General features: G+C 70.2%; 39 protein-coding genes and 2 CRISPR repeat arrays (1 of these 41 running past the window's edge). Of the genes, 16 read left to right on the forward strand and 23 right to left on the reverse strand.

Annotated elements, in window-relative coordinates; all coding sequences use genetic code 11:
• The 5 genes from NGF19_RS18040 to NGF19_RS18060 form a co-directional block, all read right to left on the reverse strand.
• A protein-coding gene (locus NGF19_RS18040; protein ID WP_252425976.1) for a GNAT family N-acetyltransferase crosses the window boundary here: on the reverse strand, positions 1-186 show its beginning. Its footprint begins 312 nt before the window's first position; the window shows 186 of its 498 coding nt (coding positions 1-186); the start codon lies at positions 184-186; the stop codon falls past the left edge of the window.
• Between the two features lie 24 nt (positions 187-210).
• The gene (locus tag NGF19_RS18045; RefSeq protein WP_252425977.1) at positions 211-957 is read right to left on the reverse strand and encodes a class I SAM-dependent methyltransferase; all 747 of its coding nucleotides are present in this window, start codon (positions 955-957) and stop codon (positions 211-213) included.
• Positions 954-3,452, reverse strand: a complete 2,499-nt coding sequence (locus NGF19_RS18050; RefSeq protein WP_252425978.1) for an ATP-binding SpoIIE family protein phosphatase — start codon at positions 3,450-3,452, stop codon at positions 954-956. Before NGF19_RS18050 ends, NGF19_RS18045 begins: the two co-directional genes overlap by 4 nt.
• 177 nt (positions 3,453-3,629) lie before the next feature.
• Positions 3,630-6,008, reverse strand: a complete 2,379-nt coding sequence (locus NGF19_RS18055) for an MFS transporter (protein WP_289735497.1) — start codon at positions 6,006-6,008, stop codon at positions 3,630-3,632.
• Between the two features lie 283 nt (positions 6,009-6,291).
• Positions 6,292-6,735: an SRPBCC family protein gene (locus tag NGF19_RS18060; RefSeq protein WP_252425980.1), complete on the reverse strand. Its 444-nt coding sequence runs from the start codon at positions 6,733-6,735 to the stop codon at positions 6,292-6,294.
• A 309-nt stretch (positions 6,736-7,044) separates the two neighbouring features.
• Here NGF19_RS18060 and NGF19_RS18065 point away from each other — a divergent pair, with 309 nt between their 5' ends.
• From NGF19_RS18065 to NGF19_RS18075, 3 genes are all read left to right on the forward strand, one after another.
• A complete protein-coding gene (locus NGF19_RS18065) occupies positions 7,045-8,622 on the forward strand; it encodes an alpha/beta hydrolase (RefSeq protein ID WP_252425981.1) in 1,578 nt (525 codons plus the stop codon).
• Positions 8,623-8,689: 67 nt separating this feature from the next.
• Positions 8,690-9,088, forward strand: coding sequence for a RidA family protein (locus NGF19_RS18070; protein ID WP_252425982.1), 399 nt, complete (start codon positions 8,690-8,692; stop codon positions 9,086-9,088).
• Positions 9,089-9,127: 39 nt separating this feature from the next.
• Complete coding sequence (locus tag NGF19_RS18075) at positions 9,128-9,661, forward strand: GNAT family N-acetyltransferase (protein WP_252425983.1); 534 nt, start codon at positions 9,128-9,130, stop codon at positions 9,659-9,661.
• 4 nt (positions 9,662-9,665) lie between these two features.
• Here NGF19_RS18075 and NGF19_RS18080 read toward each other — a convergent pair whose 3' ends face one another.
• Positions 9,666-10,241, reverse strand: a complete 576-nt coding sequence (locus tag NGF19_RS18080; RefSeq protein ID WP_252425984.1) for an adenylosuccinate lyase — start codon at positions 10,239-10,241, stop codon at positions 9,666-9,668.
• A 392-nt stretch (positions 10,242-10,633) separates the two neighbouring features.
• Between NGF19_RS18080 and NGF19_RS18085 the strand changes: the two genes are divergently transcribed.
• The 9 genes from NGF19_RS18085 (at position 10,634) to pssA (ending at position 21,613) form a co-directional block, all read left to right on the forward strand.
• On the forward strand, positions 10,634-12,439 hold the full coding sequence (locus NGF19_RS18085; protein ID WP_252425985.1) for a 3-hydroxyacyl-CoA dehydrogenase family protein: 1,806 nt from the start codon (positions 10,634-10,636) through the stop codon (positions 12,437-12,439).
• A 136-nt stretch (positions 12,440-12,575) separates the two neighbouring features.
• Positions 12,576-13,388: a TetR family transcriptional regulator gene (locus NGF19_RS18090; RefSeq protein WP_252425986.1), complete on the forward strand. Its 813-nt coding sequence runs from the start codon at positions 12,576-12,578 to the stop codon at positions 13,386-13,388.
• A 464-nt stretch (positions 13,389-13,852) separates the two neighbouring features.
• Positions 13,853-15,190: a crotonyl-CoA carboxylase/reductase gene (ccrA, locus tag NGF19_RS18095; RefSeq protein ID WP_252425987.1), complete on the forward strand. Its 1,338-nt coding sequence runs from the start codon at positions 13,853-13,855 to the stop codon at positions 15,188-15,190.
• A gap of 15 nt (positions 15,191-15,205) precedes the next feature.
• Complete coding sequence (locus NGF19_RS18100) at positions 15,206-17,254, forward strand: ethylmalonyl-CoA mutase (RefSeq protein WP_252425988.1); 2,049 nt, start codon at positions 15,206-15,208, stop codon at positions 17,252-17,254.
• Positions 17,251-18,216 (forward strand): HpcH/HpaI aldolase/citrate lyase family protein, encoded by a 966-nt coding sequence (locus NGF19_RS18105; protein WP_252425989.1) that lies wholly within the window; start codon positions 17,251-17,253, stop codon positions 18,214-18,216. The genes NGF19_RS18100 and NGF19_RS18105 overlap by 4 nt, the downstream gene beginning before the upstream one ends.
• Positions 18,217-18,221: 5 nt before the next feature.
• Positions 18,222-18,734 carry a MaoC family dehydratase gene (locus NGF19_RS18110; protein ID WP_252425990.1) on the forward strand — a complete coding sequence of 171 codons (513 nt, stop codon included), beginning with the start codon at positions 18,222-18,224 and terminating at the stop codon, positions 18,732-18,734.
• Between the two features lie 2 nt (positions 18,735-18,736).
• On the forward strand, positions 18,737-19,942 hold the full coding sequence (locus NGF19_RS18115) for an acyl-CoA dehydrogenase family protein (RefSeq protein WP_252425991.1): 1,206 nt from the start codon (positions 18,737-18,739) through the stop codon (positions 19,940-19,942).
• A 170-nt stretch (positions 19,943-20,112) separates the two neighbouring features.
• Positions 20,113-20,769 carry a phosphatidylserine decarboxylase gene (locus tag NGF19_RS18120; protein WP_252426020.1) on the forward strand — a complete coding sequence of 219 codons (657 nt, stop codon included), beginning with the start codon at positions 20,113-20,115 and terminating at the stop codon, positions 20,767-20,769.
• Between the two features lie 22 nt (positions 20,770-20,791).
• A complete protein-coding gene (pssA, locus tag NGF19_RS18125; protein ID WP_252426021.1) occupies positions 20,792-21,613 on the forward strand; it encodes a CDP-diacylglycerol--serine O-phosphatidyltransferase in 822 nt (273 codons plus the stop codon).
• Between the two features lie 144 nt (positions 21,614-21,757).
• Here pssA and NGF19_RS18130 read toward each other — a convergent pair whose 3' ends face one another.
• Positions 21,758-22,897, reverse strand: coding sequence for a glycerate kinase (locus NGF19_RS18130; protein WP_252425992.1), 1,140 nt, complete (start codon positions 22,895-22,897; stop codon positions 21,758-21,760).
• A gap of 110 nt (positions 22,898-23,007) precedes the next feature.
• Here NGF19_RS18130 and NGF19_RS18135 point away from each other — a divergent pair, with 110 nt between their 5' ends.
• From NGF19_RS18135 to NGF19_RS18145, 3 genes are read left to right on the forward strand one after another with little or no spacing between them, the layout of a single operon-like run.
• Positions 23,008-23,418, forward strand: a complete 411-nt coding sequence (locus NGF19_RS18135; RefSeq protein ID WP_252425993.1) for a DUF6233 domain-containing protein — start codon at positions 23,008-23,010, stop codon at positions 23,416-23,418.
• 48 nt (positions 23,419-23,466) lie between these two features.
• On the forward strand, positions 23,467-24,036 hold the full coding sequence (locus tag NGF19_RS18140) for a TetR/AcrR family transcriptional regulator (protein ID WP_252425994.1): 570 nt from the start codon (positions 23,467-23,469) through the stop codon (positions 24,034-24,036).
• Positions 24,037-24,079: 43 nt separating this feature from the next.
• Positions 24,080-25,258, forward strand: coding sequence for a GDSL-type esterase/lipase family protein (locus NGF19_RS18145; protein ID WP_252425995.1), 1,179 nt, complete (start codon positions 24,080-24,082; stop codon positions 25,256-25,258).
• Positions 25,259-25,355: 97 nt separating this feature from the next.
• On the opposite strand, the gene NGF19_RS18150 is transcribed toward NGF19_RS18145, so the two are convergent.
• Complete coding sequence (locus NGF19_RS18150; protein ID WP_252425996.1) at positions 25,356-25,949, reverse strand: DUF4291 domain-containing protein; 594 nt, start codon at positions 25,947-25,949, stop codon at positions 25,356-25,358.
• A gap of 118 nt (positions 25,950-26,067) precedes the next feature.
• On the opposite strand from NGF19_RS18150, the gene NGF19_RS18155 reads away from it, so the two are divergent.
• A complete protein-coding gene (locus NGF19_RS18155) occupies positions 26,068-26,814 on the forward strand; it encodes an SIR2 family NAD-dependent protein deacylase (protein ID WP_252426022.1) in 747 nt (248 codons plus the stop codon).
• Positions 26,815-26,821: 7 nt separating this feature from the next.
• Here the strand turns inward: NGF19_RS18155 and NGF19_RS18160 are convergent, their stop codons facing one another.
• The 15 genes from NGF19_RS18160 to NGF19_RS18230 form a co-directional block, all read right to left on the reverse strand.
• Complete coding sequence (locus tag NGF19_RS18160) at positions 26,822-27,352, reverse strand: methylated-DNA--[protein]-cysteine S-methyltransferase (protein ID WP_252425997.1); 531 nt, start codon at positions 27,350-27,352, stop codon at positions 26,822-26,824.
• Positions 27,353-27,435: 83 nt separating this feature from the next.
• Complete coding sequence (locus NGF19_RS18165) at positions 27,436-28,902, reverse strand: AlkA N-terminal domain-containing protein (protein ID WP_252426023.1); 1,467 nt, start codon at positions 28,900-28,902, stop codon at positions 27,436-27,438.
• A gap of 145 nt (positions 28,903-29,047) precedes the next feature.
• On the reverse strand, positions 29,048-30,286 hold the full coding sequence (locus tag NGF19_RS18170) for a SpoIIE family protein phosphatase (RefSeq protein WP_252425998.1): 1,239 nt from the start codon (positions 30,284-30,286) through the stop codon (positions 29,048-29,050).
• Positions 30,287-30,464: 178 nt separating this feature from the next.
• Positions 30,465-30,974, reverse strand: coding sequence for an O-acetyl-ADP-ribose deacetylase (locus NGF19_RS18175; RefSeq protein WP_252425999.1), 510 nt, complete (start codon positions 30,972-30,974; stop codon positions 30,465-30,467).
• A gap of 22 nt (positions 30,975-30,996) precedes the next feature.
• The gene (locus NGF19_RS18180; protein WP_252426000.1) at positions 30,997-32,406 is read right to left on the reverse strand and encodes a phytoene desaturase family protein; all 1,410 of its coding nucleotides are present in this window, start codon (positions 32,404-32,406) and stop codon (positions 30,997-30,999) included.
• A 154-nt stretch (positions 32,407-32,560) separates the two neighbouring features.
• Positions 32,561-33,427: an inositol monophosphatase family protein gene (locus NGF19_RS18185; RefSeq protein ID WP_252426001.1), complete on the reverse strand. Its 867-nt coding sequence runs from the start codon at positions 33,425-33,427 to the stop codon at positions 32,561-32,563.
• A gap of 117 nt (positions 33,428-33,544) precedes the next feature.
• A CRISPR array of direct repeats spans positions 33,545-35,769; the repeat unit is 29 nt; unit sequence CGGCTCACCTCCGCTCGCGCGGAGAAGAC.
• 18 nt (positions 35,770-35,787) lie between these two features.
• Positions 35,788-36,099, reverse strand: coding sequence for a type I-E CRISPR-associated endoribonuclease Cas2e (cas2e, locus tag NGF19_RS18190; RefSeq protein WP_252426002.1), 312 nt, complete (start codon positions 36,097-36,099; stop codon positions 35,788-35,790).
• A gap of 28 nt (positions 36,100-36,127) precedes the next feature.
• Positions 36,128-37,102: a type I-E CRISPR-associated endonuclease Cas1e gene (gene cas1e, locus NGF19_RS18195; protein WP_252426003.1), complete on the reverse strand. Its 975-nt coding sequence runs from the start codon at positions 37,100-37,102 to the stop codon at positions 36,128-36,130.
• On the reverse strand, positions 37,099-37,770 hold the full coding sequence (gene cas6e / locus NGF19_RS18200; RefSeq protein WP_252426004.1) for a type I-E CRISPR-associated protein Cas6/Cse3/CasE: 672 nt from the start codon (positions 37,768-37,770) through the stop codon (positions 37,099-37,101). The genes cas1e and cas6e overlap by 4 nt, the downstream gene beginning before the upstream one ends.
• A complete protein-coding gene (gene cas5e / locus NGF19_RS18205) occupies positions 37,767-38,651 on the reverse strand; it encodes a type I-E CRISPR-associated protein Cas5/CasD (RefSeq protein ID WP_252426005.1) in 885 nt (294 codons plus the stop codon). Before cas5e ends, cas6e begins: the two co-directional genes overlap by 4 nt.
• On the reverse strand, positions 38,648-39,829 hold the full coding sequence (gene cas7e / locus NGF19_RS18210; RefSeq protein ID WP_252426006.1) for a type I-E CRISPR-associated protein Cas7/Cse4/CasC: 1,182 nt from the start codon (positions 39,827-39,829) through the stop codon (positions 38,648-38,650). The genes cas5e and cas7e overlap by 4 nt, the downstream gene beginning before the upstream one ends.
• 73 nt (positions 39,830-39,902) lie before the next feature.
• Positions 39,903-40,661 carry a type I-E CRISPR-associated protein Cse2/CasB gene (casB, locus tag NGF19_RS18215; RefSeq protein WP_252426007.1) on the reverse strand — a complete coding sequence of 253 codons (759 nt, stop codon included), beginning with the start codon at positions 40,659-40,661 and terminating at the stop codon, positions 39,903-39,905.
• A 38-nt stretch (positions 40,662-40,699) separates the two neighbouring features.
• The gene (casA, locus tag NGF19_RS18220) at positions 40,700-42,289 is read right to left on the reverse strand and encodes a type I-E CRISPR-associated protein Cse1/CasA (RefSeq protein ID WP_252426008.1); all 1,590 of its coding nucleotides are present in this window, start codon (positions 42,287-42,289) and stop codon (positions 40,700-40,702) included.
• 197 nt (positions 42,290-42,486) lie between these two features.
• Positions 42,487-45,375 carry a CRISPR-associated endonuclease Cas3'' gene (locus NGF19_RS18225; RefSeq protein WP_252426009.1) on the reverse strand — a complete coding sequence of 963 codons (2,889 nt, stop codon included), beginning with the start codon at positions 45,373-45,375 and terminating at the stop codon, positions 42,487-42,489.
• Between the two features lie 178 nt (positions 45,376-45,553).
• Positions 45,554-46,497: a CRISPR direct-repeat array (repeat unit 29 nt; unit sequence GTCTTCTCCGCGCGAGCGGAGGTGAGCCG).
• Between the two features lie 169 nt (positions 46,498-46,666).
• A partial coding sequence (locus tag NGF19_RS18230) for a flavin reductase family protein (protein ID WP_505016633.1) occupies positions 46,667-46,983 on the reverse strand: 317 nt, incomplete at its 5' end.

Raw genomic sequence — 46,983 nt, forward strand, 5'->3', positions numbered from 1 at the left:
CACCACGTGGAAGTGGCACAGGCCCGCTTCCTGTTCGGCGAGCCGGGCACGGAGCATGGAGGCGAACTCGGCGAAGTAGGCGTCACCGCGATCGGGCACGGACCGTGCGAAGTATTCCCGGTTCTCGCGTTCGAAGACCAACAGGGCGGGTCCATGGTCGGCCCGCAGCCGCTCCAGCCGTGTCATGCCGCAGAGCGTACTCCCGGATGATCACGCGGGGGCGCCCTGAGGACGGTGGGGTGTGCCCGCGACGATCCACTGCGACGGCAGATCGATACGGGTGCCGTCGGCCCGGTACTCCGTGAGGGCCAGCGGCAGTTCACCCCGCGCCAGGACCGTGAGGCCCGCCGCGCGCAGATACTCCGGCACCGCCGCGTCCGCCACATCGCCGGGGGCGATGCCGTGCCGGAAGACCGGGGCGAGCTTGGCCGGTGGGCCCTCCGGGCGCAGCGCCAGATCCCTGAGCATCCGCCCGGCCTCCTCGGCGAGTTCGACGAGGAAGACCCGGCCGCGCTCCCCCACCAGGGTCGCGAGGCCGTCGACGAGCGGCTGCCGGTCATCGGGTTCACACTGGTGGAGGACGCCGCGCATATAGACGTTGGCGTCGCCGAGTTCGGCGTGCAGCGCTGCCGCCTCGCTCTTCTCGGCCGCGTCCATCAGGCGGTATCCGGCCCGGCCCGCGGGGTCGGCGCGCCGGGCGTGGTCCAGGGCCGCCGAGGACAGGTCGGCGCCGAGGACGCGGGGGAAGCGGTCGGCGAGGAAGCGGGTCTGTGTGCCGTTCCCGCAGCCCAGGTCCAGCAAGGGCAGACCGGGATCGGTCAACAGCGGCTCGAACAGGGCGAGATGAACCGCCGAGGTCAGCTTCGGCTCGGCGTCCCACACGACGGCCCCCGGCTCGTCGGGCGCCTCGTGCCAGAAGCTCTCCCAGGCCTGCTTGTACCGACTCGTCACGCTCATGCCCGACTCCCCCGGGGTGCGACCGCGGCGCGGGGCAGGGTCAGCGCGAACCACACCGTCTTGCCGCCGCCGGTACGGCTGGTCCCCCACTCGCGGGCCAGCGTGCTCACCACGCGCAGCCCGCGTCCGTACTCGTCGTCCGGGCGCGCGTCGAGCAGCGTGGGCAGGGTCTGGTCGTCGTCCTCGACCTCGCAGAGCAGCGTGTCACAGCGCACCAGGCGCAGTTCGAGCCGATGGCTGTGGGTGTGCGTCACGGCGTTGGTCACCAACTCGCTGACCATCAGCTCGGCATGCGCGACGAGTGCGTCAAGTCCCCACGTGTGGAGCTGTTCACGGACGGCCGCACGGGCTCGGCCCACCTCGACGGGGTCCGGCGTGAGCCGCCACACGGCGACGTCCTCGGGCTCGATGCCGCTCAACCGGGCCATCAACAGGGCCACATCGTCCTTGCGGCCACCGCGGGTGTTGAGGGCGCGGATGATCGTGTCGCAGGCGTCGTCCATGGAGGCCGCGGGGTGGGCGGCGGACTCGCACAGCGTGGCGAGCCCCACCCCGATGTCCTCGCCCCGCACCTCCACCAGGCCGTCGGTGCACATCACCAGCCGGTCACCGGGCGCGACGGGCACGCGTACCGACGCGAAGGGCACACCGCCGACGCCGATCGGCGCTCCCGTGGGCAGGTCGAGCAGTTCGCTGCGCCCGTCCTCGGCGCGCACGATCACCGGGGGGACATGGCCCGCGTTGGCGAGGTGGAGTTCGCTCGCGATCGGGTCGTAGACGGCGTAGAGGCAGGTCGCGAGATAGGTGTCGCCGAGTCGCTGCGCCAAGTCGTCGAGGCTGCGGAGGAGTTGGGCGGGCGGCAGGTCGAGGGCCGCCATGGTGCGTACGGCCGTGCGCAACTGGCCCATCATCGCGGCGGAGTTGAGGCCGTGCCCCATCACGTCGCCGACGACCAGGGCGGTACGGGCGCCGGGCAGTCGCACGGAGTCGAACCAGTCGCCGCCGACCCGGCCGAGCAGGGTGCCCGGCAGATAGCGGGTGGCGATGTCACAGCCGGCCATCCGGGGCTCGATCCGCGGCAGCATGCTGTCCTGGAGCGTCTCCGCGACGTTCTCCTGGTACGTGTACATGCGCGCGTTGTCGAGCACGAGACCCGCGCGGGCGGCGAGTTCGGCGCCGGTGACCCGGTCCATGTCGTTGAACTCGACGCGCTCGGGGTGGCGCAGCAGGATCATGAACCCGAGCACCACGTTGCGTGCCTTCAGGGGCACGACCAGCATCGAGCGGTTGCTGATGAGCGGCCGGATGTCGCGCTTCTCGAACTGCGCGGCGATCACGTGTCCCATCTCCTCGCTGATGCGCGGTACGAGGACGGGGTCACCGCTGGTCATGCACTGGAAGAAGGGTGTGTGCGCGGGGAACGGCATGGCCTCGCCGACCGGTACGACATCGTCCCAGCGGCCCGGCTCGTCGGTGTGCTCGACGGCGACGCGGTGCCACAGGGTCGTCGTGTCGGGGACGCCTTCGGGGAACCCCTCACCGGCGAGGACCTGTTCCCGCAGATACGTACCGGCCACGTCGGTGAACCGGGGCACGACGGCCCTGCTGACCTCGATGATGGTCCGCGCCAGATCGAGGGAGGTGCCGATCCGGCCGCTGACCTCGTTGAGGAACTCCAGGCGCTCGCGCACCGCGACGTACTCGAGGTCCTCGCCCTCGTCCTCGGTGTCCTGCGGCATCGCCAGGCCCGCCGCCGCGGCGCGCGCCGCCCGCTCCCGGCGCGCCCGGCGTTCCACGCGCCGGGGCACACCCCAGTCCGGCGTGACTGGCACCCGGTCGCTCCGGCTGAACTCCAGGACGGGGTAGCCCAGTTCGAGGACCTGCTCGACGATGCGGGAGCTCTCGCCGACGCTCATGCTGGGCAGGATCTCGGGCAACCGGCGGGCGAGTTCGTCGGCGCCGGGGAAGTCGGTGTGCCGGGCGAAGCCGGGGGCGATGCGCTCGACCGAGGCGCCGTCGTCCCGAGGGTGCGGCGCGTCCGCGTCGGCGGCCAGCACCAGCAGCCGCTCCGGGCCCGGCCCCACCAACGGGTAGGCCCACCACAGTACTTCGCCTCTTCCCCGCTCCTCGGACGGCGGACGTTCCGTCCGTCCCGGCGACGAGAGGTGGGCGCGGCCCGCGGCCGGGTAGGACAACTCCCCTTCCAGCGAGGGCTCCAGACCGGGGCCGAGGCCGTCGTGCGCCCCGTAGGGCCCGTCCTCGCCCTCCTCGGGCAGGGCGCCGGAGACGGGCAGCAGATCTGCCGCGGGCAGGCCGACCGCGTCCTGCCGGGCGATGCCGAACAACTGCCGTGCGCCCCGGCTCCAGTGGGAGACCAGGCCGTCGCGGTCCACCACGACCACGGCGAGCGGGAGACGCCCGGACGCGGCGCCTTCCGTCGCGCCGTCGTCGGCCGGGAGACCGGGGAGCGCGCCCGTCATGGTGCCATCGTCCATGGCCCAGGCCCCTATCTCCCCGCGTCCGCAAGATCCGTACCGCACCACCACGGTACGGCCCCGGCAGGTCGCGATGTGTGGCATTACGCGAATTACCCCACGCGGGCGACGCCGATGCCGCACACTGGCCGTTGGCCCTACGGACAGCCCTCGGGCGAGCCCGACAGCCTCCCCTTCTCAGTCCTCGTGTCCGAGCTGCAAGTCCCGTTCCGTGCGGCCCCCTCCGGCGACCTGGAGCACCGTCGCCACCGGCGGGTATCCGGCCGCGATCACGGTGTACTCACCGGAGGACAGGTCGACGAACCGGAACGTGCCGTCCGCGCCCGTGGTGAGCGTGTCGACGACGTTGCCCGCGGCGTCGAGAAGCGTCACGCGCGCGTCCTCGACGGGCCGCCCGTCCCCGGCGCGCACGGTGCCGCGCAGCACCGCGCCGCCCGCGAGTTCGACGTCCTGCCGGGTCTCGCGCGAGGCCTGTACGGAGACGGGCAGGGCGGCCGGGCGGAACGCGGGCGCGCTGGCCGCGAGGGTGTACTCCCCGGCCACCAACTCGCCGATGACATAGCCGCCTTCGCGCCCGCTGCGGGTGCTCGCGACCACCTCGCCGTGCACGTTGGTGAGCGTGACGGCGGCATCGCGCACCGGTGTGCCGTCGGCCGTGAGCACGCTTCCCGCGAGGCGTCCGGCGCCGCCGAGCACGACGTCCAGTTCGACCGCGCGCTCCCCGACGGTCACCGAGACCGCCTGGGGCTGGTGGCCACCGGCCGCGGCGATCAGGACGTACGACCCGGATCCGGGCGTGGACAGCGCGTACCGTCCGTCGTCGCCGCTCGCGCCCCGTCCGATCTGCTGTCCCGCCACGTCGATGAGCGTGAGGGCGGCGCGCGGGACGACGGTGCCGTCGGGGTGCTGGACCGTGCCGCACACGGGGACTCCGGCGGCGTAGGGCGTGCGCGCGCGGGGGACCTGGGCCGTGAGCGGGGTCGGCTCGCCGGGCGTTGCGGTGAGCGGCGACTCGGCGGAGGCGTTGTGGGACACCAGTGGTTTCTCCTTGAGGAAGAAGGCGATGAGCAGGCCGAGGACGAGCACCGGCACGAGGTAGAGGAAGATCCGCGGCATGGCGTCCGCGTAGGCGTCGACGTACGCGCGGCGCAGGGCCGGGGGCAGTGCGTGGACCAACTGCGGGGTGATGGACTGGGCGTCGGGCAGTTCGGCGCCGGAGGGGAGGCGGTCCCGCAGGGCGTCGGAGAGCCGGTTCGCGAACAGGGTGCCGAAGACGGCGGCCCCGACGCTGCCACCGATCTGCCGGAAGTAGTTGTTGGCGCTGGTCGCGGCGCCGAGGTCGGCGGGGCGCGCGGAGTTCTGCACGGCGAGGATCAGGACGGGCATCACCATGCCGATCCCGGTGCCGAGCACGGCCATCCAGATGCTGTACGCCAGCCGCGAGGTGTCCACGTCGAGCCGGGACAGCAGCCACATGCCGACGGCGGACACGGCGCTGCCGAGGACGGGATAGACCCGGTAGTGGCCGGTCGTGCTGACGAGTTGACCGCAGACGACCGAGGCGCCGACGACCCCGGCCATCATCGGCAGCATCAGCAGCCCGGACTCGGTGGCGCTCGCTCCGTCGACCATCTGGAGGAAGGTGGGCAGGTAACTGGCCGCTCCGAACAGGGCGATGCCGACGACCAGCCCCACCAGCGCGGTGACGTTGAAGATCGAGTCCCTGAACAGCCGCAGGGGGATGAGGGGTTCGGCGGCGAACCCCTCGGCGATCAGGAAGAGGACGCTCGCGAGGACGGCGCCCGCGCCCAGTCCCAGGATGACGCGCGAGTCCCAGGCGTACTCGATGCCGCCCCAACTCGTCAGCAGAACCAGACACGTCGAGGCGGCGGCCAGCAGGAGCGTGCCGAGCACGTCGAGGCGGGCCTTCACGGTGGGCTTCGGGAGCTTCAGCACGACGGCGACGACGGCGAGGGTGATCAGGCCGAAGGGCACGTTGATGTAGAAGCACCAGCGCCAGGAGAGATGGTCGGTGAAATAGCCGCCGAGGAGGGGCCCGGCCACGGAGGCGAGGCCGAAGGAGGCACCGATCAGGCCCATGTAGCGACCGCGTTCGCGGGGCGGGACGATGTCCGCGATGATCGCCTGTACGCCGATCATGAGGCCGCCCGCGCCGACGCCCTGGAGGGCGCGGAAGGCGATCAACTGGTCCATGCTCTGCGCCCGCCCGGCGAGCGCGGAGCCGATGACGAAGACGGCGATCGCGAACTGGAAGACGCCCTTGCGGCCGAAGAGGTCGCCGCACTTGCCATAGACCGGCAGGCCCACGGTGGAGGTCAGCAGATAGGCGGTGATCGCCCAGGACATCCGCTCCAGACCGTGCAGTTCACCGACGATCTTCGGGAGCGCGGTGGCCACGATCATCTGGTCGAGTGCGGCGAGCAGCAGCGCGAGCATCAGCCCGAAGAAGACCAGACGCACCCGGCGCGGGCCGAGCGCCGTCGGTTGTTCGGTGGCGACCGGCTCCTTCGGCGTCCCCGGGACTGCGGGCGGCATGACCCGCTCGCCGTCCACGTCCACCACCGTCGTCACGCCCACGGACCGCTCCCCTCGTCGCGATTGCGCGGTCCAATTTCTCGCACCGCGCGACGCGTTCGAGCGGGACGAGTCGGCCTCGGGGCGGGCCTCGTCCGGGTATCCGCCGGTCGGAGCCCTGCGGTGGACGACCTGACTGCACTGAAAACCACTCGAAACGGTGAGCGTGATATTCAGCCGGATGACTGACGTACTGCGCTCCGGGGGCTCGGATCGCCGGATCCGCGCCCCCGTCGCGCGCGGGTTACTTCTCCACCTCGGTGGCGAGCTTGGCGAGCAGCGCGTCGTAGATGCGGGCGAGGCCCTTGGGGGCGAAGGTCCGCTCGAAGAAGCCGCCGATGCCGCCGGCCCCCTTCCAGGTGGTGGTGACGGTGACGCGCGAGCGGCCCTCGCCGGCCGGGGTGACCTGCCAGGTGGTGACCATGGAGGAGTTGCGGTCCTGCTCGACGAGTTCGCCGGAGGTCGGCTCGCTCACCTCGAAGAGGCAGTCACGGACGCGCTTGCTGGTGGCCTGGAGCTTCCAGTGCACGAGGGTGCCCTCGCCGTCGCCGCCCTCGCGCACCTCGTACTCGCTGAACTGCTCGGGCAGCAGCTTCGGGCGGGTGTCCCGGTAGTCGGCGAGCGCGTCGAACACCGTCTCCGCGTCCGCCGCGATGGTCCGCTCCGTCGTGGCCTCGACCTGCGCCATGACTGCCTCTTTCTGTCCGTGGGGTGGGGTGGCGCCATCCCATCACACCTCGGTCCACGCTCCGTGACGGGCATACGCGCGCGAGCGCCGTCCTCGGCCGCCGCCCGGAGAACGCGCGTCGTACGTGAAGGCGTTGACGGGACATCAGTTCTCCCTCCTGTGAGGGAACGCGCGGTGCATCCGAGCGCTTCGCGCGACCCGATCGGGTCAAGTGCTACCTGAACACGTTCATACCGCCGGACTTTCCGGGACGATGCGGCGAGGACCTGACATATACGGTCCGTCCTCCTCCGTCGAGGGAGCCCTTACATGAGAGAACGCGCAGCCGCGCTGTGCGCTGCCGCCGTGGTGGTGGCGGGGACGCTCACCGCCGTCCCGGCCGAGGCGAGCGCCGCGCACGGCGTGAGCATCGCCAAGGCGGCCCGACCCACCTGGAAGAAGTGCGGCACCGCCCGCTATCGGACGCTGCAGTGCGCGTCCGTCACGGTGCCGCTCGACCATGCGAACCCGCGGGGGCGGCAGATCAGCCTGGCGCTGTCGCGCGTCCCGCACACCGCGAAGACCTATCAGGGGCCGCTGCTGGTCAATCCGGGCGGGCCCGGCGGCAGTGGTCTGATGCTCGCCGGGTTCGTCGCCGCGACCCTGCCCAAGAAGGTGGCGGCGCAGTACGACGTCATCGGCTTCGACCCGCGGGGCGTGGGCAAGAGCAAGCCCGCCCTCACCTGCACGCCCGGCCGTGCCAAGCCGGTCCGCCCGGACTCGGTGCCCAGCACGCCCGCCCTGGAGCAGGCCGGTGTCTCGCGCGCCGCCTCCTTCGCCAAGGCGTGCGCCACCAAGTACGCGCGCGTGCTGCCGTACATCGACACGGTGAGCGCCGTGCGGGACATGGACGCGATCCGGCAGGCGCTCGGCGCCAGGAAGATCAACTACTTCGGGTACTCGTACGGCACCTATCTGGGCGCGGTGTACGCGAAGCTCTTCCCGCAGCGGGTGCGCCGTCTGGTGCTCGACTCGATCGTCGACCCCGGTGGCGTCTGGTACGACGACAACATCGAGCAGGACTACGCGTTCAACGACCGCCACCGGGCGTTCCTCGCCTGGGTCGCCAAGTACCACTCGACGTATCACCTCGGCACGGACCCGGCCGTGGTCGAGTCCAAGTGGTACGCGATGCGGCGGGCGTTGGCGAAGCATCCGGCCGGGAAGAAGGTGGGCGCCGCGGAGTTGGAGGACATCTTCATGCCGGGCGGCTACTTCAACGGCTACTGGCCGAACCTCGCCGTCGCGTTCGCCGCCTATGTGAACCGCCATGACCCCGGTCCGCTGGTCACGGCGTACGACAAGGTCGGCAAGGTCGACGCCGCGGGCGACAACAGCTACAGCGTCTACACCGCCGTGCAGTGCCGGGACACCGCCTGGCCGCGCGACTGGGCGCGCTGGCGCAGGGACACCTGGGCGGTGCACGCCAAGGCGCCGTTCATGGCCTGGAGCAACACCTGGTACAACGCGCCCTGTGCCTTCTGGCGGACGGCGCCGCTGCGGCCGGTGGACGTGGCGAACGACGCGCTGCCGCCGACGCTGCTGTTCCAGGCGACGGAGGACGCCGCCACTCCGTACCACGGTGGTGTGCGCGTCCATCGTCTGCTGCGCGGTTCCCGTCTCGTGGTCGAGCGGGGCGGCGGCAACCACGGCGTCACGCTCAGCGGAAACGCCTGTCTGGACCGGCACTTGACGGCGTATCTGGCGGACGGCAAGGTGCCGCGCGGCAGGGGTGAGGCCGACGCGGTGTGCGCGCGGCGGCCCGATCCCAAGCCGCTGCGCACCAAGGCGGCGCCCGCTTCCTCCCCCGGCTCGACGCTGCACGGGCTGCTCGGCCACCACGGCTGAGCCCGCCCGCCGACCCTGTCGGGGGCCGCGCATCCGCGTTGTCGGACCCGTGCTCCATCATGGACGCATGAGCGAACTGACCAGGATTCCGGCCCCCGACGGGGTCGCCCCCGCCGCCGCGTACACGCATGTCGTCATGGGCACGGGCCGCTTCGTCGCGGTCTCCGGCCAACTCTCGCTGGACGAGGACGGCAAGCTCGTCGGCGAGGGCGATCCGGCGGCCCAGGCCCGCCAGGTCTTCGAGAACCTGCGCCGCTGCCTGGCCGCCGCCGGGGCGACGTTCGACGACGTGGTCAAACTGACCTTCTTCGTCACGGACATGGCGTACATGCCCGCGATCCGCGCGGCCCGCGCCGCGCACATACCGGAGGACCGCCTGCCCGCCGCGTCGGCCGTGCAGGTGGCGTCGCTGGTGCGGCCGGAGTTCCTGATGGAGATCGAGGCGTACGCGGTACTGCCGCGATAACCCGTGGCCGGTCGGGCGGCGGCTGTCTACGGTGCGGTCATGAACGGCCCTTTCACCCTTCGTGACATGACCCTCGACGACTGCCGACGTGTCAGTGAGATCCGTATCCGCGGCTGGCGGACGGCCTATCGAGGGCTGATACCGCAGTCGTATCTCGACGCCCTCGACATCGACGCGGACACCGCCCGACGCCGCGCCCGGTTCGCGCCGGACGCCGGTGACGTGGTGAACCTCGTCGCCGAGCTGGACGGCGAGGTCATCGGCTGGTCGGCGCACGGACCGTACCGCGACGGCGAAGTCCGCACCGAGGACGCCGAGTTGTACGCCCTCTACGTCGCGCCCGAGCTGATCGGTACGGGCGTCGGCCGGGCTCTGCTGGCCGAGTCGGCACGGCGGTGCGTCGCGCGCGGACACCGGCGGATGTTCCTGTGGGTGCTCAAGGAGAACGCCCGCGCCCGGCGCTTCTACGAGCGGGCCGGTCTCCGGGCCGGCGGCGCCGAGGAGACGTTCGAGACGGACGGGGTCGCCGTGCCGGAGGTGCGGTACTCGGGCGTGTTGCCGCTGCCCGGTTGACGGTTCAGCGCTGCGGGGGCAGGCGCTGCAGGGCGTGCACGGCCGCCTCCGCGAGCGTCGGGTGCGCGAGCGCCTCGTTCAGTACGGGCCTGGCCCGTGGGTCGCCGAGGACACCGAGCCCCTCCACGCAGGCGAGGGCCACCTTGCGGTACGGGTCGTGCGGGCGCAGCCGGCGCCGCAGCGTGGTGATCAGCGCGGGCACGGCCTCGGGGGCGCGCAGCTCGACGAGCAGGCGTACGGGGTGGAGGGCGTAGGCGACGCGGAGTTCGTTGGTGGCGAGGGCGGCTGCCGCGCGGCCGGTGCGCGGATCGCCGAGCCGGGCCAGGGCGTGGGCGGCCGACGCGCAGCGCGGCGGGTCACGGTGGTTGAGCAGCAGGACGAGCGCTTCGAACGCCCGCCGGTCGCCTTGGAGTCCGAGCCGGAAGGCCGCCGACTCGCGGGCCCACAGCGGCTGTCCGGGTTCGGTCAGCACGGCGGCCAGGGTGTCCGGGTCGCTGGTCGCCGCCAGCCGCTCGTAGGCCGGCGAGCCACCGGACTCGGTCCGTAAACGCTCCGTGAGTGACCGCGACGCCTCGTCCATGGAGCCGAGGGTACGGGCGCCCGCCGGTCGGCGGGAGCTACATCACACATTCCGGGGGGTGGCGCGCTCGTTACCCGCGAGTTAAGCTCATTCGAGCGAGTTACCCACTCGTTCGACTTGCGGTGGCCTGGTGACGCAGCCACGGCAAGGAGCACTCCCACGCCCTCAGGGCCGTGGGTGCTGGTCGGTTCGGTACCTCAGGTACCCAAGTACGGCTCGGCTCCGGGACAGGGCCGGTCGGATCACGTTCCGGACGTGTGCGCGTCCGTGGACGATGCCGGGCGTGTGCGCTCGTCGGCCCGGCGAACACCCGCAACCTCCGCACTGTGTACGTCCGTTGACGCACCCAGGCGCATCTCTCAGTCGTCACCCCTCATCTCTGGAGTCCCGCGATGGCCACTCCCTTCTCCGACACTCCTCTGTCCCCTCTCAAGACCGTCGCCGTGATCGGTCTCGGCACCATGGGCACCGGCATCGCCGAGGTGCTGACCCGGGCCGGCCGCGAGGTCATCGGCATCGACGTCAGCGAGGCCGCGGCCACCCAGGCCGGTGCCGCGCTGGAGACGTCCCTCGCCCGCGCCGTCGGCCGCGGACGCCTCGGCGAGCGGGAGCGCGACGACGCCCTCGCCCGCTTCCGTACGTCCACGGATCTGGCGGCGGCGGCCGACGCCGACCTGGTCATCGAGGTGGTCCCGGAGTCGTACGAGATCAAGCAGCAGGTCTTCCGCGCCCTGGACGGCATCGTGCGGCCCGACACCATCCTCGCCACCGGGACGAACGCGCTGTCCGTGACCCGGCTCGCGGCCGACTCGGCGCACCCCGACCGTGTGCTCGGGCTGCACTTCTTCAACCCGGCGCCCGCGATGCGCCTGGTCGAGGTCGTCTCGTCCGTGCTGACCGCGCCCGCGGCCGTCACCGCGGTGACGGATCTGGCCCTGGACCTGGGCAAGGAGCCCGTCGCGGTGGGCGACCGGCCCGGATTCGTCGCCGACGGGCTGCTGTTCGGCTATCTGAACCAGGCCGCCGCGATGTACGAGGCCAAGTACGCCTCCCGTGAGGACATCGACGCCGCGATGCGGCTGGGCTGCGGGCTGCCCATGGGGCCGCTGGCGCTGCTCGACCTGATCGGCGTCGACACGGCCCGTACGGTCCTGGAGGCCATGTACGCCGCCTCCCGCGACCGGCTGCACGCGCCCGCGCCGATCCTCAAGCAGCTCAGCGAGGCGGGCCTGACCGGCCGCAAGTCGGGGCGCGGCTTCTACACCTACGAGGCCCCCGGCAGCGCGGTCGTGGTGCGCGACGCGCTGACCCCGCTGGACGGTACCGCCCTGGCGCCGGGCCGTCCGGTGCGCTCGGTCGGGGTCGCCGGTTCCGGCACCATGGCGTCCGGGATCACCGAGGTCTTCGCCAAGGCCGGGTACGACGTCGTCCTCGCCGCCCGCACCGAGGAGAAGGCGCAGGCCGCGAAGGCGCGGGTCGGCAAGTCGCTCGCGCGCTCGGTCGACAAGGGCCGGATGACGGCCGAGACGGCCGCGCAGACGCTGGACCGGATCCGGCCGACGGGCTCCTACGACGACTTCGCCGGGGTCGATCTGGCCCTGGAGGCGATCGCCGAGGACCTGGCGGCCAAGCAGCAGCTCTTCGCCACGTTCGACAAGGTCTGCAAGCCGGGCGCGATCCTGGCCACCACCACGTCCTCTCTGCCCGTGGTCGCCTGTGCCCGTGCCACCTCGCGTCCGCAGGACGTGATCGGCATGCACTTCTTCAACCCGGCGCCCGCCATGAAGCTGGTCGAGGTGGTCCGTACGGTGTTGACGGCGGACGATGTGCACTCGACGGTCCGTGACCTGTGTGCATCGATCAAGAAGCACCCCGTCGACTGCGGCGACCGGGCCGGGTTCATCGTCAACGCCCTGCTGTTCCCGTACCTCAACAACGCGATCAAGATGGTGCAGGAGCACTACGCGTCCCTTGACGACATCGACGCGGCGATGAAGCTGGGCGGCGGCTACCCGATGGGCCCGTTCGAACTGCTCGACGTGGTCGGTCTCGATGTCTCGCTGGCCATCGAGAAGGTCCTGCACCGCGAGTTCCGCGACCCGGGCCTGGCGCCCGCGCCGCTCCTGGAGCATCTGGTGGCCGCGGGCTGCCTCGGCCGCAAGACCGGCCGCGGCTTCCGCGAATATGCCAAGCGCTGACGGGCGCGGCGACAGGCCCGGGAAGGGCGCCGACTGGGGCGGACTGCTCGACCCGGCCGCCCACCCCCCGCCCGCGCGAGGCGGGGGGATCCCCGGGCATGCACATCACCCGGCGCGCATGCAGTACGTTCGGGGCATGTCCCAGCCCGCCAAGTCCTCACGTACACCAGCCGCGTCCGACGCACCGGAGAGTGCCGCAGGCTCTCGCGCCGCAGCCCAGCGGCTCAAGATGCGCCGAGAACTGGCGGCAGCCGCGATGGAGCTGTTCGCCACCAAGGGATACGAGGCGACCACCGTCGACGAGATCGCGGCGACCGCCGGGGTCGCCCGGCGCACCTTCTTCCGCCACTTCCGCTCCAAGGAGGAGGCGATCTTCCCGGACCACGACGACACCCTGGTCCGCGCCGAGGCGGTCCTCAACGCGGCGCCCGCGCACGAGCATCCGCTCGACACGGTGTGCCGCGGCATCAAGGAAGTCATGAGGATGTACGCGGCCCAGCCGGAGATCTCCGTGCAGCGCTACAAGCTCACGCGCGAGGTGCCGACGCTGCGCGAGGCGGAGATCGCCTCGGTCGCCCGCTACGAGCGGCTCTTCACCCGCTATCTGCTCGGCCACTTCGACGAGCACGCGCACGACGACGACGCCAACGACGACCCGCTGCTCGCGGAGGTGGCGGCCTCGGCGGTGGTCACCGCGCACAACCACGTCCTGCGGCGCTGGCTGCGGGCCGGCGGCCAGGGGGACGTGGAGACCCAGCTCGACCACGCCTTCGCGATCGTCCGCAAGACCTTCGGCACGGGGATCGGGGCCGGGCGCGAGACCGCGCCCCGTACGACGTCGGCGTCCGCGCTCACGCAGGGCGAGGTGCTGGTGACGGTGACGAGGACCGACACGCCTCTCGACGAGGTCATGCGCGCCATCGAGCAGGCCCTCAAGGGCCGCGCGTAGCGTTCCGCGACCCACTGGGCAAGACCGTCCGACCCACGGGCCGGTGGTGGCACTGAGTGCCACCACCGGCCCGTTCTCATGAGCGCTCCCCAGACGCGCCTTGATCGATCATCGCTCATCTGTCGGGTAAAGATTTCATTTGAGAGCAAGTTCTGGCACCCAGTGCCTTGCGGGGTGACACGCCGTGCCATACCGTGAGGGTGTCCGGGCGGCCGGCGTACAGAGAACCTCCGTACGGCGGCTGTCCCCGCAAGCCCTCGGGCGAGCGCGCCCGGACGCCTGCGTCACAGGCACCCTCCGCGCCACCAAGCGTTGCCACAGCACCACCTCCGCCGAACCGACGGCACCCTCCACCCGCAGCACACCGACGTCACCCTCAGCGTCTCCCTCAAGACTTCCCCCAGCTCTCGACACCGCTCGACGCCGTTCGACCGGGGAGACCCCACTTCGCCGGAGGCACCATCGTGAAGGACATCCTGGACGCGATCCAGTCGGGGACGGCCACGTCCGCCGACCTCGCCGCTCTGCCGCTGCCCGAGTCGTACCGCGCGATCACCGTGCACAAGGACGAGACGGAGATGTTCGCGGGGCTCACCACCCGCGACAAGGACCCCCGCAAGTCGCTGCACCTGGACGACGTGCCGCTGCCCGAACTGGGGCCGGGCGAGGCCCTGGTGGCCGTCATGGCCTCCTCGGTCAACTACAACTCGGTGTGGACGTCGATCTTCGAGCCGCTGCCGACCTTCGGCTTCCTGGAGCGCTACGGCAAGCTCTCGGAGCTGACCAGGCGCCATGACCTGCCGTACCACATCATCGGGTCCGACCTCGCGGGCGTCGTCCTGCGCACCGGCCCCGGTGTCAACGCCTGGAAGCCCGGCGCCGAGGTCGTCGCGCACTGTCTGTCGGTCGAACTGGAGTCCTCCGACGGCCACAACGACACGATGCTCGACCCCGAGCAGCGCATCTGGGGCTTCGAGACCAACTTCGGCGGCCTCGCCGAGATCGCGCTCGTCAAGTCCAACCAGCTCATGCCCAAGCCCGCTCATCTCACCTGGGAGGAGGCCGCCGCCCCCGGCCTGGTCAACTCCACCGCCTACCGGCAGCTCGTCTCCCGCAACGGCGCCCAGATGAAGCAGGGCGACAACGTCCTGATCTGGGGCGCGAGCGGCGGACTCGGCAGCTACGCGACGCAGTTCGCGCTCGCCGGCGGCGCCAACCCGATCTGCGTCGTCTCCTCGCCGGCCAAGGCGGAGATCTGCCGCGCGATGGGCGCCGAGGCGATCATCGACCGCAACGCCGAGGACTACAAGTTCTGGAAGGACGAGCACACCCAGGACCCCAAGGAGTGGAAGCGCTTCGGCAAGCGCATCCGCGAACTGACGGGCGGCGAGGACGTGGACATCGTCTTCGAGCACCCCGGCCGCGAGACCTTCGGCGCGAGCGTCTATGTCACGCGCAAGGGCGGCACCATCGTCACCTGCGCCTCGACGTCGGGCTACCAGCACGAGTACGACAACCGCTATCTGTGGATGTCCCTGAAGCGGATCGTCGGCTCGCACTTCGCCAACTACCGCGAGGCCTGGGAGGCCAACCGCCTCGTCGCCAAGGGCAGGATCCACCCGACGCTCTCCAAGGTCTACTCCCTGGAGGAGACCGGGCAGGCCGCGTACGACGTGCACCGCAACCTCCACCAGGGCAAGGTCGGCGTCCTGTGCCTCGCCCCCGGCGAAGGCCTCGGCGTGCGCGACGAGGAGATGCGCGCCCGGCACATCGACGCCATCAACCGCTTCCGGAACATCTGAGGTCGGCGAGGCATCATGACTGAGCGTCAGAGCGCGCAGGAACGCACCGAACGGGACCGGCCGTGGCTCATGCGCACGTACGCCGGCCACTCCACGGCCGAGGCGTCCAACGAGCTGTACCGGCGCAACCTCGCCAAGGGCCAGACCGGTCTGTCGGTGGCGTTCGACCTGCCGACCCAGACCGGCTACGACCCCGACCACATCCTCGCCCGCGGCGAGGTCGGCCGGGTCGGGGTCCCGGTCTCGCACCTCGGCGACATGCGCCGGCTGTTCCAGGACATCCCCCTGGAGCAGATGAACACCTCGATGACCATCAACGCGACGGCCATGTGGCTGCTGGCGCTCTACCAGGTCGTCGCGGAGGAGCAGGGCGCGGACATCTCCCGGCTCCAGGGCACGACCCAGAACGACATCGTCAAGGAGTACCTCTCGCGCGGTACGCACGTCTTCCCGCCGGGGCCCTCGCTCCGGCTGACGACGGACATGATCGCGTACACGGTCTCCCACATGCCCAAGTGGAACCCGATCAACATCTGCAGCTACCACCTGCAGGAGGCGGGCGCCACACCGGTCCAGGAGATCGCGTACGCGATGTCGACGGCGATCGCCGTCCTGGACGCGGTGCGCGACAGCGGCCAGGTGCCGCAGGAGCGCATGGGCGAGGTCGTCGGCCGGATCTCCTTCTTCGTGAACGCGGGCGTCCGCTTCGTCGAGGAGATGTGCAAGATGCGGGCGTTCGGCCGGATATGGGACCGGATCACGCGTGAGCGGTACGGCATCGAGAACCCCAAGCACCGCCGCTTCCGCTACGGCGTCCAGGTCAACTCCCTCGGTCTGACGGAGGCGCAGCCGGAGAACAACGTCCAGCGGATCGTGCTGGAGATGCTGGCCGTGACCCTCTCCAAGGACGCACGCGCGCGTGCCGTCCAACTCCCGGCCTGGAACGAGGCGCTGGGCCTGCCCCGGCCCTGGGACCAGCAGTGGTCGCTGCGTATCCAGCAGGTGCTCGCCCACGAGAGCGACCTGCTGGAGTACGGGGACATCTTCGACGGCTCGCATGTCATCGAGGCGAAGGTGGCGGCTCTCGTCGAGGAGTCGCTCGCCGAGATCGAGCGGATCCAGGAGATGGGCGGCGCGATGGCCGCCGTCGAGTCGGGCTACCTCAAGTCGCAGCTCGTCGCCTCGCACGCGGAGCGCCGGGCCCGTATCGAGTCCGGCCAGGAGAAGATCGTCGGCGTCAACATCTTCGAGACGACCGAGCCGAACCCGCTCACCGCCGATCTGGACACCGCGATCCAGACGGTCGACCCTGCGGTGGAGGCGCGGGTCGTCGCCTCGCTCCAGCGCTGGCGCGACACCCGCTACCAGCCGCCCTTCAACCATCCGCGCCCGTGCAAGGCGCTGGAGCGGCTGAAGGAGGCCGCCAAGGGCACCGGCAACCTGATGGAGGCCACCTTGGAGTGCGCCCGTTCGGGGGTGACGACCGGGGAGTGGGCCGGGGCGCTCCGGGAGGTCTTCGGCGAGTTCCGCGCGCCGACCGGGGTGTCGTCCGCGCCGGTCGCGGTGGCGCCCGAGGCGGGCACGGCTCTCGCGGAGGTCCGCCGCACGGTGGACGCCACCGCGCGCGACCTGGGCGTCGGCAAGCTCCGCTTCCTGGTGGGCAAGCCGGGTCTTGACGGGCACTCCAACGGCGCCGAGCAGATCGCCGTACGGGCCCGCGACGCCGGGTTCGAGGTGGTCTACCAGGGCATCCGGCTGACGCCCGAGCAGATCGTGGACGCGGCCCTCGCCGAGGACGTGCACGCGGTCGGCCTGTCCGTCCTCTCCGGCTCGCACGCGCAGCTCGTGCCGGACGTGCTGGAGCGGCTGCGCGAGGCCGGTGCGGCCGACATCCCGGTGATCGCCGGTGGGATCATCCCGAACGGCGACGCCGAACAGCTCAGGGCCGTGGGAGTGGCCGCGGTCTTCACCCCGAAGGACTTCGACATCACCGGAATCATCGGCCGTATCGTCGACGAGATCCGGAAAGCGAACAAGCTCGACCCTCTGGAGGTCCCCGCATGACAACGCCGGTCAACCGTCTGCGCCCGCGCCGCTCCTGCCTCGCGGTGCCCGGAAGCAACCCCCGCTTCCTGGAGAAGGCACAGGGCCTCCCGGCCGACCAGGTCTTCCTGGACCTGGAGGACGCGTGCGCGCCGCTCGCCAAGCCCGAGGCGCGGCACACCATCGTCAAGTTCCTCAACGAGGGTGACTGGACGGGCAAGACGCGGGTCGTGCGCGTCAACGACTGGACGACCGAGTGGACGTACCGCGATGTCGTGACGGTGGTCGAGGGCGCGGGCCCGAACCTCGACTGCATCATGCTGCCGAAGGTGCAGAGCGCCGAACAGGTCGTCGCGCTCGACCTGTTGCTGACGCAGATCGAGAAGACGATGGGCTTCGAGGTGGGCCGCATCGGTATCGAGGCGCAGATCGAGAACGCTCAGGGCCTCAACAACGTCAATGCGATCGCCGCGGCCTCTCCACGTCTTGAGACGATCATCTTCGGCCCGGCCGACTTCATGGCGTCGATCAACATGAAGTCGCTCGTGGTGGGCGAGCAGCCGCCCGGCTACCCGGCGGACGCCTACCACTTCATCCTGATGAAGATCCTGATGGCCGCCCGCGCCAACGACCTCCAGGCGATCGACGGCCCCTACCTCCAGATCCGCAACGTCGACGGCTACCGCGAGGTCGCCAAGCGTGCCGCCGCGCTCGGCTTCGACGGCAAGTGGGTGCTGCACCCGGGCCAGGTCGAGGCCTCCAACGAGATCTTCTCGCCGTCCCAGGAGGACTACGACCACGCCGAGCTGATCCTGGACGCGTACGAGTACTACACGTCCGAGGCGGGCGGCAAGAAGGGCTCGGCGATGCTCGGCGACGAGATGATCGACGAGGCGAGCCGCAAGATGGCGCTGGTCATCGCCGGCAAGGGCCGTGCCGCCGGTATGCGGCGCACCAGCACGTTCGAGATCCCGGAGGCGTGAGGACCATGCAGTTCGGACGCACCTACGAGGAGTTCGAGGTCGGGGCGACGTACAAGCACTGGCCGGGCAAGACGGTCACGGAGTACGACGACCACCTGTTCTGTCTGCTCACCATGAACCACCACCCGCTCCACATGGACACCAACTATGCGGAGAAGACGACGGACTTCGGCAAGAACGTCGTCGTGGGCAACTACATCTACTCCCTGCTGCTCGGCATGTCCGTACCCGATGTCTCGGGCAAGGCCATCGCCAACCTGGAGATCGAGTCGCTCAAGCACGTGGCGCCGACCTTCCACGGCGACACGATCTACGGCGAGACGACCGTGCTCGACAAGTGGCCGTCGAAGTCGAAGAACGACCGCGGCATCGTCCACGTCGAGACCAAGGGGTACAAGCAGGACGGCACGCTGGTGTGCGTGTTCCGCCGCAAGGTGATGGTCCCCACCGAGACGTACATCAAGGAGCGCGGCGGCGAACAGCCCGGCCGCCCGGAGCCCGAGTCGCAGGAGAAGTAGAGATGAGCCGCCTCGCCCAGACCCCCGGTCTGACAGACGTCCAGCAGGAGATCGTCTCCACCGTCCGCGACTTCGTGGACAAGGAGATCATCCCGGTCGCGACGGAGCTGGAGCACCGCGACGAGTACCCGCAGCAGATCGTCGACGGCCTCAAGGAGCTGGGCCTGTTCGGTCTGATGATCCCCGAGGAGTACGGGGGTCTGGGCGAGTCGCTGCTCACCTACGCGCTGTGCGTGGAGGAGATCGCCCGCGGCTGGATGTCGGTCTCCGGCATCATCAACACGCACTTCATCGTGGCGTACATGCTCAAGCAGCACGGTACGCAGGAGCAGAAGGACCGCTATCTGCCGAAGATGGCGCTCGGCGAGACCCGCGGCGCCTTCTCGATGTCGGAGCCCGCGCTCGGCTCCGATGTCTCGGCGATCACGTCGAAGGCGGTCAGGGACGGCGAGGAGTACGTCCTGACGGGCCAGAAGATGTGGCTCACCAACGGCGGTACGTCGTCCTTGGTGGCCGTCCTCGTCCGCAGTGACGAAGGTCACCCCGAGGGCACGCCGCCCCACAAGTCGATGACGACCTTCCTGGTCGAGAAGGAGCCCGGCTTCGGCGAGGTCCGCCCCGGCCTCACGATCCCCGGGAAGATCGACAAGATGGGCTACAAGGGCGTCGACACCACCGAGCTGATCATGGACGGCCTGCGCCTTCCTGCCGACAGCGTCCTGGGCGGCACCACCGGGCGTGGCTTTTACCACATGATGGACGGCGTCGAGGTCGGCCGCGTGAACGTCGCCGCACGCGGCTGCGGCGTCGCTCAGCGCGCGTTCGAGCTGGGCGTCTCCTATGCACAGCAGCGGCAGACGTTCGGCCGGCCGATCGCCCAGCACCAGGCCATCCAGTTCAAGCTGGCGGAGATGGCCACCAAGGTCGAGGCCGCGCATGCCATGATGGTGAACGCGGCACGCAAAAAGGACTCGGGGGAACGAAACGACCTTGAGGCAGGCATGGCGAAGTACCTCGCCTCCGAGTACTGCAAGGAGGTCGTGGAGGACGCCTTCCGGATCCACGGCGGCTACGGCTTCTCGAAGGAGTACGAGATCGAGCGTCTCTACCGCGAGGCCCCGATGCTACTGATCGGTGAGGGGACCGCCGAAATCCAGAAAATGATCATCGGCCGCCGACTGCTCGAAGAGTATCGACTCCAGGGCTAGATGCACCGATTCGGGGTGTTTTCTTCGCGAAGAAGATCACACCCCGTCAACACTCTTCAGCCGCCGACTCGGCTTCCTGGCTTGCCCAGTTGTGGTGCGCGACCGGTACGATCGCCGGAAAGCCGCCGTCCCCCGTTGAAGCGCGGCATCATCCGCTACGAAGGTCATCCATGCCCCACAGCAAAACCTCTGCACCACGCGACAGCCTTGTCAGCGTACGCCTCGCGCGCGGAGCATCGCCGTGGCTTCTCCCGACCGTTGCCACCGCAGCCCTCAGCCTGGCCCGGGCGCGCCGCTCCGGCGCCGCCAAGGCCGTGGCCGTACCCGCCACCGCACTCGCGGCGGGCATGCTGTGGTTCTTCCGCGACCCGGAGCGCGAGATCACCCAGGGCCGGGTCATCTCCCCCGCGGACGGTGTGGTGCAGAGCATCATGCCGTGGAAGGACGGACGGACCCGCGTCGCGATCTTCATGAGCCCGCTCAATGTCCACGTCAACCGGGCGCCGCTCTCCGGCACGGTGACGTCGGTCGAGCACATCCCCGGCGGGTTCGTTCCGGCGTTCAACAAGGAGAGCGAGAACAACGAGCGCGTAGTCTGGCATTTCGATACCGAACTGGGCGACATCGAAATGATCCAGATCGCCGGCGCGGTGGCCCGCCGTATCGTCCCGTACGTGCCCCAGGGCACGAAGGTCGAGCAGGGCGACCGTATCGGCCTGATCCGCTTCGGCTCACGCGTCGACCTCTATCTGCCCGAGGGTGTGGAGGTCGCGGTCGAGGTCGGCCAGAAGACCGTGGCTGGGGTGACTCGCCTTGACCGTGATTGATCCAGATACCAAGGCCGGCTGGGTGCCGGAGGCGGACGGAGTGGACGACGAGGAGGAGATGCCTCTCTCACTCCGCCTCTCGATAGCGGACACCCTCACCCTGGGCAACGCCACGTGCGGCTTCATGGCGGTGTACTTCACCACCACCGGCATCCTGATCCCGCATCTGACGGGCGGCGACGAGTCGGGCGGCATGGCCCGGCACTCCGCCGCCACCGCCGTGATCCTCATGCTCTGCGCGGCGATCTTCGACCTCTTCGACGGTCTGGTCGCCCGCAAGCTGCGCAGCTCGCCCATGGGCGCGGAGCTGGACAACCTCTCGGACCTGATCAGCTTCGGTCTCGCACCGGCGTACTTCGTCCTGGTCTACGGCATGGTGGCGGACGACGCGCACCAGAGAGTGGCCGCGGTCGGAGCGATCGTGGTGTTGTTGGCCGTGGTGCTCAGACTCGCCCGGTTCTCGTGCGTGACGATGAAGGACGGCGTGTTCCAGGGCATGCCCTCACCGTTCGGCGCGCTCACCGTGGTCTCGATCGTGCTCCTGGAGCTGCCGTTCTTCGCCACGCTGCTGGCGATCATCGGCACGGCGTGGCTGATGGTGAGCCGGGTCGAGTACCCGAAGCCGCGCGGCCGTCTCGCGGTGGCGATGCTCTCCTGGATCGTCCTGAGCATGGCGATGCTGGCGGCCTGGGCCTTCGAGGCGCCGAGCGGCACGCTGCTCCTCCAGACGGGCTGCGCCCTGCAGCTCGTGATGGGCGCGGTGATCCCGCTGTTCGCAACGGCTCGCCGGGTGAACACCTTCCGCGGCAACCGCCGTGAGGCGCGGACCGCACAGCTTCCGTAGCGCACGCCGCGCTCGGCCGAGGGCCCCGGACCGGGATGGTCCGGGGCCCTTCGCTTGTTCCGTTCGGCCTCGGCTTGTTCCGTTCGGCCTCGGCTTGTTCCGTTCGGCCTCGGCCCAGGTGCTCCGTGCGGCCGGTGCGAGGCTTCAACTCAGGTGCTCCCTGGCGATCCGTTCCGCCACCCGTTCCAGCAGCGGTCCCGCCTCGACGACGCAGCGCGCCGGGTCCGGCTCGACCTCCGTCAGCGGGTAGGCCCGGCGGATACCGGTCCGGGCCAGTTCCTCCGGCGTGAGCGCCAGTCGGCCGCACACCGCCACGACCTCCTTGCCCGCCGCCCGCGCAGCCGCCGCGACCCCTGCCGGGGCCTTGCCGTGCAGCGTCTGCGCGTCCAGCGCGCCCTCGCCCGTGATCACCAGCGACGCCCGCTCCAGCGCGGGCGCGAAGCCCAGCACGTCCAGCATGACCTCGATGCCCGGCCGGAAGCGGGCGCCCAGCAGCAGCGCCCCGTACCCGACACCTCCCGCCGCCCCCGCGCCCGGCGACACCGCGTACTCCGCGGCCCGGGGTCCGACGGCCCGCTCCAGCACCGTCGCGTAGTGCCGGAGCGCCGCGTCCAGTGCCCGCACGTCGTCGGGCGAGGCGCCCTTCTGCGGCCCGTACACGGCGGGCGCGCCCGTGGGCCCGGTCAGTGGGTTGTTCACATCGCTCGCGAGAACGAGGTCCACCGAGGCCGGCCGTGGGTCCAGACCGGACAGATCGACGCGCGCGAGCGCCGCCAGGCCGCCACCGCCCGGAGGCACCGGCTCCCCTTTCGCGTTCAGGAACCGTGCGCCCAGCGCGGACAGCATCCCGGCGCCCCCGTCCGTACTGGCGCTTCCGCCGACCCCGAACACGAGGGTGCGCGCCCCGGCGTCCAGCGCGGCCCGCAGCAGCTCCCCGGAGCCGTACGTGGACGCGGTCAGCGGTGCGCGGACGCCGAGCGGCAGTCGGTGCAGCCCGCTCGCCTGCGCCATCTCCACGACCGCGGTGTCACCGCGCAGCGCGAACGCCGCAGTGACCTGCCGGCCGAGGGGTCCCGCGACCCGTACCTCACGCCGTTCGAACCCGGACGCGACCGCCGCGTCCACCGTCCCCTCGCCGCCGTCGGCCACGGGCAGCGACTCGACGGCGAGGCCCGGTACGACGCGGCGCAGCCCCGCCGTCACCCGCTCCGCGACCTGTACGGCTGTCAGCGACCCCTTGAACTTGTCCGCGGCGATGAGCACCCGCGCTGCGGTGTCCGTCACCTGCGCTCCCCTCGAAATTCGAACGTATGATTGAATTCGGTCATGCGACCGTTCCCCGACGATCTTGTACAGGCTCAGCAGGCATGCTGTCCGCGAGTCCAGGAAGTGCCATGTCCGCGCTGCCGCCCGACGCACCGCGCCTGCGGGCGATTCTGAGGCACCTCGAGGAACAGCTCGCCGACAACGAGACCCTCGGCGTCTATCTGCGCCTCCAACGCGACGCCGTCCGCGCGGCTCTTACGCGCGCCGAGGCCGCCGCGGCCCGGACGACGACCGAGAACGCCAGAACCGGGAAGGTCGCGACCGGGCAGGTCGGCACCGGATACGTCATCGAGCCCAAGCCGTACCCCCATCACCCGAAGCCCGCGCTCATCCACCGCGCCGACTGCACCGCGCCCCGGCGCGACACCATGCCCGTCGCTCCCGAGCAGGCCCGGCTGGGGCTACGGAAGGACGCGAAGCACATCGCGGCGTGCGAGGTCTGCGCACCTGAGACGCCCGAGACACCCAAGCTTGCCTAAAGATATTAGGTAACTGCATAATCGTTGTCGCTGAATGGGAGGAAGGCTATGGTTCGAGTGGGGCTGACCCCTGAGCGGCTGACCCTGGCGGGGGCGGAACTGGCCGACGAGGTCGGGTTCGAGAACGTGACCGTCTCGGCGCTCGCCCGGCGGTTCGACGTCAAGGTCGCGAGTCTGTACTCGCATCTGAAGAGCTCCCAGGACCTCAAGACCAGGATCGCCCTGTTCGCGCTGGAGGAACTCGCCGACCGGGTCGCCGCCGCCCTGGCCGGGCGCGCGGGCAAGGACGCCCTGGCCGCCTTCGCCGACGCCTATCGCGACTACGCCCGGGAGCACCCTGGTCGCTATGACGCCGCCCGGCTACGACTCGACCCGGCAACTGCCGCCGCCAGTGCAGGCGTTCGGCACGCGCAGATGACGCGGGCGATCCTGCGCGGCTACGACCTGACGGAGCCGGACCAGACGCACGCGGTCCGGATGCTGGGCAGCGTCTTCCACGGCTACGTCAGCCTGGAGATGGCCGGAGGCTTCAGCCACACCGCCGTCGACGCGCAGGAGTCCTGGGCCTGGGTCGTGGACTCCCTCGACATCCTGCTGCGGAGCCGGACCACGTCCTGACCTCGGCACCCCGTCCGTATCACTTGATCAACAGGTTGAGGCAATGAACACCGAGCACGACTGGATCAGTACGCCCATCACCGCGGACCTCCTGCGCGGCTTCCTCGACCTGGAACGCACGGCGCACGGCCTGCTGCCGCATCGGCTGCCCGCACGGGCGCGCCGTCAGTTCCCCGACGGCCAACTGGCCCTGGCCGAGGCCCAGCCCTCCGGTGTGCGGTTGGTCTTCCGTACCCGGGCCACCACGATCGAACTCGACACGCTGCCCACCAAGAGGGCGTACCGCGGTTACCCGGCCCCGGCGGACGGCGTGTACGACCTGGTGATCGATGGCCGTCTCACCGCCCGGACCACGGTGCCCGGCGGCAACGTCCACATGATCGACATGGCCACCCAGGCCGTCGAACTGCGCGAAGGTCCTTCCGGCACCGCCCGGTTCACCGATCTGCCGACGGGTGACAAGAGCGTCGAGATCTGGCTTCCGCATGTGGAGGTCACCGAGCTGATCGCCCTGCGCACCGATGCCCCGGTCGAGCCCGCGCGGGAGAACGGACGCAAGGTGTGGCTGCACCACGGCAGTTCCATCAGCCACGGTTCGAACGCCGCCCACCCGACGGCCATCTGGCCGGCCCTGGCCGCCGCACAAGGCGAAGTGGAGCTGATCAACCTCGGGTTCAGCGGCAGCGCGCTGCTCGACCCGTTCACCGCGCGCGCGATGCGTGACACCCCCGCGGACATGATCAGCCTCAAGATCGGCATCAATGTCGTCAATGCCGACGCGATGCGTCTGCGCGCCTTCGGGCCCGCGGTCCACGGCTTCCTCGACACCCTCCGCGAGGGCCATCCGACCACACCGCTGCTGGTCGTCTCCTCCATCCTGTGCCCGGTCCAGGAGGACACCCCCGGCCCGCTCGCGCCCGCCTTCGACGGCGGCAGGTTGCGCTTCAAGGCCACCGGCGATCCCGCCGAACGCGCCGCCGGGCGGCTGACGCTCACCGTCATCCGCGCCGAACTCGCCCGGATCGTCGCTCAACGGGCGGCCGACGACCCGAACCTGCACTACCTCGACGGCCGTGATCTGTACGGCGAGAAGGACTACGCCGAACTCCCGCTGCCCGACGACATCCACCCGGATCCCGCCGGACACCGCCGCATCGCCGAGAACTTCGCACGACTGGCGTTCCGCGACGGCGGCCCCTTCTGCCCCTCCGCGACGCTCTGACCGACCGCAAGACACCGAGGTATCGGCCCTCGCGACAGCGCACACACCTGGGCGCCGTACCCGCATGCGAGCGACGGGGGCGTGGTGACGGCTCCTGTCACCCGTGCAAGTGAGTGATCAGTGCGTCCTCGACGGGGTAGGGCCGTTCCTCGGGCAGCAGTCGGGTCGCGGAGTCCAAGTCCCCGTCGCTGACGAGGGCGTGGATCTCGTGGGCGAGCGGCGTCACATCGCTGATGGAGACCGTCCACTCGTCCGCGTAGCGCCGTACGGCCTCGCCGGAGAGCCCGAGTTGAAGTGAACGGTAGGGCAGGGGCCGGAGGCGCAGATCGCGCTCCGGGTCCCACTGGACGCGGGCCGGTGAACGCTTCAACTCCCGTTGCCAGGTGGGGTGGTCGGGGTGCAGCCCGGGTACGTAACTGGACAGACACGCATGGCGCAGCGCCCACTCGAAGCCATCACGGGTGATCTCGACGGCCAGGACGGTCTCCTGCCCCGGCTTCGTACCCCAGCCGCAGCGGTACATCATCCACAGGAACGACGGCTTGATCCATGTCATCCGGTCCCGCTTCCACGCGGCGGGGAAGCGGCCCTGGCGCACCGCGGGGTCGCCCAGCTCCGGGGAGTACGCCTGGTAGACGGTGATCGTGGATGCCGTGTGGCGTGCGCGGATTCTGCGTGTCGGTTCTTCCATGGCGTTCAGGGTGGGACCGACCGCCTCCCGTCGGCCAGTGAATTTCGAACGGGTCGGGGGTGCGCTTCGAATTCCGTTCGCCCTGCGCGGGCAGGCGTTCTACGCTCGCCGCATGCCCCTGAACAGGCCCCTCGTCGCCATTCTCACCGGCGCGGGTATCTCCACCGATTCCGGTATCCCCGACTATCGCGGTCCGAACGGGCTGTGGCGGCGGGATCCGGAGGCCGAGAAGCTCGTGACGTACGCGTACTACATGGGCGATCCGGAGATCCGGCGACGGTCCTGGCAGATGCGTCGGGGGAACCGGGCGCTGCGGGCCGAGCCGAACGCCGCGCACCTGGCCGTGGCGGAGCTGGAGCGGTCCGGGGTGCCGGTGCGGGTGATCACGCAGAACGTGGACGGGCTGCACCAGCTCGCCGGGATGCCCGCCCGCAAGGTGCTGGAGCTGCACGGCACCGTGCACAGCGTCGTCTGTACGCGATGTCATGCGCGCGGGCCCATGGAGGACGTCCTCGCGCGGGTCGACGCGGGTGAGGAGGATCCGCCGTGTCTGGAGTGCGGTGGGATCCTCAAGTCGGCGACGGTGATGTTCGGCGAGCGGCTCGACCCGGTGGTGCTGGGCGAGGCCGTCGCCATCACCAAGGCCTGCACGGTGTTCATCGCGGTCGGCAGCAGCCTTCAGGTGCAGCCCGCCGCCGGGCTCGCCGGGGTGGCCGCGGACCACGGGGCCCGGCTGATCATCGTCAACGCCGAGCCCACGCCGTACGACCACCGGGCCGACGAGGTCGTACGCGAGCCGATCGGCACGGCCCTGCCCGCGCTGCTGCGCACGCTCGGCGACCACGGTGGAGAGCGCCAGAGCTAGACCAGGGCTAGAAGAGGGCCGCGCCGCTCTCGAAGTCCAGCAGGCGCTTCTTGCGGTCCAGGCCGCCGCCGTAGCCCGTGAGGCTGCCGTTCGCGCCCACGACGCGGTGGCAGGGCACGATGATGCCGATGGGGTTCTTGCCGTTGGCGAGTCCGACCGCGCGTGAGGCGCCCGAATTGCCGAGTGCGTCGGCCAGTTCGCCGTACGAGCGGGTCTCGCCGTAGGGGATCAGGCGTAGTTGCTCCCAGACGCGGCGCTGGAACGGGGTTCCGTCCAGGCGCAGTTCGAGGGTGAACTCCTTCAAATCGCCGGAGAAGTAGGCCTCCAGTTGGTCGATCGTCTCGGCGAAGGGCGTCTCGTCGCGGTCGCCGAAGCTCTCCTCGGGCGGGCGGTGGCGCTGGTCGGTCATATACAGGCCGGACAGGACGCCGTCCGTGGCGACGAGAGTCAGGGGCCCGTACGGGCTGTCGATCACGGTGTGTTGTTTCGCTGTCGTCGTGTGCATCATCGTCGTCCGCGTCTTCGTCGTCTGCGTCATGGGCCGTGACATGGGCTGTGTCACGGGTTGCTTCATTGACTGCTTCATTGACTGCCTCATGGGCTTCAGCCCCTTGGATTCCCTTATACAGGGAGGAAGTTGATCGGGTGGCCGTCGGTCGCCCACAGGTACTGGACCGCGTACGCCCGCCACGGCCGCCAGGCCGCCGCGCGTGCCGTGAGCGCGGCGGGCGTGGACGGCAGGCCCAGTTGCTGTGCGGCGCGGCGGATGCCGAGGTCGGTGGGCAGGAACGCGTCGGGGTCGCCGAGGGCGCGCATCGCGATCACGTCGACGGTCCAGGGACCGAAGCCGGGCAGGGAGAGCAGCCGCGCACGGCTCTCCTCCCAGTCGCTCTCGACGCCCAAGTGCAGTGATCCGTCGGCGAGTTGGTTCACCAAGGTGGTGAAGGTCGTACGGCGGGTGCGCGGCATCGCGAGCGATGCGGGGTCGAGCGCGGCCAGCGCACCTGGCGAGGGGAAGAGGTGGGTGAGCCCGCCCTCGGGGTCCTCGACCGGTTCGCCGTGCGCGGTGACCAGGCGGGCCGCGTGGGTGCGCGCGGCGGAGGTGGAGACCTGCTGGCCCAGGACGGCCCGTACGGCGAACTCGGCCTCGTCCACCGTACGCGGCACCCGGCGGCCGGGGGCCTTGTCGACCAGGGGAGCCAGCAGCGGGTCCGTACGCAGTTGGTCGTCTATGGCGACCGGGTCGGCGTCCAGGTCGAGCATGCGGCGGCACCGGCTGATGGCGACGGGCAGGTCGCGCATGTCACTGAGGGTGAGGCGGCAGGCGATGTGGTCGGGCCGCGGGGCCAGCGCCACGATCCCGTGGCCGTACGGCAGCCGCAGTGTGCGCCGGTACGCGCCGTCGCACCACTCCTCCACGCCGGGTACGGCCGTCGCGGCGAGGTGGCCGAAGAGGTTGTCGGGGTTGAGCGGGGCGCGGAAGGGCAGCCGCAGGGCGAGGACGCCGGGGGTGGTCACCGGCTGTTTCGGGTGGCGGCTGCGCAGTTCGCTCGGGGAGAGCGCGAAGACCTCACGGACGGTGTCGTTGAAGGTGCGGATCGAGGAGAACCCGGCCGCGAACGCGACCTCCGCCATGGGCAGCGCGGTCGTCTCGATGAGCAGCCGGGCCGTCTGGGCGCGCTGGGCACGGGCGAGCGCGAGCGGCCCGGCACCCAGCTCGGCCAGGAGCTGGCGCTCGACCTGGCGGGTGCTGTAGCCGAGGCGGGCGGCGAGGCCGGGCACGCCCTCGCGGTCGATGACACCGTCGGCGATCAGCCGCATCGCGCGTGCGACGAGGTCGGCGCGCTGGTTCCACTCGGGCGAGCCGGGGCTGGTGTCCGGGCGGCACCGCTTGCAGGCCCGGAATCCGGCCTGCTGGCAGGCTGCCGCGCTCGGGTAGAACGTCATGTTCTCCGGCTTCGGCGGCACGACCGGGCAACTGGGTCGGCAGTAGATCCGCGTGGTCACCACCGCGGTGAAGAACCACCCGTCGAAGCGTGCGTCTTTGGACTGGACGGCGCGCACGCAGCGCTCCTGGTCGGTGTGCATCCCGTTCCGCATGCCTCCAGCATCGACCACCGGCGGCGGCCGATCTGGCGAGAATCCGACATGTACGTCGGCCGACCTGTCGTTACCCCGGTGACACCCTCCCAGATGCGGGCGCCGTAGGAGGCCCGCCTTCACGATCGAGGCGTCACAGGCGCACGATGACCAGGGCGATGTCGTCCCGGGCGCCGCCGGTCACTCCCAGTCGCGCGAGCACGGCGTCGGCCATGGCCTCCGGGGCGAGGGTGCTGTACCGACAGGCGGCCTCGGCAAGCCGGGTCAGCCCCTCGTCGATGTGCTCGCGGCGCCGTTCGATCAGCCCGTCCGTGTAGAGCACGAGGGTGTCCCCCGGGCTGTAGGGGTGTACGGCCTGAGGGCGGACCACGTGCTGCGGCCGGGCGCCCAGCGGCGGGTCGGTGGCCTGGTCCAGCAGGGCGTATCCGCCGTCAGGACGGACGAGGATGGGCGGCGGATGTCCCGCGCTGCTGTAGACGATCAGATTGCTGCGGGGGTCCACCATGGCCTTGACGGCCGTGGTGTTCAGCGCCCCCTCCACCGAGCGGGCGTACAGGCCGAGCACCTCAAGGGCCTGGGCGGGCCGCCCCAGCGCCCGGATGGCGGCGCTCAGCGCGCTGCGGAGCATCCCCATGACGGCGGCGGCCTCCAGTCCGTGCCCGACGACGTCACCGACGGCCACCGCGAAGGAACCGTCGGGCAGGTCGACCACGTCGAACCAGTCGCCGCACACGTTCAGCGAGCCGGTGGCGGGCAGATAGCGCACCGCCACATCCTTGTGCCGGGAGAGGTCGGGCGACTGGAGCATGGCTTCCTGGAGCGCGAGGGCCACATGGCGTTCGCGGGTGTGGGCCTGCCGCAGCTCTTCGTTCAGCCGTTGGAGCTGCCGCGCCCGCGCGTACAGCTCGGCCTCCAGGGCCACGCGCTCGGAGGGCGGCTCGGGCGACACCTCCTCCTCGGTGCCATGCATGTGTACGTACGCGGTCACGTCCTCCGCCCGGTGGATGATCCAGGCCACCTTCCCGTCGGTGCCGAGGACCGGTGTGTTGATCGGGGACCACCACCGCTCCTCGAAGGTGCCGGGGCGGCCCCTGACGGGGATGTCGTACTTCATGAAGGCCAGCGCATCGGGCTTCCGCGTGGCCAGGACGCGCTGGAGCGAGGCGTTCAGGGTCGGCACCCCTTCGCCCTCCGGGTCGTACGGGTCGCGCGGGAAGGCGTCGAAGATATGCCGTCCGAGCAGGTCGTCGCGGGTGGTACGGGTCGCGTCGAGATATGCCTGGTTGACTTCCACGATCACCAGGTCGGGGTCCAGCACCAGGTAGGGGCTCGGTGTGGCGGCGAACAATGCCGCGTAGTCCAGCACCGACATCGCCACCTCTCCTCGTCGGCCTTCGTTTCTCCCTCGCTCCTCGCCCTTCGCTTCCTGTCCGTCCCTTCACGACCCGTCCCTTCACGCTACGGTCCGGGCAACTCGGACGCTCCCCGAGACCTGATGCCGCGCGGGCCGGTTCGAGGTGCGTCCTCGGGGTGGGAGCCTCCGTCAGCCGTCAGCGAAGCCGCGCGGCGAACGCCTCGTACGCCCGCTCGTCGAAGAGCACGAACCTGACCTCCTCGACCGCCGTCTCCACGGCTCGTACCGTCTCCACCGCGATCCGGGCGGCATCGTCCATCGGCCACCCGTAGATACCGGCGGAGACGGCGGGAAACGCGACGCTGCGGGCGCCGAGTTCGTCCGCGACGCGCAGCGACTCCCGGTAGCAGGAGGCCAGCAACTCCGACCGGTCCTCCTCGGGGAGGAAGCGCGGGCCGACCGTGTGGATCACCCAGCGTGCGTCCAGCTCGCCCGCTGTCGTGGCAACCGCCTGGCCGGTGGGCAGGCCCTTGCCGTAGTGGGAGGCGCGAAGGGCGCGGCAGTCCGCGAGGATCGCGGGTCCGCCGCGGCGGTGGATCGCGCCGTCCACGCCTCCCCCGCCGAGCAGGGAGGAGTTGGCGGCGTTGACGATCGCGTCGGCGCTCTGGCGGGTGATGTCGCCCCGTACCAGGACGATCGTGGTCATCGCTGCCCCAAGAGGATGGTGGTCATCGCTGTCTCAGCCTCCGCCACACGGCCTTCGCCGCGTTGTGCCCTGACATGCCGTGTACTCCGGGGCCCGGCGGGGTCGCCGACGAGCAGATGAAGACGGCGGGGTGCGGGGTGCTGTACGGGAACAGCGAGGGTTTGGGGCGCAGCAGGAGTCGCAGGCCGGACGCCGCGCCGGAGGCGATGTCGCCGCCGACGTAGTTGGCGTTGCGGGCGGCCAGTTCGGGCGGTCCTGCGGTGGCGCGCGCGAGGACGCGGTCACGGAAGCCCGGTGCGAAGCGCTCCAGTTGGCGTTCGATGGCGTCGGTGAGGTCTCCCTGCCAGCCGTTGGGCACATGGCCGTACGCCCAGAAGACCTGCTTGCCCGCGGGGGCCCGGGTGGGGTCGGCGATGCTGGGCTGCACGGTGATGAGGAACGGCGCCTCGGGGGCGCGGCCCTCCCGGGAGGCGGCGCGCAGGGCGGCGCCGATCTCCGCGCTGTTCGCGCCGATCTGCACGGTGCCCGCGACGCGGGGTTCCCTCGCTGCCCATGGCACCGGGCCGTCCAGCGCGTAGTCGATCTTGAAGACGCCGGGGCCGTACCGGAACCCGTCGTAGTACCTGCCGAGGCCCGCGATACGGGCCAGTGCGGTGGGCGAGGTGTCGAAGACGTAGGCACGCGCGGGGGGCAGGTCGTCGAGGCGCTTGACCTCGTAGTCGGTGTGGAGGGCGCCGCCGAGGTCCTCGAGGTACGCGGCGAGCGCGTCGGAGATCGCCTGGGAACCGCCCTGGGCCACCGGCCAGCCGCGGGCGTGCGCGGCCAGCGCGAAGACCAGTCCGATCGCGCTGGTGGCGAGGCCGTCGAGGGGGGCCATCACATGGGCGACGAGCCCGGCGAACAGGCTCTTGGCCCGCTCACCGCGGAAGCGGCGCAGCAGCCACGTCGACGGGGGCAGGCCCGCGAGGCCGAAGCGGGCCAGGGTGAAGGGGTCGCGGGGCAGCGCGCTCAGCGGCAGGGACATGAAGTCCTTGGCGAGCGTGTCCCAGCGGGTCAGGAAGGGCGCCACCAGGCGGCGGTAAGCCCCCGCGTCGCGCGGTCCGAAGGAGGCGGCGGTCTCGGACACGGAGCGGGACAGCACCGCGGCCGTGCCGTCCGGGAAGGGATGTGCCATCGGCAGGTCGGCATGCAGCCAACGCAGACCGTACCGCTCCAGGGGCAGCGCTCTGAACGCGGGTGAGTTGATCCCGAGGGGGTGCGCGGCGGAGCACGGGTCGTGCCGGAAGCCGGGCAGGGTCAGCTCCTCCGTGCGGGCGCCGCCGCCGATCGTGCCGCGCGCCTCGAAGACGGCCACGGAGCAGCCGCGCCGGGCCAGCTCCACGGCGGCCGTCAGCCCGTTGGGCCCCGCCCCCACCACGACCGCATCGAGCATCGACGGCACCTTCGGACTCCTTCGTCAGCCGACGGCCACATGAACATCAGGATAGGCCCGGGGACCGACACCTCCAGGGGCGCGGGGAACCGCCTCCGGCCAGGGATTCCGGTGGGCCGTCGCGTGGCTCGGGGTCCGTGGTCCTCCCTGCACGTCAGCCTTCGCCGGTCTCGGCGTCGGCCCTGCCGGTCAGCAGATCCAGTACCCGGCGGGCGGTCGCCTCGTCGCGGGCCGCCGTGAACGGCAGGGCGTTGCCACCCGTGATACGGAACGGTTCACCCGTCAGGGTGAGATGCACTCCGCCTGCCTCCTCGACCAGGAGGAGACCCGCCGCATGATCCCAGGCCGCCTCCCAGGAGAAGGCGAGGGCGTCCAGTCGGCCCTGGGCGATCTGCAGGTACTCCAGGCCTGCCGAGCCGCACGGGCGCGGGCGGACGCCCTGCGTCTGGAGGCCGAAGAGCGCGCGCTTCTGCTCGTCCGTCGTGTAGAGCGGGTGGGACGTGGCCACGTCGAGGTCGCGGCCCGGCTCCGGCGAGCCGGAGCGCAGACGCTCGCCGTCGAGGAACGCGCCCCCGCCCCGTATCGCCCAGGCGAGCTGGTCGTGGGCCGGCGCGTAGGTCCAGGAGGCGCGCACGACGCCGCCCTGGGCGAGCGCGACGAGGGTGCAGAAGCCGGGGTCGCCGTGAACGAACTGGCGGGTGCCGTCGACCGGGTCGACGATCCACACCGGGGCGTCGCCGTGCAGCGCTTCGTACGTCGCCGGGTTGAGGTGGACGGCTTCCTCGCCCACGACGACGGAACCGCGCAGCAGCTTGGGGAGCGCCTCGCTCAAGTACTCCTCGGCCTTGCGGTCGGCGTCCGTGACCAGGTCGTGCGGCCCGCTCTTCTCGTCCACCTCGTGCGCGGCGAGTCGGCGGAAGCGTGGCGTGATCTCGGCGGCGGCTGCGGCACGGATGGCTTCCTCGACGTCGGAGGTGCCGTGGGCGAGAAACTCGTCGATGGATTCGGGATCTTCGATCATGGCTCCCATGAGAGCACGCGCCACTGACAATCCCCAGCGGGCCGGTGCACTCCAGGTGGAATCCGCGTGAATTCGGCGCTTCTGGGCTCGACGGCGCGGGCGGTGCTCGGGCCGTCGGGGCTCACCTCCGCTCGCGCAGAGAGGACACCTCTACCGACGCCAAGCGCGCCCTGCCGGACGGCTCACCTCCGCTCGCACGGAGAAGACCTCTGTCCGGGTGTGCGGGGGTTTGGGGTGAACGGCTCACCTCCGCTCGCGCGGAGAAGACTTCTCCTCGGCGAGTGGCAACGTCCAGCTCGCCGGCTCACCTCCGCTCGCGCGGAGAAGACATCGACTACCGCAAGACCGCCGAACTGCCGATCGGCTCACCTCCGCTCGCGCGGAGAAGACGGACGCCGTCACGAACGTCGGCCTGGCTGACGTGGCTCACCTCCACTCGCGCGGAGAAGACGTCTACGCCGCGAACGGCCCGAGCCCGCTGGACGGCTCACCTCCGCTCGCGCGGAGAAGACGACCCCGATCTCGTCCACAAGGCGCGAACCCACGGCTCACCTCCGCTCGCGCGGAGAAGACTCCACCAGGACGAGTTGTGCGCCCATGTACGCCGGCTCACCTCCGCTCGCGCGGAGAAGACCCTCGCCCCCAGCGCCCCGCGTCCACCAACCCCGGCTCACCTCCGCTCGCGCGGAGAAGACGCACCAGCAGAAAGGGCCTGTGCGTGGAGGTGCGGCTCACCTCCGCTCGCGCGGAGAAGACGTGGCCTCTCATCTACCGGCATTACATGGGCGCGGCTCACCTCCGCTCGCGCGGAGAAGACACGGTGACGGAGACCGTGGCCCCTTCGGTGTCCGGCTCACCTCCGCTCGCGCGGAGAAGACACCGGCTCCAGGTCGTTGAGCCTCCACCCCGCCGGCTCACCTCCGCTCGCGCGGAGAAGACGGCTGCTGCGGAGGTCATCGAGCGCCGGATGTCGGCTCACCTCCGCTCGCGCGGAGAAGACCAGACCACCGAAACCGGCATCCTGGCCGAGAACGGCTCACCTCCGCTCGCGCGGAGAAGACGCTGCCCTGGCGGACGCCGTGTTCACCGCTGGCGGCTCACCTCCGCTCGCGCGGAGAAGACCATGTCGTAAGGCATCGCGCTCTCCCGATTCTCGGCTCACCTCCGCTCGCGCGGAGAAGACGGGGTGGGCGTACTTCTCCAGGATGTCGATGGCGGCTCACCTCCGCTCGCGCGGAGAAGACTCAATCTGATCCCGCTGAACCCGACGCCCGGCTGGCTCACCTCCGCTCGCGCGGAGAAGACGTTGGCGTCCTTGCCCTCGGCGGCCTGTACCGCGGCTCACCTCCGCTCGCGCGGAGAAGACTCCTCCGCGGCGAGTTCACCGGCGACCTCGAGCGGCTCACCTCCGCTCGCGCGGAGAAGACTCGCGCAAGTCCCGCGCCAACATGATCAAGGTCGGCTCACCTCCGCTCGCGCGGAGAAGACCGGCTCCTGGTCCTGGGGGGCCGGGGTGGTCACGGCTCACCTCCGCTCGCGCGGAGAAGACCGGCTCCTGGTCCTGGGGGGCCGGGGTGGTCACGGCTCACCTCCGCTCGCGCGGAGAAGACGCGATCCGCGCTACTCGACCAACCTGCGGACGCGGCTCACCTCCGCTCGCGCGGAGAAGACGACAGGGTGCGGCGGGTGACGCCGGTGAGCTGCGGCTCACCTCCGCTCGCGCGGAGAAGACGCCGGACAGGCGGCCGACCCTGGCCAGGTGGGCGGCTCACCTCCGCTCGCGCGGAGAAGACCGGTTGCGCTTCGGGAACTGCCGGTACGGGAGCGGCTCACCTCCGCTCGCGCGGAGAAGACTCCGGGAGGTGCCGCGCGGTCAGCCCCTGTGTCGGCTCACCTCCGCTCGCGCGGAGAAGACGTCGTGAGATCGATTCGTTACCTGCGGTGATGCGGCTCACCTCCGCTCGCGCGGAGAAGACAGTTGGGCTCGGGCGGCTTCGATGCCGTAGGACGGCTCACCTCCGCTCGCGCGGAGAAGACAGTCGATCCACTCGATCACGCCGACTTCGTGGCGGCTCACCTCCGCTCGCGCGGAGAAGACTCTGTACGACTTCCTCGTGCCCGAGGGGCGCACGGCTCACCTCCGCTCGCGCGGAGAAGACCATCTGCTCCGACTCCCTCCTGGTCTCTGTGGCGGCTCACCTCCGCTCGCGCGGAGAAGACTGGCTGGTGGTCATGGTGAAGTCTGTTCTGGTCGGCTCACCTCCGCTCGCGCGGAGAAGACTCCAGGCGCTTCTCGAACGCCTTCTCGTAGTTCGGCTCACCTCCGCTCGCGCGGAGAAGACCCTTTCTGGCCTGCACCGTTAGGGTCGGTTTGCCGGTTCTTTGCGATCTCTCGTGAAGGATACGAGCGTTAGCCCGTCGAAGTCGACCGGTGTTCGGCGTTGGGCGCCGGCGGTGCGTAGTTCAAAGCCCTGCTCGTTGTTGCTGGGGTAGGCCAGTACGGCGGTGCCGCCCGCGGCGCAGGCGGTGACGGATTCCCAGAGTTCGTCGCGGACTCGGGCCGAGACCGTGCCGATGTACAACTCGGGTGTGACTTCCAGAAGCCAGCGGGTGAGGGCGCCGCGCAGGTGGTCGGGGACAGCGGAGGCGGACAGGATGATCATCGAGGTCATGGCGGCTGGACCTCCGGGCGGTGAACGGTCATGGCCCGACTCCGTGGTTGGCTCCTCCGGGGAGGGATCCGGCTACTGGGTCCCAGAGGTCGACCAGTTGCTCCTCGGGGTCGGGGGCTTCTCCGGTGCCGTCGGGGTCGAGGAGTTCCTGGATGTCGTGGACGATTCGCGGTAGGAGACGGAACAGGCGTAGTCCGTCGCGGAAGGAGCGGCGGGCCTCTGCTTCGGGGTTGGTGGAGGCGTGGAGGGAGAAGGCCAGGGGGATGGTGAGTTGGGCTTTGTAGAGGTCGGCGATGTCGTAGACGAGGGCTTGCTGGTTGCCGCTGTGGACGAAGCCGAGTGCGGGAGAGCAGCCGAGGGCGAGGATGGCGGCGTGGACGATGCCGTACAGGCAGGTGTTGGCTGAGGACAACGCGAGGTTGACCGGGTCCTGCTCGTGCCATTGTGCGGGGTCGTAGGCGCGTCGGAAGCGGCCGATCTTGTACTGCTGGGCGAGGATCCGGTATTGGGCTTTGACGCGTTGGCCTTCCATGCCGCGTAGTTGCTCCAGCGTGGTGCCGGGCGGGACGGTACCGGCGCCGAAGCGTTTTTCGTACATGGCGGTGGCCACCGCAAGGCGGAGGCTGTCGTTGGCCCAGGAGCGGGCTTGACGCTCGAGCCAAGTGGTACTCAGGGAGTCCGGCTGGGCTCCGGCGTAGCAGCGGACGCCGCCGGAGCCGGTGACGAGAACCGTGGTGCCGTGCCGGGCAAGGGTGGCCAGGGCTCGTGCCGTGATGGAGGTTCCGGGGCCGAGAAGGACACAACTGAGCGCGGCGGTGGGCAAGTACACCGTTTCCCTGCCGCGTCGTTCGCTGGTCACCTCGGCGCAGACTCCGGTGTCGTCCTGGAGGACTCGAACGACGTCCAGGTAGAGGAAGGACAGGGAGTCGGCGATGCGGGGCAGCATGGCGACGGTGGGGGCTGCGAGTCTTCGGCGCGCTGTGGTGGCGGGTGGAGCGTTCATGCCGTTCCGCCGCGGGAGGGGGCGATGGTCAGCAGCCCGCAGCCGTAGGCCTTGCCTCGCCCGATACCTTCGGTGATCTTTGTGCGGAGCAGGTCGGGGTCGATGATGACGGCGGTGCCGTCGAAGCGTGTACGGGCGTGGCGGACACGCTGCTGGTCGCCGCTGCCACGATGGCCGCGGACGCCGGCGGCGCTGTCCAGTGGCTGAGCGTTGAGGGTGAGGACTTTCAGTCCGGCGGTGTCCGCTTGCCGTAGCCACCACTCGTCGGCGTGGGCGCCGTGGAGCGGGACGACGGCAGGGAGGTTGTACAGCGCACGGGTGGTGGCGCCGGGCTTGCGTACGGGGCTGGCGGTGCAGCGGAAGTTGATGTGTGCTCCGGAGCGCAACGCGGCCAGCAGAGGGGTGAGTTCGCGGGTGGCGGCTCGGCCGTAGTTCTTGGGCAGGCGGCTGAGGTCGGGCTGGTGGCGGGACTGCAGGAGAACGTAGGAGCCGGTGGGGGCGTCGTCGATACGGTGGAGGACACCGAGGGCGGCGCGCGGGTCGGGCCCGGCATTGTCGGGGAAGAGGGCCATCAGCCGCCGATGGAGTGCGACGGTGTCCCCGAGGTCGCGGCGCGCGTCGTGGGAGGCGGGGCTCGGGACGATGCGGGTCAGCCAGAGGGTGCTCATCGGTGGCTCCCTTCCCTGGTGTTGGTGGGCCGGACCTTGTTGAGGTAGGTGGCCAGGCTTGTGAGGTAGTCGGTGCCGAGTCCGCCCCACTGGGTGGGGGGCGGGGTGAAGGTGCGCCGGTACAGGGGCCTTGTCTGGTGTGTGCGTCGGCGCGGGTGGAAGGTGGTGGGCTGGTCGTTGATGCGTCCGGTCGGGTGGGCCGCGTCGGCTGGGTCGGAGGCGTCGGTGGAGGTGGGCAAGGGGAGCTGGTCGAGCGGTTGGCCGGCGAGGACCTCCACTGCGCGGATGGCGCTGCCGGAGCGTGGGGCGGTGGCGGCGATGGGCAGGTGCACCAGGTGGTGGAGGGCATTGTCGAGGGTGCCCAGCAGCAGGGGGCCGGTCGGTGGGCAGGCGCGTCGGCCAAGGTAGAGCGGCCAGCGCGGAGCGTTCAGTGCGCCGGCGTACTCCTGGAGGAGGTCGGCCTGTGCTGGGGTGTCCGGCGGGGACGTGATGGCCACGGTGAACGCGGCGTCGGCGAGGTAGTAGCGGTGGGACAGCAAGGTAGTGGCCTTCCCGGAGCGCTTCTTGCCCTCGGCCGTGGTCACTGTCTCGGAGGGGGGCAGGCCACCACCGACCGTGTGCAGGTCTCGTAGGAGAACGCCGGGGCGGTCCACGCGGACGGCGATCCGCAGGTGGGCGAGGTCGTCGATCGGCTCGCCCCGGCAGCGGCCCACTGCCGCTGCGAGGAGGCCGATGATGCCGGAGCGGGTCGGGAACGCGGCGGTGTCGCGCTGGTTGAAGTGGCTGTGCCGACCCCATGACTGCAGCGGACCGCTCAGATGAAGCAGCAGGCCCGGTTCCGGCGGGGCGGTTGCGGCGGGCTCGGTGGTCGGGGTGCTCACGCGGCGGCTCCGGAGCCGCCGGGGGCGAACGCGGTCTCGAGGGCCGCGGTGATCAGGCCGTTGAGGGAGGCGTGACGGTGTCCGAGGCCGTCGTGGTCCTTGGCGTCCAGACCGGTCCAGCCGGCGTGGAGGATGCCCTCGTTGCCCATGAACGTGTTCACGGCATCGGCGTATTCGGCGAGGGTGCCGCGGGAGGCGGCGGCGTATCCGCCGTCGGGGGCCGTCTGGACGGGCTTTTCGAAGGCCGCCGCCAGGGAGAGCGGCCGGTCGGCGCGGACGGTGAGGTGGATGAGGTCCGGCGGCGTGTGGGGGGCGGTGGAGTTCTTCTTCGCCTGCGGGAGGGACTTGATGAAGGAGTGCAGGAAGGCTTCGGTCAACTCCCGTGTGGCTGCGGCGTCGCCGCCGAGGTTGGCGGTGAGTTCTTCGAGGTCGATGGTGGTGTAGCGGTAGAAGGTGCCGGCGCTGAACTCGGCGTGGCCCATGTGGCCGCTGCCGGAGGAGTCGTTCCATTCGTCGGTGACGTCGTCGACGGCGGAGAAGTAGTCGATCTCGATGTCGGTGGGGTGGGTGGTCATGGCGTGGGCGACCTGGACCGCGCCGTCGACGCCCGCGTCGTCGACCTCGGCGAGCATCCGGCCGAAGAGGTTGATCACGCCGTTGCGGGTTCGAAAGATGGCGGTCACCCGGTCCTTGGGCAGGACGCTCTTGTCACTGGACTTCTTGATGTCCTTGGCCTTCTCCAGCTCCGCCCGGTGCTCTGCGGCCAGGTCGGCGAGCTCGGTGACGGCGGTCTGCGGCACGTACACCAGCGCATTGCCGATGACCTTGTTGACCTGGACCTGCTTGTCCTTCTCCTCGAGTTCGAACTTGATGCCGCTCGCGGCGGCGAGATGCGCGCCGGCCCGCGCGGCCAAGTCCTCTGGCCAGCCCCGCTCTTCGGCCAGCAGGCGGGCGACGCGCTCGCCGATCCGGCGCGTGCGCAGCGCCATCTGCCCGATGCGCTTTTGGAACTCGGTCCGCACGGCCCGCTTCCAGCACTGGCTCGAGACCCGGGTACGCAGAACGCCCCCGTACTGGACGGTTTTGACCGAATTGGTGTCGTCCCGGTTGAGGTTGGCGAAGGGCACGGTCTGCAGGACGTGGACGCAGATGAAACGGGCGGGGGGCTTGGCCGTCATGGAGATCTCCTTGCTGAACGAACTGGCAGGTGTGGGTGGTGAAGTGGGGTGCCTGTGGTGTGGGGCGGGCGGATCAGTCGTCGGTGGCTCCCGTCGGCTGGGCGACCTCGTCGCTGTCGCGCTTGTCCGCTTCGTTGCGGGCGTCTTCCTGGCAGTGGCGGTAGAAGTCCTGCAGCCAGCGGCGTGTGACGCGTCCGGAATGCCGTCGCCAGTCGACGAGGTCCTGCAGAAGTCGCGCCCAGTCCACGGGCACGTCCAGAGACCGCAGGTAGCGGACGGACGCAGGCAGGTGCCGGTGCAGGCCCGTGACGCCCTGCTTGCAGAGGATGTTCAGGCGGCTCTCCGCCGCGCCACGCCGCATCTGGCGGTCCCGGCCGGGACTGTTGATGACGGCCAGGGCGAACGCGACTCCGAGGCTCGTACCGTAATCCCGCCCGCCGTCATCGCTCTCCTCCGCAGACGTCGCCGCCGTTGCGGGTGGCACCTCGGCGCTGGGCTCGGCGGCTTCGTCGTCGGCGGAGTCGACCGTGTCGTCCGCGATGGCGCCCTGCCTGCGGGCCTGCTCGGCGATCATGGCCGCGATGGCGTAATACGCCCTCTGCATGTCGTCGCTGACGTCCGTCGGGACGAGGTGAGCGATGACCCGGTGCATACGCGGCACAGCGTCGAGGTCCTTGCGTACACCGGAGCGTAGAGCGGCGCGGGCGCCCGGCTCACGCTCGCACATGTGCAGGACCGCGTCGGTGAACTTCCGGTAACCGGTCAGTCGGGGCGTACCCACGGAGCGTTGGGAGGGAACGGAGGTGCGGGGAGGGCGTGAAACAGTGGTCACTGGTGAATCTCCTTCGCTGTCGTACGGCTCGGGCGACGTCAGGACGGACGGGGTTTGCCACGGCGGTCGCAGAACAGTTCGATACGGGCTTCCTCTACCGCTTTCGCACCGCGCTGTGTGCGGGCCGCCGAGGCAGTGACGTCGTCGAAGGCACGCATGGCAAGCTGAAGGAACGACGTTCGAGCGGCTGCGGCGTCCAGGCCGCCGTCGAGCGCGGTCCCGGTCCGGTCCAGCAGAGCGAACCGGTCCCAGAACGCCCGTTCCGCGGCAGGCCAGTACCGGGCGGCTCCCTCCTGGGCCCAGGCCTCCGCGCTGTCCTTCGCATCGTTCACATACGTGCGCCAGGCCCGGCGCAGAGCCCGGTCCAGCCGGTTACCGAACCGCTCCCCGAGCGCCCGCAGCCGCCCTACGGCGGGCTGGGTGCGGGCCGAGCGCTTCTCCACGAAGCCGAGCACGGGCGGGGTGACAGCGTCCACGAACTGGGTGTCCTTGGCCTGCCCGTCCTGCTCGAACCCCAGCGCCCGCACGCGCAGTTCAGATGATTCAGGCGATACCTCGATGGCCCATTCGAAGACGGCGGGCCGTCGTGGCTGCGCAACGCCGGGCGGATCGATCAGCAGCAGTGCGTCCAGGTCCCGCCACAGAGCCCGATGGGCGTCGGCAGGGCGCGGGTAGGGGTTGCCCTGCTTGCTGATCTGCCAGATCAGGTAGGCGTCGTCCGGTCGGGTGCCGCGCCCGGTGCGGTAGGCCCAGGTGATGTAGGCGTCCCGCACCCGCTCGCTGTCCTCCGGGTCGGGGACGAGCAGCAGAGCGTGCATGGAGCCGGCCGTCAGCCGCGAGCACGGGCCCGTCAGGGCGGGCGGTTGCTCATCAGGGTCGGGCAGTTCGTCCCACTCCCACGGACACTGATCGCGTTCCGCCTCAACCCCCCGCGCTGGTGGTACGAGACCGGCGAGCAGCGTCTCGAAGAGCGTGTCCCCCTCAGGGTGATACGAGAGGCTGGTGCGCAGGGGGCCCGCCTTGGCGCTGGCGCTCGTGACACCGTTGACTTCGCGGGCCGAGCAGCGCCCGGACGGCCCGTAGTAGTGCCATGTCAACAGGTTGAGGACCGCCTCCGCCGCGGTCGGCAGGTCAGGGCGTGGATCGCTGGCGTGTGTGAACCAGGAAAAATTGTTGCCAGAGGGTCGCGTCACCACCAACTTGTTCACCCCGGCCGTGTTGGACGGGTCGCACTGGTCCTTCAGTCGTCGATCCTGCATCCAGGGCCGACCGCCCGGCTCCAGATCGAACAGGAAGAACCGATCCCGGTAGCGGGCGAAGTAGTCCTCGATTCCCTTCTGGGGAAGGCGTCCTTCTTCCAGTACCTCATCGCGTAAGAACTGCCAGTTGTCCGGGCCGTCCTTCGCCTCGTCCAGGCCGGTCACGCGCGCGGTCAGCGCATACAGGATGCGCAGGAGCGCGGAGTGGGCGGGTGCGTCCGGGACGGCGAGCCCCTCGATCTCGTGACTGCGCAGCAGCAGGTCGAGCAGGCCCACGCGAGGAGGCGCGCTGCCCGCGTGGCCCTCGGCATCCGGTGACCAGCGCACGGGAAACAAGGACTCTTCGAGGATGTTCATGGTTGCGGGCATGGGGCTCCCGAGGAGGTACAGAATGAGGGTGGGGTCCCTGCGCGAGCGGGGGTGAACCGGCTGCCGTTGTGAAACGGCCACAGACAGCCAACCCCTTGCCTACGAAAGTAGGCGTACTCCCTCAAGTCCCCCAGGACCGGGCATACTTGGACGCTACCAAAGGCTGCTGTTGTAGGAGTCCTGTTTCAAGGAATCGGTCATAGTTGCTCGATTCCGACCTCGGAGATGCCGATCGTCCGGTCGCCGCAGCGGCAGCTCCACAGGCCATCCCCAGCCTTGGTCATCAACAGCACCGTCAGGTCCCGCAGGGCGGAGGACTTGCCCCAGGCGTCAGGGAGGCTCATCGAGGCGGCGTCCCTGACCCACTTGCCGGGCACCGGCGCCACGTGGGCGACGATGCGGGCTATGGCGTCCCGGTTCAAGGGGCGTCCTTCGGCGCCGGGCACAGGCACGGCACCAGCCGTGTCGAGGGTCTGCCGTCCGTCCTCCTGGACATAAACGCACAGGACACGGCCCGTATCGGCACCCAGCCGGGTGGTGAGCAACTCCTCGGTGACTCCTTCGAGTTGACGACTGATGAGGTGCAGATTTCCCTGGATGTCACCAGGTCCCCCGATGTCGACCATGTCGGCGAGATCCGTCTCCGCCATGGTCGACGCCAGGCGCTCGCCGTCCAGTACTCGCAGCTCCTGCTTGGCGGCGGCATCCAGCCCGTCGACGAAGTCGGGAGCGTAGACAGCGTCCACGAGTTCCTGCACCCCGTCCGGCACGACGATCCCGCCCGCCGCCCGTTCGGCCAGCAGAAGCGAGGTACGGATCAGCAGGCTGGTGTCGTAGACCGACCCCCAGCTCAGCGGCTTGTCCGTCTTCTGCGCCCGCTGGAACGGATCGAGAACGACCAGCCTGGGCCGGTCCTCCGCACGCGCCCACGCCGGACGCCCGCCCGGCCCCCTGTGGTGGCGGCGGCCACGGCCCGCACGCTGCAGCAACTGCGCCAACGGCGCAAGGTCACTGACAACCAGGTCGAAGTCGAGGTCAAGGGACTGCTCCACCACCTGCGTGGCGACCAGCACGGACGCCTCACGCACTCCCACGCGCTCCCCGTCTCGGGGCTTTCCGTACGCAGCCTCGCACTCCGTGGTGATGCGTTGCCTGGCGTTGGCCGGGAAGCGTGAATGCAGCAGACGCACACCACCCTCGCGGGCCGCCAACTCAGGGAATGCCGCGCGCAGATCGCGGAAAGTCCGCTGTGCCTCGGCGACCGTCGTACAGCACACCAGCGCCGTCCCGCCCTCCTCGACCACCGGCCGCAACTCCTCCCTCAATGCCGCCCGCCGCCCGCCAGGGCTCACAGGCGAGCCGGGAGCAGCCGAGAGCACGTCCCAGGCCACACGGCGCACGGCGACATCCAGCGTGCGGGGGCGGCCGGTACTGGTCGTCCGCGGCAGCGACACCTCACCGGTCTCCGCGCTCGCATACAGCCAGCCGGGATAGCGGGGCTCGATATCAGCCGACTCCACGAACCCGGCACCACGGCGGTAGGCGTTGACCAGCGAAGCCGCCGTGCTGCCGGTCAGTGTGGCCGACAACAGCACCACCGGGGCCCTGAAAGCGCCCAGCCACTCCAGCAGGGTCAACAGCAGCTTGTGCATCCACGGCCCATACGCATGAGCCTCATCCACGAGGAAGACCTTCTCGAACAGGCCCAGCAGGCGCAGCACGTTGTAGCGCAACGGCAGGACACCGCTCAGCACCTGGTCGATCGTGCCGACCGACAGCGGGGCCAGGAAGCCGCGCTTCGGCCCGCGCAGCCAGGCGTCCGCCTCGACTGCCGTCGCACCGTCCGCACTGATCGTGTCCGGGGACTGCTGTGGTTCGTCGTCCGAGGCATCGCTCGTACCCTGCGCGTACAGCGGGTTGAGCCACGCCATGGAGTGCAGCAGCGTCAGCGCGCGTTCACCACCAAGAGCGCCTGAGGCGAACGAGCGGACGCGCCCGAACATCGCATCCGCCGTCGCCATGGTCGGCAGCGCCATATACAGACCGCGCGCGCCTGCCACCCTGCCAAGCACCGAGGCCGCGTACAGCGCGGCCTCGGTCTTCCCGTCCCCCGTCGGCGCGGTCACCAGCACCAAACCCGAGCCGTGCTGCGCCACCAGCCCAGGAAGTTGGGCGACCACATCTGCCTGCAACGGATTGGGTTCGAAAGGGAACATCTCGCCGAAGTCGGCGGCATCGAAGCTGGCTCGCCCCAGCCGGGCAGCCGCCACCAGCCCTGGCGCGGCAGCCGTGGCGCGCTTGAAGTGCGCGTCGATCTCGTCGGGGCTCCCCTGCCAGGAGGCAGGAGGACGCACCGCAACGATCGCCTGAGTCTGACTCGCCAGCCAGTCGGCAGTGATCACCAGCCCCGCAAGAACCACCGCAAGATCAGCGGACAGCGCGCCAGTCGGTACAGCGTGGGCACCCGTCACCCGTCGTAACTCCTCGAAGTGCAGGCGCCGTTGACCAGCCCAGCCTTCCTCCCCCAACCCCATCTGATACCGGCTGGGACAGCGCATGTGAGACGCCGACAGCGTCGCACCGAACAAGCCATGATGGCCGCCGAGAAGTTGCGCCACCCAGTGTGCCAAGGGTGCACCGGAACCCTCCGATGTCGCCTTGACACGCCGGTTCGGATACTCGGCATCGGCCAGCAGCCCGACAAGAGACCAGTGGGTCGCCATCTCGTGCCGGAAGCCACGATCCCGTTCGGCCCCCGGCGCGAACAGGTACTCGGGCTCATCACGCACAGCGTCGAACAACTCGGGAACCTGCGCTTGGAACACCGGAGTGATCTTCCCAAGGTCGTGCAGTCCAGCCCACAGAGACAAGACCGACCGACAGTCATCCACACCCAAGCCCAACTGCTGGGCAAAGCGACCACGCGCCCGTTCATCCAAAAGCTCATCCCACAGCACCGCGAACACCGCGGCCACGTCCAGTAGATGGCACATCACCGGATAGGCACGGCTGAGCCCGTGCTCCTTTCCCCACAGACGAGGGTCCGGGCAGGCACAAGCAGGCAGCGCACCTTGAGGCTCCGTCATGGAGTACTTGCTATCAGGCACCACTGACAACGACGCTGAGCAGCGAGAACACCGAACACAGGGGACACGGGGGATCTACACTGCCTATCCGAGCGAGCACACCGAATGACCACTGCGACTGGATGGCATCATGCGTAAAGGAATTGCAATGTGCCCATAGCCGTGCAGGTCAGGAAGGGTCTTCTCCGCGCGAGCGGAGGTGAGCCGACCTCGCCGCGCTCCTCGAACTGGGACTCCGCGTCTTCTCCGCGCGAGCGGAGGTGAGCCGCCCGCCGAGGACCCAACCGCCATCCCCCACCTGTCTTCTCCGCGCGAGCGGAGGTGAGCCGGGCGCGCAGGGCCAGGAGAGCCGGGGCGAGGGGTCTTCTCCGCGCGAGCGGAGGTGAGCCGGCCCGCAGAGTGACCCTGGCAACGGGCCACGAGTCTTCTCCGCGCGAGCGGAGGTGAGCCGTCGTCCGCGGCGCTATCCAGAGCCGCGTCGGCGTCTTCTCCGCGCGAGCGGAGGTGAGCCTCGTCTCGCTGCCGCTGGCCCAACTGTGCGTGCGTCTTCTCCGCGCGAGCGGAGGTGAGCCGGTCAGTGAGGCTCCATGACGAGCCGCGCTTCCGTCTTCTCCGCGCGAGCGGAGGTGAGCCGCATCGGCCGGCTTGTCGAGAACGGCTGGCTGAGTCTTCTCCGCGCGAGCGGAGGTGAGCCGCCGGTCGGTGACGACATACGGGAGGGCAAGGCGTCTTCTCCGCGCGAGCGGAGGTGAGCCGCAGCGGTCCAGGTCGGGCACGTAGTGGATCATGTCTTCTCCGCGCGAGCGGAGGTGAGCCAGAGGCAGGCGAGGCAGGTTTCGTGAACGTGGCGTCTTCTCCGCGCGAGCGGAGGTGAGCCGGACACCGTCGATGTCCTGGGAAGCGCGGGAAGGTCTTCTCCGCGCGAGCGGAGGTGAGCCGGCACAGGAAGCAGTGCAGGACCTGGCCGTTGCGTCTTCTCCGCGCGAGCGGAGGTGAGCCGAGGTCGACCCCGACGACTTCGAGTCGGAGGACGTCTTCTCCGCGCGAGCGGAGGTAAGCCGCCGTCCGTGCCGAGCGTCTGGTCCACGTGCTTGTCTTCTCCGCGCGAGCGGAGGTGAGCCGCCGCCGACCAGGATGAGTACGGGATGGCGGGGGTCCCCTCCGGCGAACGGAGGTGAGCCGCTGGCCAAGACCTCGCTGACGTCGTCGTAGGCGTCCTCTCCGCGCCAGCTGAGTTGAGCCGTCCCCTCTTTCAGGTCAGGAGCCTGGTCGTCCCCCGAACGCCCAGCCGTCAGACGGCCGTCGACCGGAGTTGGTGCGGCATGTTCCAGCCTTCGGCGAGTCTCGACGGGTGCACGTTGCGTCCACCGCCGAAGAACTCGCAGAACTTCATGATCAGCGGGTCCCCCCGAGCGGGTCCACGTAGGTGCGTTCCCGGGATGGCGAGTTCCTTCTCGACATGGGCGCGTAGCACTTCGACCTGGAAGGCGGTGGCATGCATATCGGGGCCGCCGAAGGGGTGCTTCGCGATGACCCGGCACTCCAACTGGACCGGACACTCCGCGACTCGGGGGGATCGGACCAGATCCGATGTCTGTTCGGACAGTT

The sequence above is a fragment of the Streptomyces macrolidinus genome, from assembly GCF_023887685.1.
Lineage (GTDB): Bacteria > Actinomycetota > Actinomycetes > Streptomycetales > Streptomycetaceae > Streptomyces > Streptomyces macrolidinus.

Excerpts from the sequence above, each read along its gene's own strand:
- NGF19_RS18150 (WP_252425996.1), bottom strand. The coding sequence starts at position 25,949 with ATGGAAGAACCGACACGCAGAATCCGCGCACGCCACACGGCATCCACG.
- NGF19_RS18165 (WP_252426023.1), bottom strand. The coding sequence starts at position 28,902 with ATGCACACCGACCAGGAGCGCTGCGTGCGCGCCGTCCAGTCCAAAGAC.
- NGF19_RS18090 (WP_252425986.1), top strand. The coding sequence starts at position 12,576 with ATGTCCCAGCCCGCCAAGTCCTCACGTACACCAGCCGCGTCCGACGCA.
- NGF19_RS18140 (WP_252425994.1), top strand. The coding sequence starts at position 23,467 with ATGGTTCGAGTGGGGCTGACCCCTGAGCGGCTGACCCTGGCGGGGGCG.
- NGF19_RS18050 (WP_252425978.1), bottom strand. The coding sequence starts at position 3,452 with ATGGACGATGGCACCATGACGGGCGCGCTCCCCGGTCTCCCGGCCGAC.
- cas1e (WP_252426003.1), bottom strand. The coding sequence starts at position 37,102 with ATGAACGCTCCACCCGCCACCACAGCGCGCCGAAGACTCGCAGCCCCC.
- cas2e (WP_252426002.1), bottom strand. The coding sequence starts at position 36,099 with ATGACCTCGATGATCATCCTGTCCGCCTCCGCTGTCCCCGACCACCTG.
- NGF19_RS18085 (WP_252425985.1), top strand. The coding sequence starts at position 10,634 with ATGGCCACTCCCTTCTCCGACACTCCTCTGTCCCCTCTCAAGACCGTC.
- NGF19_RS18180 (WP_252426000.1), bottom strand. The coding sequence starts at position 32,406 with ATGCTCGATGCGGTCGTGGTGGGGGCGGGGCCCAACGGGCTGACGGCC.
- NGF19_RS18055 (WP_289735497.1), bottom strand. The coding sequence starts at position 6,008 with ATGCCGCCCGCAGTCCCGGGGACGCCGAAGGAGCCGGTCGCCACCGAA.
- NGF19_RS18120 (WP_252426020.1), top strand. The coding sequence starts at position 20,113 with ATGCCCCACAGCAAAACCTCTGCACCACGCGACAGCCTTGTCAGCGTA.
- NGF19_RS18225 (WP_252426009.1), bottom strand. The coding sequence starts at position 45,375 with ATGACGGAGCCTCAAGGTGCGCTGCCTGCTTGTGCCTGCCCGGACCCT.
- NGF19_RS18185 (WP_252426001.1), bottom strand. The coding sequence starts at position 33,427 with ATGATCGAAGATCCCGAATCCATCGACGAGTTTCTCGCCCACGGCACC.
- casA (WP_252426008.1), bottom strand. The coding sequence starts at position 42,289 with ATGCCCGCAACCATGAACATCCTCGAAGAGTCCTTGTTTCCCGTGCGC.
- NGF19_RS18045 (WP_252425977.1), bottom strand. The coding sequence starts at position 957 with ATGAGCGTGACGAGTCGGTACAAGCAGGCCTGGGAGAGCTTCTGGCAC.
- NGF19_RS18115 (WP_252425991.1), top strand. The coding sequence starts at position 18,737 with ATGAGCCGCCTCGCCCAGACCCCCGGTCTGACAGACGTCCAGCAGGAG.
- NGF19_RS18135 (WP_252425993.1), top strand. The coding sequence starts at position 23,008 with ATGTCCGCGCTGCCGCCCGACGCACCGCGCCTGCGGGCGATTCTGAGG.
- NGF19_RS18065 (WP_252425981.1), top strand. The coding sequence starts at position 7,045 with ATGAGAGAACGCGCAGCCGCGCTGTGCGCTGCCGCCGTGGTGGTGGCG.
- NGF19_RS18100 (WP_252425988.1), top strand. The coding sequence starts at position 15,206 with ATGACTGAGCGTCAGAGCGCGCAGGAACGCACCGAACGGGACCGGCCG.
- NGF19_RS18160 (WP_252425997.1), bottom strand. The coding sequence starts at position 27,352 with ATGACGCAGACGACGAAGACGCGGACGACGATGATGCACACGACGACA.
- NGF19_RS18145 (WP_252425995.1), top strand. The coding sequence starts at position 24,080 with ATGAACACCGAGCACGACTGGATCAGTACGCCCATCACCGCGGACCTC.
- NGF19_RS18080 (WP_252425984.1), bottom strand. The coding sequence starts at position 10,241 with ATGGACGAGGCGTCGCGGTCACTCACGGAGCGTTTACGGACCGAGTCC.
- NGF19_RS18110 (WP_252425990.1), top strand. The coding sequence starts at position 18,222 with ATGCAGTTCGGACGCACCTACGAGGAGTTCGAGGTCGGGGCGACGTAC.
- cas6e (WP_252426004.1), bottom strand. The coding sequence starts at position 37,770 with ATGAGCACCCTCTGGCTGACCCGCATCGTCCCGAGCCCCGCCTCCCAC.
- cas7e (WP_252426006.1), bottom strand. The coding sequence starts at position 39,829 with ATGACGGCCAAGCCCCCCGCCCGTTTCATCTGCGTCCACGTCCTGCAG.
- NGF19_RS18105 (WP_252425989.1), top strand. The coding sequence starts at position 17,251 with ATGACAACGCCGGTCAACCGTCTGCGCCCGCGCCGCTCCTGCCTCGCG.
- NGF19_RS18075 (WP_252425983.1), top strand. The coding sequence starts at position 9,128 with ATGAACGGCCCTTTCACCCTTCGTGACATGACCCTCGACGACTGCCGA.
- NGF19_RS18070 (WP_252425982.1), top strand. The coding sequence starts at position 8,690 with ATGAGCGAACTGACCAGGATTCCGGCCCCCGACGGGGTCGCCCCCGCC.
- NGF19_RS18170 (WP_252425998.1), bottom strand. The coding sequence starts at position 30,286 with ATGTCGGTGCTGGACTACGCGGCATTGTTCGCCGCCACACCGAGCCCC.
- NGF19_RS18175 (WP_252425999.1), bottom strand. The coding sequence starts at position 30,974 with ATGACCACGATCGTCCTGGTACGGGGCGACATCACCCGCCAGAGCGCC.
- NGF19_RS18060 (WP_252425980.1), bottom strand. The coding sequence starts at position 6,735 with ATGGCGCAGGTCGAGGCCACGACGGAGCGGACCATCGCGGCGGACGCG.